General features: G+C 52.2%; 47 protein-coding genes (2 of these 47 only partly in view). 39 read left to right on the forward strand and 8 right to left on the reverse strand.

All coding sequences use genetic code 11. From position 1 onward, the window contains the following. The 5 genes from ACR9FF_RS07360 to ACR9FF_RS07380 form a co-directional block, all read left to right on the forward strand. Positions 1-1,291, forward strand: partial view of an S-layer homology domain-containing protein gene (locus ACR9FF_RS07360; RefSeq protein ID WP_435170024.1) — the 3' portion only. Its footprint begins 6,392 nt before the window's first position; 1,291 of the gene's 7,683 nt are visible here — the last part of the coding sequence; its start codon lies beyond the left edge, outside the window; the stop codon is at positions 1,289-1,291. 147 nt (positions 1,292-1,438) lie between these two features. Next, on the forward strand, positions 1,439-1,921 hold the full coding sequence (locus tag ACR9FF_RS07365) for a GNAT family N-acetyltransferase (RefSeq protein WP_435170026.1): 483 nt from the start codon (positions 1,439-1,441) through the stop codon (positions 1,919-1,921). After that, positions 1,918-2,436, forward strand: coding sequence for a phage tail protein (locus tag ACR9FF_RS07370; RefSeq protein WP_116393865.1), 519 nt, complete (start codon positions 1,918-1,920; stop codon positions 2,434-2,436). Before ACR9FF_RS07365 ends, ACR9FF_RS07370 begins: the two co-directional genes overlap by 4 nt. 23 nt (positions 2,437-2,459) lie before the next feature. Beyond that, positions 2,460-2,957: a phage tail protein gene (locus tag ACR9FF_RS07375; RefSeq protein WP_435170029.1), complete on the forward strand. Its 498-nt coding sequence runs from the start codon at positions 2,460-2,462 to the stop codon at positions 2,955-2,957. A gap of 19 nt (positions 2,958-2,976) precedes the next feature. Continuing rightward, on the forward strand, positions 2,977-3,501 hold the full coding sequence (locus ACR9FF_RS07380; protein WP_435170031.1) for a phage tail protein: 525 nt from the start codon (positions 2,977-2,979) through the stop codon (positions 3,499-3,501). 38 nt (positions 3,502-3,539) lie between these two features. Here the strand turns inward: ACR9FF_RS07380 and ACR9FF_RS07385 are convergent, their stop codons facing one another. Next, the gene (locus ACR9FF_RS07385; protein WP_201006524.1) at positions 3,540-3,812 is read right to left on the reverse strand and encodes a hypothetical protein; all 273 of its coding nucleotides are present in this window, start codon (positions 3,810-3,812) and stop codon (positions 3,540-3,542) included. A 57-nt stretch (positions 3,813-3,869) separates the two neighbouring features. After that, positions 3,870-4,166, reverse strand: a complete 297-nt coding sequence (locus ACR9FF_RS07390) for a DUF3055 domain-containing protein (protein ID WP_174806559.1) — start codon at positions 4,164-4,166, stop codon at positions 3,870-3,872. A 213-nt stretch (positions 4,167-4,379) separates the two neighbouring features. Here ACR9FF_RS07390 and ACR9FF_RS07395 point away from each other — a divergent pair, with 213 nt between their 5' ends. Then, a complete protein-coding gene (locus tag ACR9FF_RS07395) occupies positions 4,380-5,363 on the forward strand; it encodes an HRDC domain-containing protein (protein WP_116393861.1) in 984 nt (327 codons plus the stop codon). Positions 5,364-5,396: 33 nt separating this feature from the next. On the opposite strand, the gene ACR9FF_RS07400 is transcribed toward ACR9FF_RS07395, so the two are convergent. Continuing rightward, on the reverse strand, positions 5,397-6,371 hold the full coding sequence (locus ACR9FF_RS07400; RefSeq protein WP_435170034.1) for a zinc dependent phospholipase C family protein: 975 nt from the start codon (positions 6,369-6,371) through the stop codon (positions 5,397-5,399). Positions 6,372-6,538: 167 nt separating this feature from the next. Between ACR9FF_RS07400 and ACR9FF_RS07405 the strand changes: the two genes are divergently transcribed. The 6 genes from ACR9FF_RS07405 to ACR9FF_RS07430 all read left to right on the forward strand — a co-directional run bounded on the left by ACR9FF_RS07405 (position 6,539) and on the right by ACR9FF_RS07430 (position 12,799). Beyond that, positions 6,539-7,000, forward strand: coding sequence for a chemotaxis protein CheX (locus tag ACR9FF_RS07405; protein ID WP_127495015.1), 462 nt, complete (start codon positions 6,539-6,541; stop codon positions 6,998-7,000). Positions 7,001-7,115: 115 nt separating this feature from the next. Beyond that, on the forward strand, positions 7,116-7,889 hold the full coding sequence (locus ACR9FF_RS07410) for an SDR family NAD(P)-dependent oxidoreductase (protein ID WP_317981624.1): 774 nt from the start codon (positions 7,116-7,118) through the stop codon (positions 7,887-7,889). A 24-nt stretch (positions 7,890-7,913) separates the two neighbouring features. Next, positions 7,914-9,332, forward strand: a complete 1,419-nt coding sequence (locus ACR9FF_RS07415) for a DEAD/DEAH box helicase (protein ID WP_435170037.1) — start codon at positions 7,914-7,916, stop codon at positions 9,330-9,332. 129 nt (positions 9,333-9,461) lie between these two features. Beyond that, positions 9,462-10,661, forward strand: coding sequence for an S-layer homology domain-containing protein (locus ACR9FF_RS07420; protein ID WP_435170039.1), 1,200 nt, complete (start codon positions 9,462-9,464; stop codon positions 10,659-10,661). 135 nt (positions 10,662-10,796) lie between these two features. Then, entirely contained in the window at positions 10,797-11,549 is a 753-nt protein-coding gene (locus ACR9FF_RS07425; protein ID WP_127495011.1) for an ABC transporter ATP-binding protein, read from the forward strand. Further along, positions 11,546-12,799 (forward strand): ABC transporter permease, encoded by a 1,254-nt coding sequence (locus ACR9FF_RS07430; RefSeq protein WP_435170041.1) that lies wholly within the window; start codon positions 11,546-11,548, stop codon positions 12,797-12,799. Before ACR9FF_RS07425 ends, ACR9FF_RS07430 begins: the two co-directional genes overlap by 4 nt. Before the next feature lie 72 nt (positions 12,800-12,871). Here ACR9FF_RS07430 and ACR9FF_RS07435 read toward each other — a convergent pair whose 3' ends face one another. Beyond that, on the reverse strand, positions 12,872-14,167 hold the full coding sequence (locus ACR9FF_RS07435) for an aminotransferase class I/II-fold pyridoxal phosphate-dependent enzyme (RefSeq protein WP_116393853.1): 1,296 nt from the start codon (positions 14,165-14,167) through the stop codon (positions 12,872-12,874). Between the two features lie 348 nt (positions 14,168-14,515). Here ACR9FF_RS07435 and ACR9FF_RS07440 point away from each other — a divergent pair, with 348 nt between their 5' ends. Then, on the forward strand, positions 14,516-15,301 hold the full coding sequence (locus ACR9FF_RS07440) for a helix-turn-helix domain-containing protein (protein ID WP_435170045.1): 786 nt from the start codon (positions 14,516-14,518) through the stop codon (positions 15,299-15,301). A 280-nt stretch (positions 15,302-15,581) separates the two neighbouring features. Here ACR9FF_RS07440 and asd read toward each other — a convergent pair whose 3' ends face one another. Continuing rightward, a complete protein-coding gene (gene asd, locus ACR9FF_RS07445) occupies positions 15,582-16,370 on the reverse strand; it encodes an archaetidylserine decarboxylase (RefSeq protein WP_435170047.1) in 789 nt (262 codons plus the stop codon). A 173-nt stretch (positions 16,371-16,543) separates the two neighbouring features. On the opposite strand from asd, the gene ACR9FF_RS07450 reads away from it, so the two are divergent. The 11 genes from ACR9FF_RS07450 to ACR9FF_RS07500 all read left to right on the forward strand — a co-directional run bounded on the left by ACR9FF_RS07450 (position 16,544) and on the right by ACR9FF_RS07500 (position 31,450). Then, positions 16,544-17,857 carry a glycosyltransferase family 4 protein gene (locus tag ACR9FF_RS07450; RefSeq protein ID WP_435170049.1) on the forward strand — a complete coding sequence of 438 codons (1,314 nt, stop codon included), beginning with the start codon at positions 16,544-16,546 and terminating at the stop codon, positions 17,855-17,857. Positions 17,858-17,957: 100 nt separating this feature from the next. Continuing rightward, positions 17,958-24,704 (forward strand): WIAG-tail domain, encoded by a 6,747-nt coding sequence (locus tag ACR9FF_RS07455; RefSeq protein ID WP_435170051.1) that lies wholly within the window; start codon positions 17,958-17,960, stop codon positions 24,702-24,704. 187 nt (positions 24,705-24,891) lie between these two features. Further along, positions 24,892-25,644 (forward strand): glycosyltransferase family 2 protein, encoded by a 753-nt coding sequence (locus tag ACR9FF_RS07460; protein ID WP_435170053.1) that lies wholly within the window; start codon positions 24,892-24,894, stop codon positions 25,642-25,644. Positions 25,645-25,673: 29 nt separating this feature from the next. Beyond that, entirely contained in the window at positions 25,674-26,396 is a 723-nt protein-coding gene (locus ACR9FF_RS07465) for a sugar phosphate nucleotidyltransferase (RefSeq protein ID WP_435170055.1), read from the forward strand. A 17-nt stretch (positions 26,397-26,413) separates the two neighbouring features. Further along, on the forward strand, positions 26,414-27,766 hold the full coding sequence (locus ACR9FF_RS07470) for a glycosyltransferase family 2 protein (protein ID WP_435170057.1): 1,353 nt from the start codon (positions 26,414-26,416) through the stop codon (positions 27,764-27,766). A 98-nt stretch (positions 27,767-27,864) separates the two neighbouring features. After that, positions 27,865-28,152: a hypothetical protein gene (locus ACR9FF_RS07475; protein WP_015843055.1), complete on the forward strand. Its 288-nt coding sequence runs from the start codon at positions 27,865-27,867 to the stop codon at positions 28,150-28,152. Between the two features lie 25 nt (positions 28,153-28,177). Then, a complete protein-coding gene (locus ACR9FF_RS07480; RefSeq protein ID WP_317981634.1) occupies positions 28,178-28,519 on the forward strand; it encodes a restriction endonuclease subunit S in 342 nt (113 codons plus the stop codon). Continuing rightward, positions 28,516-28,794, forward strand: coding sequence for a hypothetical protein (locus tag ACR9FF_RS07485; RefSeq protein ID WP_116393844.1), 279 nt, complete (start codon positions 28,516-28,518; stop codon positions 28,792-28,794). The genes ACR9FF_RS07480 and ACR9FF_RS07485 overlap by 4 nt, the downstream gene beginning before the upstream one ends. 32 nt (positions 28,795-28,826) lie before the next feature. Further along, positions 28,827-29,114: a hypothetical protein gene (locus ACR9FF_RS07490; protein WP_435170060.1), complete on the forward strand. Its 288-nt coding sequence runs from the start codon at positions 28,827-28,829 to the stop codon at positions 29,112-29,114. A 105-nt stretch (positions 29,115-29,219) separates the two neighbouring features. Beyond that, on the forward strand, positions 29,220-30,329 hold the full coding sequence (locus ACR9FF_RS07495) for a CgeB family protein (protein WP_435170062.1): 1,110 nt from the start codon (positions 29,220-29,222) through the stop codon (positions 30,327-30,329). A gap of 11 nt (positions 30,330-30,340) precedes the next feature. Continuing rightward, the gene (locus ACR9FF_RS07500) at positions 30,341-31,450 is read left to right on the forward strand and encodes a CgeB family protein (protein ID WP_435170064.1); all 1,110 of its coding nucleotides are present in this window, start codon (positions 30,341-30,343) and stop codon (positions 31,448-31,450) included. Positions 31,451-31,461: 11 nt separating this feature from the next. Here the strand turns inward: ACR9FF_RS07500 and ACR9FF_RS07505 are convergent, their stop codons facing one another. Beyond that, complete coding sequence (locus tag ACR9FF_RS07505; RefSeq protein WP_435170066.1) at positions 31,462-32,451, reverse strand: ketoacyl-ACP synthase III; 990 nt, start codon at positions 32,449-32,451, stop codon at positions 31,462-31,464. A 190-nt stretch (positions 32,452-32,641) separates the two neighbouring features. Between ACR9FF_RS07505 and ACR9FF_RS07510 the strand changes: the two genes are divergently transcribed. Continuing rightward, positions 32,642-33,499 (forward strand): YhcN/YlaJ family sporulation lipoprotein, encoded by an 858-nt coding sequence (locus tag ACR9FF_RS07510; RefSeq protein ID WP_201006555.1) that lies wholly within the window; start codon positions 32,642-32,644, stop codon positions 33,497-33,499. Positions 33,500-33,709: 210 nt separating this feature from the next. Here ACR9FF_RS07510 and ACR9FF_RS07515 read toward each other — a convergent pair whose 3' ends face one another. Together ACR9FF_RS07515 and ACR9FF_RS07520 are read right to left on the reverse strand one after the other, a co-directional pair. Further along, positions 33,710-33,934 carry a helix-turn-helix domain-containing protein gene (locus ACR9FF_RS07515; RefSeq protein WP_006040330.1) on the reverse strand — a complete coding sequence of 75 codons (225 nt, stop codon included), beginning with the start codon at positions 33,932-33,934 and terminating at the stop codon, positions 33,710-33,712. 200 nt (positions 33,935-34,134) lie between these two features. Continuing rightward, a complete protein-coding gene (locus ACR9FF_RS07520) occupies positions 34,135-35,763 on the reverse strand; it encodes a catalase (RefSeq protein ID WP_127494999.1) in 1,629 nt (542 codons plus the stop codon). A gap of 191 nt (positions 35,764-35,954) precedes the next feature. On the opposite strand from ACR9FF_RS07520, the gene ACR9FF_RS07525 reads away from it, so the two are divergent. From ACR9FF_RS07525 to ACR9FF_RS07590, 14 genes are all read left to right on the forward strand, one after another. Then, the gene (locus tag ACR9FF_RS07525) at positions 35,955-37,571 is read left to right on the forward strand and encodes a response regulator transcription factor (RefSeq protein WP_435170070.1); all 1,617 of its coding nucleotides are present in this window, start codon (positions 35,955-35,957) and stop codon (positions 37,569-37,571) included. Further along, positions 37,568-39,343, forward strand: coding sequence for a sensor histidine kinase (locus tag ACR9FF_RS07530; RefSeq protein ID WP_201003896.1), 1,776 nt, complete (start codon positions 37,568-37,570; stop codon positions 39,341-39,343). Before ACR9FF_RS07525 ends, ACR9FF_RS07530 begins: the two co-directional genes overlap by 4 nt. A 119-nt stretch (positions 39,344-39,462) precedes the next feature. Continuing rightward, the gene (locus ACR9FF_RS07535) at positions 39,463-40,917 is read left to right on the forward strand and encodes an ABC transporter substrate-binding protein (protein WP_127494996.1); all 1,455 of its coding nucleotides are present in this window, start codon (positions 39,463-39,465) and stop codon (positions 40,915-40,917) included. Positions 40,918-41,008: 91 nt separating this feature from the next. Continuing rightward, complete coding sequence (locus tag ACR9FF_RS07540; RefSeq protein ID WP_116393834.1) at positions 41,009-41,956, forward strand: carbohydrate ABC transporter permease; 948 nt, start codon at positions 41,009-41,011, stop codon at positions 41,954-41,956. Then, complete coding sequence (locus ACR9FF_RS07545; protein WP_116393833.1) at positions 41,953-42,783, forward strand: carbohydrate ABC transporter permease; 831 nt, start codon at positions 41,953-41,955, stop codon at positions 42,781-42,783. The genes ACR9FF_RS07540 and ACR9FF_RS07545 overlap by 4 nt, the downstream gene beginning before the upstream one ends. Before the next feature lie 25 nt (positions 42,784-42,808). After that, positions 42,809-44,647 (forward strand): glycoside hydrolase family 127 protein, encoded by a 1,839-nt coding sequence (locus tag ACR9FF_RS07550; RefSeq protein WP_435170074.1) that lies wholly within the window; start codon positions 42,809-42,811, stop codon positions 44,645-44,647. A 333-nt stretch (positions 44,648-44,980) separates the two neighbouring features. Beyond that, on the forward strand, positions 44,981-45,658 hold the full coding sequence (locus ACR9FF_RS07555; RefSeq protein WP_435170076.1) for a tetratricopeptide repeat protein: 678 nt from the start codon (positions 44,981-44,983) through the stop codon (positions 45,656-45,658). 100 nt (positions 45,659-45,758) lie between these two features. Then, on the forward strand, positions 45,759-47,504 hold the full coding sequence (locus ACR9FF_RS07560; protein ID WP_435170078.1) for a sensor histidine kinase: 1,746 nt from the start codon (positions 45,759-45,761) through the stop codon (positions 47,502-47,504). Positions 47,505-47,638: 134 nt separating this feature from the next. Beyond that, positions 47,639-49,228, forward strand: a complete 1,590-nt coding sequence (locus ACR9FF_RS07565) for an SWIM zinc finger family protein (protein ID WP_435170080.1) — start codon at positions 47,639-47,641, stop codon at positions 49,226-49,228. Continuing rightward, entirely contained in the window at positions 49,225-52,122 is a 2,898-nt protein-coding gene (locus ACR9FF_RS07570; protein WP_435170082.1) for a DEAD/DEAH box helicase, read from the forward strand. Before ACR9FF_RS07565 ends, ACR9FF_RS07570 begins: the two co-directional genes overlap by 4 nt. 385 nt (positions 52,123-52,507) lie before the next feature. After that, positions 52,508-53,884: an ABC transporter substrate-binding protein gene (locus tag ACR9FF_RS07575; RefSeq protein WP_127494989.1), complete on the forward strand. Its 1,377-nt coding sequence runs from the start codon at positions 52,508-52,510 to the stop codon at positions 53,882-53,884. A 342-nt stretch (positions 53,885-54,226) separates the two neighbouring features. Next, positions 54,227-55,108, forward strand: coding sequence for a carbohydrate ABC transporter permease (locus ACR9FF_RS07580; RefSeq protein WP_116393825.1), 882 nt, complete (start codon positions 54,227-54,229; stop codon positions 55,106-55,108). Continuing rightward, entirely contained in the window at positions 55,108-55,965 is an 858-nt protein-coding gene (locus ACR9FF_RS07585) for a carbohydrate ABC transporter permease (protein ID WP_435170085.1), read from the forward strand. The genes ACR9FF_RS07580 and ACR9FF_RS07585 overlap by 1 nt, the downstream gene beginning before the upstream one ends. Before the next feature lie 24 nt (positions 55,966-55,989). Continuing rightward, on the forward strand, positions 55,990-57,671 hold the 5' portion of the coding sequence (locus ACR9FF_RS07590; RefSeq protein ID WP_201003912.1) for a cache domain-containing sensor histidine kinase. 139 nt of this gene lie beyond the right edge of the window; the window shows 1,682 of its 1,821 coding nt (coding positions 1-1,682); it begins with the start codon at positions 55,990-55,992; its stop codon lies beyond the right edge, outside the window.

Genomic DNA, 57,671 nt, shown 5'->3' on the forward strand with positions numbered 1-57,671 from the left:
TGTCGTGCAGATTGATATTGTACGCGAGGTCATCGGCGGCAAGAAAGTGGACACCGTCATGATGAACGAGGACAAAATCAAACAAGCGGTTGAAAGCGCAATTGGTGCCCACCAAGGCACGATAAGAATTATCGTGGACGATATTCCCGGAGATCCGGCAGATAAGGTGAAAGTAAAACTGTCGGTCAACTCCATCAAGTATCTCCTCGAAAGCTCGATACAAGTGGTGATTCAAACGGAAAATGCGTCGCTTCATCTGTCCACAGAGGCACTCAGCGCGATGAAAGGCAGTCAGGAGTTCTTCTTCGATATCCTGCCAATCCGCAAGAAAGAAGAGCAGGATGCGGTGAAGGACAGAACGGTTAACGCGGAAGCCATCCGCAAAATTGCGAACGCAGGCAAAGTGAGCGTGATCGGCATGCCAATGACAATCGAGACGAATCTGCCGAAAGTAGCCGTTCAAGTGACGTTTCCGCTGGATTCCAACGTGATTCCAAGCGACCTGAATCAAAGAAAGCTTTTCCTTGCCGGTCTTGGCGTGTACATTGAACACTCGGACGGCGAGAAGGTATTCCAGCGCGGTAAAATTGTCTATAACGACAAAGGATACCCGGTAGGCATTCAAATCGAGGTAAACAAGTTCAGTACGTTTACGATTGTGTCGGCCGAAGGCGCAGCCGTGCATCATAACGCCTATATGACGGGGTATTCCGACGGCACTTTCCGTCCGAATCAATCGGTAACAAGAGCGGAGATGAGCACCATGCTGTATCGTCTTTTGTCAGGCACTCTTCCGGGCAAAGGCTCCGTTACCGCTTTTACAGACGTATCCGGCAGCTTCTGGGCTTCCGAAGCTATTCGGTGGGGGCAGCAGGTAGGCATTCTCAGCGGTTACCCGGATCACAGCTTCAAGCCAAACGCCACGATTACGCGAGCTGAAATGGCGGCTATTATAGCGAAATGGCTGCAGCTTGATCCCGGTGCCGCGAATCCGGCGTTCCGCGACGTGAAGGGGCATTGGGCGTCTGCCCACATTGCTGCGGCGGCAAAGCTTGGTTACATGACCGGATACTCGGACGGCACGTTCCGTCCCGACCAGCCGTTGACCCGTGCCGAAGCGGTTGTCATTGTTAACCGGATTCTAGGCCGCGGTCCGTTAACCGGCGTAACAACACCTACTTGGAAGGATGTACCGGCTTCTTTCTGGGCGTTTGGAGCTATTGAAGAAGCTTCAAGGTCTCATGACGCGGCACGGGATACCGGTGGCGGCGAAACATTTATACCGGAATAAATCTATCCATTTTGAAGCCCTTGCCTAATTCAGGCAGGGGCTTTTTTTAATATTTTTATACATTAATTGACAATATCCGTCTCTTAAATCTATAGTAGAATTGCACTACTTTTTGCTAATATTTACTACTTAAAAAGTGGGGGTGCGATGCTGATATTCGAATCTGCTTGTCCTGAAGATGCTGATTTTTTGTTTGAGGTTTATGCCGATACAAGGCGCGAAGAGATGGAAGCCTGGGGATGGCCGGCAGGGGACGCAGAAGCTTTTCTGCGCATGCAGTTCGAGCTTCAGGCCAGGTCTTATGCGTTGCAGTTCCCGGAGGCCGTTACGCAAGTAATAACGCATGACGGGAATCGAATAGGAAGGATCATTGCGTCCAGGCGCGGCTCTATTCATCTCGTTGATATTTCCTTGCTGACCGCTTACCGCAATAAGGGAATTGGAACGGCGGTAATAACAAGCCTACAGGAAGAAGCAGAGGCAGCAGGTCTACCGGTTAAGCTCAGCGTATTGGAGCACAATCAGGCAAAGCGGTTGTACGAAAGACTTGGCTTCAAGGCTATAGGAGGAACATCTCCTTATATTTCTATGGCCTGGCAGCCGGATACGAGAGAGGAGCAATTAATATGAGTGATCAGTACGTAGGTGAAATTCGCATGTTTGGAGGCAATTTCGCTCCTGTCGGCTGGGCTTTTTGCAACGGTCAGGTATTGTCCATCAGCGAAAACGAGGTTTTGTTTTCCTTGATCGGCACAACGTACGGCGGTGACGGTACATCTACCTTTGCGCTGCCGAATATGCAGGGGCGTTTGCCTGTACATACGGGACGCAACAATACGACAGGCAGCATGTACGTGATTGGCCAGAATGCGGGTACCGAATCCGTTACGTTGACTATGAATCAGCTTCCCGTTCACTCCCATGCAGCGAACAGTTCGACTTTATCGGGAACGAGCAGCAGTCCGGAGAATGCTTTTTGGGCGGTCAGCGACAAAAATCTGTATTCCGACGCAGCCCCCAACGTTACTTTAAACGCTGCAGCTATAGAAGCGACCGGTGGAAGCCAGCCTCACGACAATATGATGCCTTATCTGGCTGTTTCGTTCATTATTGCCCTTGAGGGGATCTATCCGACCCAATACTAGAAAGAGAACAAGGAGGAAATATCATGGCAGAACCGTTTCTTGGCGAAGTAAGACAATTTCCGTTCAACTTTGCTCCAAAGGGCTGGGCGCAATGCAACGGCCAGCTCATGTCGATCCAGCAGAATCAGGCGCTGTTTTCTCTTCTTGGCACAACGTATGGCGGCGATGGCAGGACCACCTTCGCTCTTCCGAATCTGCAAGGACGCGTTCCGGTTCATCCAAGCCAAACCGTCGTATTAGGGCGGACGGACGGCGAGGAAGTTCATACGCTTACCATTAACGAGATGCCGCAGCATAATCATCAGGCTAAGGGCGGATCCGATGCTGCGGGATCGGGGCCGGCCGGAAAAACCTGGGGAACCTCCACCAGCGTTACGCCTTTTGCTCCGCAGCCCAATGCGACTATGTCACCGAATGCCATCGCGCAAGCGGGTGGCAGCCTGCCCCATAATAATATGCAGCCGTATCTAGTTGTCAATTTCTGTATTGCACTACAAGGAATTTATCCTCCGAGAAACTAGTAGAAAGGACTGAAACGAGATGGATCCATACGTTGGCGAGATTCGGTTGTTTGCAGGCAACTACGAACCAAGAGGCTGGGCATTCTGCAATGGTCAAATTATGTCAATCCAGCAAAATACAGCTTTGTTCTCTTTGCTTGGCGTCACTTACGGAGGCGATGGCAGAACGACATTCGCTTTGCCGGATCTTCGAGGCCGCGCACCGATGCATTGGGGACAAGGACCGGGACTTTCGCATAGAGATCTAGGCGAAATGAATGGCGAATCCAGCGTAACGCTGCTTCAGACCGAAATTCCTGCCCATACCCATCTGGCAAACGCGCAAGCCGCTTCTAACAAAACGGAGGCGCAGAATGATATTTGGGCAATGGCGGGCGCGCCTGGCCGGGGCGGAATCCAGTATTATTCCGATAAAACGGATGTTTCCCTTAATCCGATGGCGGTAGGAATTACAGGAGGCTCTCAGCCGCACAACAATATGCAGCCTTACCAGGCACTTAATTTTATTATCTCTTTGGAAGGCATATTCCCTCAAAGACCATAACGGCAAACAAAGCCCCGGCCATTGGCCAGGGCTTTGTTTTATGGTTCATCCATTGCATCAGGGAGCGAGTCGTAATCATCATCGCCCGCAAAATCACGGTTGTATTCCTCGTGCATTTGGCGATTCTCATAGCCGTAAGGCCTCGAGGAACGCTGATCCATGCGCCAAGGACCGCTTTTGCCAGTTGGCCCCGTTATGCTCGAGCCGTAGGAACCGTCCGGGAACTCCTCGTGCGAGAGATCATTCCTTTGCGATTCCACCGTCGATAAATCCGTGTATTCGCTACGGTCTTCGTCCAAAAACCGATCCACCGATATCTCCTCCTGAAATGGCTTAAGTTTGCGTTCGCCCTCTCAGTGTACCCTTGATTAATCGGTAAAATTCACCGTTCCTACTACAAAATATAAAAATTGGGCCAGCTCGGCCGCTTCTTCCTCCGTCAGTTGAAAGGTATGTTCCAGATAACCCTCCTCTTCCAGATCATCCGGGCCGATGATAGCCGTACGTCCGGCTTGAAGATCGGTAATAAGCTTCTTCCCGTAAAATCTTGCCGTCGACATAATAGCGAGGTCGAAACGCTTCATGCTTGGCGTAATAAACGTCACGAATCTCGTGGACGTATCTTCCGTTGTATCGGACATAAAATCATAATCAGGCAGCAGCATGATAAAGCCTCCATAAATCGTTTGCACACATTATACAATAAGAAAACGCTTGTAAGAAAGGTACGGTTATGTTAGCATTAAACTAATCGAATAAACGAACGTGAGGAAGCACCTCTCTTGCATTTTTTGCAGGAGGGGTGCTTTTTTTTTGCGTTTAGGCTTGCTTACGTTTATTCGCGCGATTATCCATTTTGGTCGAGGAGTGAATGAATCATGCAAATCGTTTTTCTGAACACGTTTGAAAAGCCGGTTGAGGACGGCACCATTGTTACGGGAAAGCTCTCCATCTGCGAGAGAGACGGCATCTGGGCAGTCTTGTGGTCGGAGGGGGATGCAGAGGCAGTCAGCTGGTTTGAAGGTACGTCCTGGGAAGAAATGCTGATCGGCTTCCGTCATGGCGTTGCGGTAAAAATGGGCGAAGGCTATACGCCTGTCGTAGACGGCATGCTGGAGGAGAAGCGTGGGGGAGCCGGCAGCTTCTTGTCGATGCTGCAATGCTACGGCGAGCTACATGCGAAGCAGGAGCTGTTCGAGGCGCTTCGGGAATGGCGCCGCAAGAAGGCAGTCTCGGAGAAGCGTTCGGCTTATTTGGTTGCCACCAACCGGATGCTGTGGATGATTAGCGCATTTGTTCCGTATACAACGGAAGAATTGCTGCAAATTCCGGGCTGGGGAGAGCAGAAGCATGCGGCCTACGGGCAGGAGCTCTTGGAAATAACGGTTCAGCATGGCCGCGAGACCGATTTTCCGCTGAAATGGGTAACCGAGAAGCTGGAGCCGGCTGCGTATACCCAATGGATGTATAAGCAGAAGGAGGCACGATACAAGAACGATATGATCCGGCAGCAGCAGAAGAAGCGGATATTAAGCTTTGTATTTGAAGGCGGTTCGATGGAACAGCTGCAATCGGAGCTTGAGCTTCCCCGCCGCGAGATTATGGACCGGATTGAACAGCTTGAAACGGAAGGCTACGATTTTGAACCGCTTATTGCCAGAGAGCTCGCGGATATGCCGGATACGGAAAGAGAGCTGATCTGGGAAACGTTCCGCCAGGCCGGCGACCGTTACTTGAAGCCCGTGCTGCAGCAGGTATACGGGGAAGACAGCTTGAAGGAAAAGCAGATGGATGTGCTCTATGAGAGGCTGCGCCTTGTCCGCCTCCACTACCGGAAGTCCGCGAAGCAGCAAGCGATGTAATTGGTGAGGGAAGAAATAAAGGAAGCTCCCGCTTTAGGGGGCTTCCTTTATTCCGCCATCCGGCCAAATCGGCTCCGCATAGCGAATGCTCGCGCCGGAATCGCAGGGAAGTCCGGTCTCATAGGAGAGGTTGCCGATAAGACCTTCTGCATGCTGACGAAGCTCCGGCCTTCCGCTGCCTTCTCTTAAATAGCGAAGAACCGCGGGAATAACCAGCAGCGCATCCTCCATCGCATGGTTCCATAAGGTCCAGGCGGTCTCGTTTCGGATAACGGTTTTGTCCGAAGGATCAATCCATGGCGTTCCGGCTTCGTTCAGCACGTCGTAAGGCACTTGCTTCCGAAAGACAAAGGGTTCAATCTGCCCGAAGGTAACGGATCGTTTAATAGAAGTTGGATCGTGGAACAGACGTTGAGCCCGGATCATATCCCGGACTGCGTTATTCCAATCTTCCTCTCGGACGACCGGAGCAAGCTCCGGATAGAAGCTGCCGGTAATGGCTTGGAAGGCTTTCACTACAGCTTCCGGCAACCGGCCTCCTATGTCGATTTTACGCCATACCGGTGTTTTCCACGTTTCGATTCCCCATTGCCGCCTGGCAATAATCGTATCCATCATGACCTCGTAACGCTGATGATCCCATTTGCGGAAGCCGGATCTGCTGAAGACAAGCGGGTGCATATGCCGGTCGAGCACATGGTGGAGCACAAATCCCAATGCATACACAACAGCCGGATCAGGCTGACCGGCCACCGCGGAACGTCCGGCAACCGAATCAAGCAGCTTCATAAGGACAGGCCCGCAGTCCCGGTTATGCATGTCGCTGCCAAGCTGGATCATGGGCGATTGTCCCTGCCACGGCAAAAAACGGTGATAGAATAGGAAATCCGGACCCTGACAGCCCATATAAAATAACCGGCGGAGCGGTTCCGAGGCTGCAAGCCCGGACTCTTGCAGCTGATCAAGTACTTTTTGGCCAAATATGAGATGCGCCCAAACGTTAGGCATGGAAGGAAACCTCCACTTTTTGTCAAATTAAGTATGAAAAAGTGACTATATGCGTAGGACTTAAGGTTCAATAATGATAATATTAGTATACTTGTCCTACGTATTTAAGTATAATGGAAATAGAATAGACTACGTGCGAATTTTGTCGAAAAGGAGCGTTCCCGCTAATGAAGGCAGAATACATTAATCCGTTTCTCGAAGCCGCAACGATCGTCATCGAACAGGTGATCCAGATTCGGCCTTCCACCGGAAAGCTAGGCTTGAAGAATATCGAATTAGTAGAAAATCACATTTGGATTCAGATTGGGATTAATGGGCAAATGAATGGCGACATTGTATTCGGGCTGAGCGAGCAGGTAGCTCTGAAGATGGTCTCTGCCATGATGGGCGGATTTACGATCTCCGAGCTTGACGAGATCGGTCGCAGCGCGATATCCGAGCTTGGTAACATGATTAGCGGTAACGCAAGCACCATGCTTTTCAATCAAGGGGTAAGCGTAGACATTACGCCTCCAAAAATTATTCAGTCTGCTAGCGCCGAAAGCTTATCTGCAGGACAGGCATTAACGGTACCTCTCATAATGGACGGAATCGGTCAATTTGATATTCAAGTCCTAGTCGCATCGTAACATAGAAGCAGGCTCCTTCGGGAGCTATTTTTTTTGTTTTATTTTTTGCTAATCAGGGATTGATCAAGTACACTTAAGAGATGAGAATGAGCGAAGCGGATGCAGGTGATGATGAGTGTTAAAGGGGAAAATTGTCCTTATTTCCGGAGCCTCCAGCGGAATTGGAGCGGTCACGGCAAAACAGCTGGCTAAGCTTGGCGCGTTGCCGATCTTGACCGGGCGGAATCTGGAACGGCTTCGCAAGCATGCAACCGTCATCGGTGCGGCATGCCCGATGTATCAGATGGATGTAACCGATATGAAGCAGGTGCAGCAGACCGTTGATGCCATTATAGCGAAATACGGCAAAATCGATATTCTTCTGAACAATGCGGGCTTTGGCAAATTCGAGACCTTCCTGGAAGCAGAGGTAGAGAGCTTCGAGCAGATGATGGACACCAACTACATGGGGGTTGTCCGCTGCACGAAAGCCGTGCTGCCCTACATGCTGAAGCAGGGAAGAGGACATATTGTTAATATTGCATCCATGGCGGGGAAAATCGGTTCCTCGAAGTCTACCGGTTACTCGGCAACCAAGCATGCGGTGCTTGGCTTCACCAATTCTCTGCGCATGGAGCTGAACGGTACCGGCGTTATGGTATCGGCGGTTAATCCGGGTCCGATCCGTACCGAATTTTTCGATGTCGCCGATCCTTCGGGCACTTACGTGAAGAACGTAAGCTGGTTTATGATGAAGCCTGAATACGTGGCATCGCAAATTATAAAAGTGATGGAACGGCGGAAAGCCGAAGTGGACCTGCCAAAAACAGCGGCTGTTGGCATTAAGCTGTATCAGCTGTTCCCGCGCATCGCCGACCGAGTATTCGGCGGCTGGTTTAATCGAAAATAGCGGTGAAATAAGAGAGGAACGTATATGAGTCAAAAGACATGGAATGATCTAGGCATTACGAAGGCGCTGGGCGATAAGCTGGAAGCGAACAACATAAAGGTACCATCGGCCATCCAAGCCGAAGCGATTCCGACCTTGCTGGAGGGCCGGGATGTATCGGCGCGTTCGCAGACGGGCTCAGGCAAGACGCTGGCCTATTTGCTGCCGATGCTCCAACAGCTGAAGCCCACATCGGGGGCCATTCAAGCGATTATCCTGGCTCCAACGCAAGAGCTGGCGATGCAAATCGTCCGTGTAGCCGAAGGCTATGCGGAGCCGCTTGGCCTTCGCGTCCAGCAGTTGATCGGCGGCGCGGCGATGAAGCGCCAAATCGAGAAGCTGAAGCTTCGCCCGCAGATTGTCATCGGTACGCCGGGGCGGATTCACGAGCTGTTGAAGCTGCGCAAGCTGAAGCTCAGCGAGGTGCGTCATATTGTTATCGATGAAGCGGATCAGGTATTTGAGCTTGGTTCGACCCGCGAGGTGGAGACGATCCTGTTCGCCATGAGCCAAGAGCGCCAGCTGGCCTTTTTCTCCGCAACGTATCCCGACGTGATGGCACGGTTCGAAGGACGCTGGATGAAGGATACCGTCCGCATTCAGATTGCGCCGGAGCAACGGGTATCGGAGACGATTGATAACTTTTACGTCGTATGCGATAAACGGGACAAGCCGGATGTCGCAAGAAGAATTGTCCGCATGCTGAAGCCGGAGTCCGCGCTTTTGTTCCTGAATATTACCGAAAATATCGCGAACTGGGAAGCGAAGCTGAGCTATGAAGGCTTCTCCGTAGAGACCTTGTACGGCGATTCGGACAAGCAGCGCCGCGCAGCAACGCTGGCCAGATTCCGTGAAGGAAAAACGCAGCTGCTTCTCGCAACCGACGTAGCGGCCAGAGGTCTTGATATTGAGGGTCTGCCGCTTGTCATTAACCTGGAGCCTCCTATCGATGCGGATCATTATGTTCACCGCGCTGGCCGTACCGGGCGGATGGGCCGGAAAGGAACCGTTATCTCGCTCATTACGCCTCAAGAACGGTTTATTATGGACAAGTTCCGCAAGTCGCTTCGGATTGAGCTTCCGGAGAAGGCGATGTACAAAGGCGAATTCGTGGCTCCAAGCGAGCTGCCAAGCAAAGTGGTGGCAAGACCGTCCCCGCGCCGGACTCCCGAAGAGCAGGAAGTCAGCACGCGTTCCTTTGTTGCGCCGAAGAACAGCAAGGAATGGGAATCGCTGCTGAAGGAAGAACGGAAGCCTAAAAAAGGCGCTGCTAAACCAGACAGCGCAGCTCCGGCCCCGCGTCCAAAGCAGGCTGCTGCCAAGCAGGAGAGGCTCCGCGACAAGAAGGACAAGGGCGCTCCAAAGTGGCTGAAGGCGAAGCGCGAAAATCAGGATAATCAATAAAAAACCAAATAAAAGAAATTTTTTTTGAAAGCCACCCTCCCAAAACTTTAGACCTTCGACGAAAACGTATAGGCGAAGGTACAAGCGGAATATTTTCCGTCAAAAAAGTACAAGGGAGAGTGGCTTTTTATGAAGAAACAAGCGGTATGGAAAAAAACGGTGATCTCTTCGATGGCAGTAATGATGCTCGCAGGCGGTGCGTCTTCGGCATTCGCAAACGGTAACCATAACGACAATGGCGGAAATAAAGGCGACGATCGCGGCGGTAAAAAAGAAGTTAAAGTGAACTGGAAATTCAAAGACGAAGATGATATGAAATGGGCAATGGAATATATTATGCGTCTTGCATCGAAAGGCGTATTTACCGGTTATGAAGACGGTACGTTCAAGCCGAACCAAAAAATTTCCCGCATCGAAACTCTCGTTTCAGCGGTTCGTCTGATGGGACTTCGCGATCAGGCGGAATCGACGGCAGAAATGAGCACGAAGCTTAACTTTAAGGACGCCGATCTGATCGCGAAAAAATATCCGTGGGCTGTTGGTTACGTAGCGGTTGCGGTTGAGAACGATCTGTTCTCCGAAACGGAAACTTCGGTAAATCCGCAAGCGAATGCAACTCGTCTGTGGGCGGCAACAATTCTCGTTAAAGCGCTTAAACTGGAAGATGAAGCGAAGGCGCTTAACAATACGCAGCTTGATTTCAAGGATGCGAAAAACATTCCGGCGGGTTCCGTTGGGTATGTGGCTCTGGCTATCAAAAAAGGAATCATTACGGGCTACAACGATAATACGTTCCGTCCGAACCAGCCGGTTTCCCGCGCGGAGCTTGCTGCCTTGCTCGACCGCACGGATTCCGAAATTCCGGATAACGACGGACAAGCTATCACGGGCAAGCTGAAAGCAGCTGCTTCGAACGGTCAAATTACGATTACGCAATCGAATGGTACGGATGTAACGCTTGCTTTGGATCCTAACGTCTTTATTTTCAGAGAAGACAAGAAAGCAGCGGTAAGCGCGCTGAAAGCCGGCGACGAAATTCTTGTCCGCACTTATCAGAACAAAGTTGTGTTTATTGAAGTAACTAAAGCAGCCGTTGATCAGTCCACTGTATTTGACGTTACGGGCAAAATCAACACGATTACTTACAACGCCAACGGCAAGCTGGCTACGATCTCCATCTCGAAGCAAGACGGAAACCAAACAACGGTAACCATTTATAACGTTGCGGATAACGCGCTTATTGCCGGCGACCGAAATAATCTTGTAACAGGCCATGATGTTAGAATTCAAGGCAAAGACGGCGTTATTGCGGGTATTACGATCCTTTAATAAGAATTGAATGGAAGCAGGTATTCCTTCCCTCGCGGAAAGGAATACCTGCTTTTTTTTGATATTGCGGCTGTAATTCGGTATGCTGATAGGAGAAGAGCAACTTATTTTATAGGTAATTGTAGGTGACGGAATATGAGCGAGCCCATTTTGCAGGTGGCCGGATTAACCGGCGGTTACAGCCCGCGGCGTCCCGTGCTTCATGATGTGACGTTCGAGGTGCGCGCAGGAGAAATGGTAGGATTAATAGGACTTAATGGTGCGGGCAAAAGCACAACGATTAAGCATATTCTCGGGCTTATGAAGCCGCATCAGGGGCAGGTGAAAGTGGACGGCGTTACGCTGGAGGACAACGCGGAGCGTTACCGCTCCGCTTTTGCCTATGTGCCGGAGACGCCAGTCCTATTCGACGAGCTGACAGTGGAGGAGCATTTGCGTCTGACCGGGATGGCCTATAATGTGGCTGAGCCGGCATTTGGCGAACGGCAGGAGCAACTGCTGGACGAATTCCAGATGAGGCCCAAGCGCGGGGCATTTGCTTCGCATTTGTCCAAGGGGATGAAGCAGAAGGTAATGATTATGAATGCGCTGCTATCCGAACCGCCGCTTTACATGATTGACGAGCCGTTCTTAGGCCTGGATCCGTTAGGTATTCGTTCTCTGCTTGAACGGCTGGTTGAAGTGAAGAAGAAAGGCTCGGCTATTCTGATGAGCTCCCACATCCTGTCGACGGTGGAAGCGTATTGCGACCGGTTTATCGTTATGCATCAAGGCAAGGTGGCTGCATACGGCACGCTTGAAGAGGTATGCAAGACTGCCGGAATCGAAACGCGCGGCGGGGCGCTGGAGGATGCCTTTTACAAGCTTGTCACCGAGGGACGCCAATGAGCGGGGGAGGTCGGTCGCTTGAGGCTTTATGGCTCAAGCGGTCAGGAGAATTCCGGAAAGAAGTAACTCCTTATTTCGGTTATATGGCGCAAAGCGGGTTTCCGTTGTTTATGTCGTTTATCGTGTTGTCATCCGCCTTTGGTTACATCAGGCTGATCCGGGATCTGCCAAGCGGATTTCCGATTACGCTTGTTGGTACCGTGGCCTTGTTTATTATTCTTAGCTGGAGTCCGCTTCGAACCTGGCTGACCTCGCCTGATATTGTCTTCCATATGCCCCGTGAGGCGGAAATGGGCGGCTATATGCGCAGAAGCTTCCGCCGCTCGGCAATTATGACTTCTTTGCTCGGGATTATTGTGATCCTGCTCTACTGGCCGATTTACCGGCAAGGGGACGGGGAAGCCGGCTTTTTGACTTTGCTGCTCTTTTGTGCGGTCATGCGGGCGGCAAACCTGCGGGGGGCGTGGAAGGAACGGAAATTCGCCTGGTCCGGTGTCCGCCTTCTGTTTCGGTTTTTTCGCTGGGCGGCGAATGCGCTTGCGCTGGCGGTTACGCTGACGAGCGCGCCGTGGCAGGCTGCATTGTTCCTGCTGCTGCTTCTTGTCTTGTTCGCTCTGCTGTACCGGCTGCCGGACAAGCATTCGTTCCCATGGGAACGGCTGATTGAAGAAGAGGCTCGAACCCGAAGAAGCTACTATCATTTTTTCGGCTTATTTATCGATGTTCCAACGATGCCTTCCCGTACAGCATCCAGGGCTTACCTGGCGTGGGTTTTAAGGTATATCCCGAACCGGCACCGCCTGACTTACGTATATTTGTACGCGGCGTCTCTTGTAAGAACGGAGATTGGCGGCATCGTCTTGCGGCTTACCGTGTTGTTTGCGCTTATCGTTTATTGGTTTGCGGAGGACGGATGGCTGTCGGGTTGGGGAGCTGCCGGAGCTTATTTCATCCTGCTGCAGCTGGTAGCCGTACAGCTCGGGGGATTGCGGCATTCCCATCGCTATTCCGTCTGGCGCCATGTCTATCCGCTGCCTGAAGCCAAGCGGATGGACAGCCTGATCCTTGTAGACCGGTGGGCGTTTGCGACGGTTTCATTCCTCATGTGGCTGCCGACAGCCATCATGCTGCTGGTTCAAGGGCTCATCGTTCCGGCGATTGTCGCGCTGTTGGCTGCTTACGCGCAGATTCTGTTCTTGCGTCCCGGCCGTTTGCGCCGCAAGCTAGTCGAAGATGCGGAGGAGGAATGACGGTTTTTCGTTATAAAAATAGCGGTGCAGGGATCATCCCTTGCACCGCTGTTTTTTATTTATAAAGGGCAATTAACCGAGCAGCTCGGTAACCGCCTTGTAGATCGTATCGAACAGCTCTTCCAGGTTCGGCTCCTCAATGCAGGAGAATGCAACGCGAAGATCGGTCTCGCCAAGCGCGATTGTTCCGATTCCGTACTCGTCCAGGAGACGTGTGCGGACCTCTTCCGCGGAGACGCCTTTCAGCTTAAGGCACATAAAGTAACCGGAGTTAAATGGATAGTAGCTCCATACGTCTCCGTAACGACCGCTGTCGAGCAGATCTTTTACTTTATTGGCGCGCTTTTTCATCACTTCGTATTTCTCCGCTTTCTGTTCATCGAACTCAGCCGACTGCAGTGCGCGCAAGACGAAGGTTTGCGACGGATGCGGGCCGCTCGAGATTGTCGCGCGGATAATGCCCATCGTTTTCTGCTCAAGAGCAGCCAGTGCTTTATCGGAAGGGTTAGCGTAAGTAATGAAACCAACGCGGAAGCCCCATACGTATTCTTCTTTAGTCGCGCCGTCGACTTTGACAGCCAGTACGCGCGGATGCAGATCGGCCAGCTTGCCGAATAGCGATTCATGCAGCGAGTCTTCAAAGAACAGGCCGAAGTACGCGTCGTCCGTTACGGCCACTACGTTAATGCCTGCTTCTGCCGCATCGCGGATTGCCGCAACAATCTCATCGCCTTCCTGAGGATCCGGCGAGTAGCCTGTAGGGTTGTTCGGGAAGTTGAGGATGACAATCGCTTTTCCTTTGTCCTTCTGAGCGAGCAGAGCTTCGCGCAGACCGGCGCTGTTGAAGCGGTAATCCTCATTGTACAGCGGGTATTCAACGATCTCGGCACCGCGGCGGATGTTGAATGTCAGTTCATAGTTCTCCCAGTTCTTGTTCGGGATGATAACCGCATCGCCGACGTCGGCGAACAGGTCGGCAACAATACTCAAACCGTGTGTCAATGCGTTCGTTGCGACAGGGTTGCTGAATTTTTTGCCTTCAAGGGAAGGGTTTTCTTTAACCATTTTGGTGCGCCATGCGGAACGCAGCTCCGGCTTGCCTGCTGGCGGAGCGTATTCGTAGATATCTTTTGGATCATACGAGGACAATGTGTCTTGTATAACCTTAAGGTGCATGGGCTGACCGTTTTCTATTGCTATGCCGATCGTGGCGTTAAATTTCTTAGCTTTGGCCTTTGCTTCTGCGGATTGGCTGAGTATGCCTTCCTTCGGGAAATAAATCGCTTTTCCTAAAGCGGACAACATGTCGTAGACGTTCGGACTTTCGGCTTTGAGCGTCTCATTCAACTGCTGAGCAAGTGGGTTCATGGACTCCATTCCATCCTTCCGGGAAATCAATTCGTCATTTAACGCTTATCGGGTGCTATTATAACATTTTTTTAACAAAGCACACCAACCAAAATGCAATATTTTTTGACTTTTGTGCAAACGGGAGGGCAATACCCGCTTGCGTGCGGGTTTCCGGCTGTTGTATGATGTCGGCAAGAACTCGAAATTTCGCGAAAAATGCTTCGGAAAAGCGTCGCGAGATCCTTAATATTCGTCTGGGAAGTAATTTTCGGCATAACGAAAAGCATTATTTGGTAAACTTTGGATTATGCTTGCCATGTAATTTCAACCAATAGCAAGCGGGGTTAAACTTTTAGGAGGATTCGCATGCTGCACTTATCTACGGATTCGTACATTAAATTGCCGCCTATTGCCAAAATCGTATGTGAACCAAACTGGAGATGGCAGCGGCGCGAGAAGCCAATGGCGAACTATGATTTATTTTATGTATGGAGCGGCGAAGGGGAAGTGGAAGTTAACGGAACAGCGTATCCGGTAGGAAAAGGAAGCTGCTTTTTGTTCCGGCCTGGTGACCACACGAGTGCTACCCATAATCCACAAAAGCCCCTTGTCCTGACCTATATTCATTTTGACGTACGTGATCCTGTGCAGTTTGTGCCGGAACGTTACCGGAAGCTGACGGATACGGTTGATTTCGAATATTTGCTTTCCCGGTATGTCCGGCTGTTTCTCGTTGAGACATACGCGGCGGAGGAGGAGGCCTTGCTGGTGCTTAAGCAGCTGATGATCCATCTGCTGCGCGAGGACCGGGAGATGCCGGTTGAACGTAAAGGCAGCAACCAGCTGACCGAAGCGATTCAAGAGGTTGCCAATTACGTGAAGCAGCACCCGAGCGTAGCTCACCGGGTTGAGGATTTGGCAATGCGCGCCCAGCTGTCACCGCGGTATTTCTCCGTAAAGTTTAAGGAACTGATTGGTATGTCGGTACAATCTTATATGATCCGGACACGAATCGAACGGGCCCAGCACCTGCTCATGTACGAGGGCATGAACGTGACGGAGGTCGCGGACGCGCTTGGCTACAGGGATATTTTCTTCTTCAGCAGGCAGTTCAAGCAATACACGGGCAGAAGCCCATCCGAAATCCGTTAATAACAAGAAAATGCGCCGCAGGGATAATCCCTCGGCGCCTTTCTTCTATATAGGGCCATTTCGGGTAATGAAATGGCTCTATTCGGTTCTTATAAATAAGTTTAATTAGGGGTAAAAGTGCGATTGGAGCATTAAATGATTCTGCAGAAGTGTAACGTTCGCTTTTGCTCCGGGGATTCCAATCCGCGAGGATTGTTCAAAGGAATCCCCGAGCAATGGCGATCGGAAGAACATTTAATGCGCAATGAGCATGCCTTTTAACGCGCAATGAGCCTGCTCTTTACCCCTCAATCAACTGCCCCAGCTTCTCACCCATCCTCACCTTTAATCCGGGCGCAAGATCCTGCCGGGGAATGAAGGTATCGTTCTCCATGAGCAATACGACCGTTGAGCCGAACTCGAAATAGGCAAGCTCGCCGCCTTTTACGGCTTTGTCGCGAATGGGCTCCACATAACGAATACTGCTGACGTTCATGGCGCCAACCTTGACGACGGCCGTTTCTCCTCCGGCATGTTTGATGTAGGTAATCAGTCTTTCATTCCGGCTGAGGACGCGGCGCATGCGGCGAAGGCCAAAGTCGTTAACCGGGTATACCTTGCCCGGAACATGCTCGCGCTCGACAATCCGTCCGTCTACGGGGGTATGTATGCGGTGATAATCGGTTGGACTTAAGTACAATACGATGTAATATCCGTCGCGGTAAAGCTCTGTTCGCGGAGAGCGGTTAAGCAGCTCCTCAATCGTATAATCCTGTCCTTTTACGTTAACAATCGTACCGTCTTTGATCGGTCCTGTCCCCGTGATCAAGGCGTCCACCGGACTTATAAGTGCTGTAGTCTCTTCATGAATAATCCGGGAGCCCGGCTTCAGGCGCCTCGTAAAAAATTCGTTTAACGTGCTGTATGCTTCCAGCGGCTTCTCCGCTTCTTCGATTTTGATGTTATACATGCTGGCGAATCTCGGAATCCAGCCGCGGCTTGCCTTCGATTGCGCGAAGCGGCCGGTCAGTCTGGATATCCATTTGCGCGAACTAAGCTCCGTCATGGCTTGAAACAACCATCCCATCATGCCCGCTCACTCACGTCCTTTCCTTGCATCTTGCCTTTCGGTGTCCTCCGAACAGTGTGACACAACCATTCCTACAAATCAATAGTATAGGCGTCCGCGCAACCTTGTGGCAATAACGGAATCGCTTGCGTATGCTAACTGCAAATTGATAACGAAGGAGGCCTTCCTTCGACATGTCGCCTGTGAAAGTGGCATTCGTTACGCCTGGAGCCTATCCGATTCCATCGGGAAACAGCAGCTCAGTCGAACGGGTTGTTGAAAAATTCGTTCCTCTGCTGCGTCCTAGTGTTGAGCCTCGTATTTACGGGAAAACCGGGCGCAATTTGCCCCGCCGTAGCCTTGTTCATGACGTCGTATGCGAAAGATTCCATGCTGCCAGACGTTCCGCTTATGTTGCGAATATAGGACGTGCTATCAAGAAATTCGGTCCGCAAATTATACAGGTCGAGAACCGGCCGACTTATGTTATAAAGCTGAGGAATTCCAACCCGAAAACCAAAATATGGCTTAATCTTCATTCTTCCACTTACATCAGTCCGAGACACATCTCCGAGTCGCAGCTCCGCAAAAGCTTTGCTCTAGCGGACCGGATTATTGTAAACAGCGAATTTTTGCGAGGTCTGATCCTTAAGAAGGTGCCGGAAGCCAGCACGAAGCTTCGCGTCGTATATCCGGGAGTGGAGACAAGACGCTTCCAGTCCCGCTATACGGCGGAAGGGGAGGCAGCGCGAAGACATCACAGGGAGCGTAAAGGCCTGGTCCACCGAAAAGTAGTTGTTTTTCTCGGCAGGCTGATTCCGCTTAAGGGCGTGCATCATTTGCTCGCCATCGTGCCAAAGCTGATCAAGATCCATCCCGATCTTCTTGTTGTCATTGTCGGAAGTCCATTCTACGGGTCGCACCGTACGACGGCGTATTCCCGCAAGCTGTTAAAGATGGGTGAGCGGTACAAGAAGCATGTCCGGTTCGTGCCGTACGTGCCCTATTCGGAAGTTCCGGGCTGGTTCATGGCCGCCGACATTGCCGTCATGCCTTCGGGCAAGCGGGAAGCGTTCGGGCTTGTGAATGTAGAGGCGATGGCAACGGGCCTTCCGGTTATAGCTACGCGCGCTGGCGGAATGCAGGAAATTATCCAGGACGGAGAGACCGGTTTTCTCATCAATCAGACGGAAATCAAAACCGAGTTGACTGCCAAGCTCCTGCTCCTGCTCCATAATGCGGCGCTGCGCCGGCAGATGGGGGTAAAGAGCAGGCAGCGGGTGGAGCAGCTGTTCACATGGGAACATACGGCGAAGCGGTGGTTAAAGATTCAAAGAAATGAAGCGGACCTGAAATACAGCGACAACCCGGAGTTAAGTGATGAAAACTTAGATCCGGAGTCGGTTTCGCAGCTCGTGCAGGAAAAGGCTCATGAGGAGGAGCAGATGATCAGCTACGAAATGGGCTACTTGAATCATACGCCTTATACCCGGGAGGACGGCAGTTAAGAGCTGCCGTCCTTTTTTGTTGGCTAAACGTTAGTAGCGCGCCCATGGGTAAGAGCATATAGTGAAATAACTTTGGGGAGGAAGAAAGAAGGAGAGGTCAATGACAAAAGGTAAATCGTCGAAAAGCGCCAAAGGGCGTAAGCCGAGTTATTTTGTTGATAATCCGAATGCCTCGGAATTAAAGTGGCTGGATGAATTGAAAAGCAAAAAGAATAAGGTTCAGAATAATAACCTGCTTGTTCCGCAGCCTAAACCTGCAGAGAACCGGTCGGTGAACATTAACGCAATAGCTCCTGTGGAAGAAGCCCCGCAAGCGGAGACGGATTTGATCCCTGTATTGACGGAAGAATTGATCCTTGTTGCCGATGCCTCCTCATCGGCTGAAATAAGCGACGCTGAGACAGAGCGGCTTATTGAGGAAATCGCTTCTTATGATGCTGATCCCGTACCGATTCCGGAGCTGAAGCAGGAGCCTAGGCTTGAACTGAAGCAACAAGAAGTTAAGCAGGAATCGAAGCCTGAATCGAAGCCTGAATCGAAGCCGGAAGCCAAGCAAGCGCAAAGGCAAGAATCGAAGCAGGAGCGGAAGGAAGAAAAAACATCTGTACCGGGACTTGAGCCAACTTATGAGAAGAAGCTCGACAAACTGGTGGAGAAGCAGGACCTATACAAACCGTTTCCGTTTATCTATGCGGATGATATCGTGGATGGCGCCGTAACAGGCAGCAAGCTTGCTCCTTACTCGGTAGACTCGGACAAAATGCGTCCGGGCAGCATCAACTCTTCCACCTTATCCGATTATGCGGTGCAAAATATTCATCTTGCCCCCGGAGCCGTAACGGGCAATAAAGTTTCGCCTTTAGCCATTACGGGCAACCATCTTTCGAACAGCTCCATTACCGGGGATAAAATCGTGGATTCCTCGATTAACGGCAGCAAGCTGCAGGATGGCAGCATCACCTCGGAGAAGCTGGCCGACCGGACTATTGATTCCAGCAAAATCTCGGACAGCTCGATTACATCGCGGCATCTTCAGCCGTTTATCATCACGGAGGAGCTGATCGACAACCATTCCATCTCTGCGGATAAAATTCAAAACAGCGCCGTCCGCACGGAAAAAATAGCCAATGAGGCCATTACGAATTCGAAGCTTGGCGAGGCATCGGTTACTCATTCCAAATTGCGGGACGGAGCGATTACAGGTAGCAAGCTGGCCTCGGATACGATTGAGTCCGTTCATCTGAAGCAAGGGCTGCTCCTGGCGGAGCATGTCTCGATTGGAGCTATCCTGGGGAAGCACGTGGCTCCAGGCGCCATCACGCAGGAGCATCTGGCGGAAGGAGCGGTAGGGACCGGAGCCCTTCAGCCTCAATCCGTAAACGCCGAGCGGATAGCACCCGGAGCCGTTAACGCAAGTCATCTCCAGCAGGAGACCGTTTCCGCCGAGCATATCGTGGCCGGACAGATTGGGAGCAAGCATCTTGTCGATCAAAGCGTCAACTCGAGCAAGCTGACAAATGAAGCCGTGCAAACCCGTCATATCGGGCGCAGCAGCATCATTTCGGACCATATTGCCATCGGCCAGATCGAGCAGCGCCATATTGCCCATCAGGTGGTGTCGCGTCAGCATTTGCAGTCCGGTTCCGTAGGCAGGGAGCAGCTGCAGGACGGCTCTGTGAAAGGGGAGAAAATCGCTCCCCAAGCGATTTCGACCGATCATCTGAGTGACCAGTCGGTCGGAACGCACCAGCTTGCGGACCAGGCCGTAACGGATCGAAAAATAGCGGACGGCTCGGTCAAAAGCTCCAAACTCGCTGCGGGAGCTATCGAAACGGGCCATCTGAAGAACGAGATTATTACGTTTCAGAAGATTGCTCCCGATACGCTCCGTGCCTATCATTTTTCGGCAGGCGCCGTAACCGAGGATGCGATTTCCCCGGAAGCGATCTCCGGCGAGCATTTGAAGCCGAAGGCGATTGAGAAGCAGCATTTCGCCAATCAGGCAGTAGGCACGGATGCCATTCAGGATCTGTCGGTTACAAGCGGCAAGATCGCTTACGGTGCGATTACCGAGTTTAACCTGTCTCCGAACTCCGTTCATCCGCATCATCTGGCCGATCATAGCATCGGCTCCCAGAAGCTCGCTCCCGAATCCGTTTCAACCGACAAGCTGGCCGAGCGAAGCGTAACCGCCTCGAAGCTTGGCGATGGCAGCGTCAACGAACAGCATATCGCGCAAGATGCGGTGAATTCCGATGCGATTCAGCCTGCTTCCATCCATGGCGGTCATCTTCAGTATTCCTCTATCGCAAGCGAGCATATTGAGGACGGCGCCATCCAATCCGTTCATTTGGCGGAGGAAGCAGTAACGAGGCAGCATTTGTCGGAAAGCAGCGTACAAACGGAGCATTTGTCCGACCAAGCGGTGACAACCGGCAAGCTGGCTGCCCAATCGGTAACAAGCGAGAAGCTGGCGGATTCGAACGTTACCTCCTCCAAGCTGGCGGATGGCAGCGTGCAATCGAATCATATTGCTCCGGGCTCGATTCATTCAGAATTAATCGGCCTTCAGGCGATCCAGTCGGAGCATCTGCAGACGGGTATTATTCAAGCGGAGCATATGGGCTATCAGTCCGTTACCGAGATGAATCTGTCGTACGATATCGTGAACACGGATCATATTGCCGACCAGGCCGTAACGGCAAGCAAGCTGTCCAAAGATGCGGTAACAACCGAAAAGCTGAACGATTCAAGCGTAACCTCTTCCAAGCTGGCAGACGGCAGCGTTACGGCTGGCAAACTTGCGGAAGGCTCCATCTACTCGGAGTTAATACGCCCGTTCTCGATTCAATCGAATCATATCGAGCCGCTCTCCATTCAATCCGAGCATCTGACGGAGGATATTATCGGAGCGGATCATATCCGCGGCGGAGCGGTTGGAACGGAGGCTTTGTCTAACCAGTCGGTAACGGCGCCTAAGCTGGCAACCGGCGCTGTGCAGTCCAGCCATATCGGCAACGAAGCGGTTGTAAGCAGGCATTTGGCGAATGATTCCGTCCTTGGCATTCATATCGTAGAGGGCAGCGTTCGCAACATTCATCTGACCGATGAAGCAGTCACCGAAGCGAAGCTTGCTCCGCTCAGCGTAGGGGAAGCCCATATCCAAGCCGGCGCGGTAAATTCGGAAGCCCTGCAGGATGAAATTATCGGAACGGAGCATCTCGCGGACGGTGCGGTTCGGGAAACCAAGCTGGCTTCCTTATCGGTTAATGCCGATCATATCCAGCCGTTGTCCGTTCAGGAGAAGCATCTGACGCCGGGCAGCATCGATGAAAGCAAGCTGCAAAACGGCGCGGTAACATCCGCCAAGCTGGCAGTTGATACCGTATCGGGCGATCACCTGCGCCTGGAGACGATTGCGAGCAAGCATATTAAGGCCGATTCCATTCAAAGCTATCATCTTCGGAAAGGCACGGTGTCCTTCGATCACCTGAGTGCGGATGTTCTTAATGAATTCAAGCCTAAAACGATTTTGCCGGAGCAGTTGGCTGAAGGGATTATCGAAACCTCCAAGCTGCTTGACGGCAGCGTTGTTACCGATAAGCTGGCGGATGGCAGCATCACAACCGGGAAGCTGGCCGATGAGAGCGTCACAACCGGCAAGCTTGCGGAAGGAAGCATCACAAGCAGCAAGCTGGCCGACAACAGCGTCACGGGCGAGAAGATTTCGGATGAGAGCATTACCGGAAGCAAGCTGACGGCAGGCAGTATTAGTAACGACAAGCTGGCTGATAACAGCATTACGGCCGATAAGCTGGCCGACGCAAGCATGACAGGCCGGAAGCTGGCATTCGAGAGCATCACCGGCGATAAGCTGACAGCCGAAAGCGTAACGGGCAGCAAGCTGGCCGGAGGCAGCATTACCGGCGATAAGCTGGCGGATGAAAGCATTTCAAGCCGGAAGCTGGCAGATGGCATTATTACGGGCAGCAAGCTGGCCGACGGAAGTATTACCGGCAGTAAGCTGGCTGTTGAAAGCATTACAAGCGATAAGCTTTCGGACGGAAGCATCACGAGCAGCAAGCTGGCTGATCAAAGCGTTTCGGCCGAGAAGCTGCTGGATGAAAGCGTGTCTGGCCGGAAGCTGGCAGACGACAGCGTAACGGCGGAGAAGCTTGCCGACGATAGCGTTGCAACCCGCAAGCTGATGGACGAAAGCGTCACTTCCGAGAAGCTTGCCGAAGAGAGCGTAACGACGAGCAAGCTGGCCGATCAGGCGGTAACAGGCCGCAAATTGGCAGCGGAGAGCGTCACTTCCGATAAGCTTGCCGACGACAGCATAACTACCCGCAAGCTGCTTGATGAGAGTGTCACCAGCGAGAAGCTGGCCGACGGGAATATCATTACGAGCAAGCTCGCGGACCTGTCTGTCACCGGCAGCAAGCTGGCGGATGAGAGCGTTGCGACGGAAAAGCTGGCGGAGGGAAGCGTTACATCTGAGAAGCTCGCGGCAGAAAGCATTACAAGGCGTAAACTGGCTGACGAAAGCGTAACGACGGAGAAGCTTGCCGACGACAGCATTACAAGCCGCAAGCTGACCGCGGCAAGCGTAATTACCGAGAAGCTGGCGGAGGGAAGCGTCATTACAAGCAAGCTAGCTGACCTGTCCGTCACCGGCAGCAAGCTGGCGGATGAGAGTGTCTCGACCGGGAAGCTTGCCGATTCCAGTATTTCGAGCCGTAAGCTAATCGATGAAAGCGTGACTGGCGATAAGCTGGCAGGCGGCAGCGTGACGAGCGAAAAGCTGGCTGATCAGGCTGTTACCGGAAGCAAGCTTGCCGATAACAGCATTACCGGCGAGAAGCTGGCGCCCGGAAGCATTACGGCTGATAAGCTCTCCTCAGACAGCATTACCGGAAGCAAGCTGGCTGATGAAAGTGTCACGACCGAGAAACTGGCGGACGATAGCATCACGACCCGTAAGCTGGTGGACGAAAGCGTGACCGGCGAGAAGCTTGCCGACGAAAGCGTCACGGGCCTAAAGCTGGCAGGCCTGGCCGTTACCGGCAGTAAACTCGCGGACGAGAGCGTTACAACCGAGAAGCTGGCAGGCGGCAGCGTAACGAATGAGAAGCTGGCTGATGCTAGCGTGACCACCTGGAAGCTGGCAGGCGAGAGCGTCACGACCGAGAAGCTGGCGGATGAAAGTATTACATCCCGCAAGCTCGCGGGCGGAAGTGTCACGGCCTGGAACCTGGCCGAGGGCAGTATCTCAAGCGATAAGCTAGCCGATGAAAGTGTCACGACTGGCAAACTGGCTTCCGGAAGCATTACTTCGGAGAAGCTTGCCGAAGAGAGCGTAACGACGGAGAAGCTTGCCGACGACAGTATTACATCCGGGAAGCTGATTGATGAAAGTGTGACCGGCGAGAAGCTGGCCGACGGCAGCGTATCAAGCAACAAGCTGGCCGATCTGGCCGTCACTTGGAGCAAGCTGGCCGATGAGAGCGTCACAACGGAGAAGCTTGCGGCGGGAAGCGTCACGGAAGAAAAGCTTGACACTGCTAGCATTACAAGCCGCAAGCTAGCCGATGAAAGTGTGACAACCGAGAAGCTTGCCGACGATAGCATTACAAGCCGCAAGCTGATTGCGGAGAGCGTAACCTCCGAGAAGCTGGCGGACGGAAATGTCATTACGAGCAAGCTAGCCGACCTGTCCGTCACCGGAAGCAAGCTGGCGGATGAGAGTGTCTCGACAGGTAAGCTTGCCGACTACAGTATTTCGAGCCGCAAGCTGATTGATGAAAGTGTGACCAGCGATAAGCTTGCCGACGAGAGCGTGACAAGCGAGAAGCTGGCTGATCAAGCGGTGACCGGAAGCAAGCTGGCCGATAACAGCATTACAAGCGAGAAGCTTGCGGCTGGAAGCATTACGGCCGAGAAGCTTGCGGCAGATGCCATTACCGGAAATATCCTCCGGGATGCCAGCATACTCGCAGAGAAGCTTGCCGACGACAGCATCACAAGCCGCAAGCTGGCCGAAGAGAGTGTGACCGCAAGCAAGCTGGCGGACGGCAGCGTTACGATCAATAAACTGGCTGATCAAGCGGTGACTAGCAGCAAATTGGCCGACGAGAGCGTTACGGCGGAGAAGCTGGCCGATGACAGCATTACAACGCTTAAGCTAGCCGATGACAGTGTAACCACTTGGAAGCTCGCGGATCTTAGCGTCACATCCGGGAAGCTGGCAAATAGCAGCGTTACCCGCGAGAAGCTGGCGTTCGGCAGCGTGACGGGCGATAAGCTTGCCGGCAACAGCATCACTGGTGATAAGCTGGTAGAAGAAAGCATCACGGCCGAGAAGCTGGCCGATGAGAGCATCACAACCGAGAAGCTAGCCAATGAGAGCGTAACGAGAGAGAAGCTGGCGGAAGACAGCGTATGCGGCTGGCATATTGCGACAGAGGCAATAACGATGGATAAATTGGCGCCGGAGCTTGTATCGGCGATATTCCCGCCAGTCATAGAAGATGCGGAAAAACAGTCGGAACAAGAGCCGGAACCGGCGCCTTCCTATATCCGCTCCACGGGAACCGGTCAGGTCATTCAACAGTTCGGCCTTGCCCCGTATTCGTTCTTCAAAAAAGGGAAGATGCTGGAGATTGAAGTTATATTCGACGAGCCGTTCAGCAATACGGACTATGCCATTACCGCCATCTGCGATAATCCGGAATGCTATGTATCCGTCTTTAGCAAATCCGAAGGCAGCGCCATTCTAAACATTGTCCGCTCCAGAGGTTCGTTTGAGCCTGAGGGATATATGAACTGGATCGCCATTGGCCGGTAACATTCATAGATTCAATAGAGGATGGGAGCTAAATCTATGCTCCTATCCTCTTTTTTAATTGGGAGGGGGACAGACGTCTTGGAAGTTGTACAAATGCCGTTGCGCCAACAGTCTGCATACATACTATGTGATGTGCATCAATATGCTTGCAAATATTAATAGGCGTAAAACCGAGGTGATTCAGTGGATGAAACGCGCACCTCATCCTAATCCGGCCGTATCGGTCATTATCCCTGTTATGAATGAAAAATCGACCATCGGGCGCGTGATTCGCGAAGCGGCAAAGGTACATCCCCGTACGGAGGTTATTGTCGTTGCCAATGGTTCTACAGACGGTTCCATAGCAATTGCTAGAAAGATGGGGGCAAGGGTGCTGCAATTCGGGAAGCCTCTTGGTCATGACGTCGGGAGAACGATAGGGGCATTGGAGGCTAAAGGCGAGGTTCTGCTGTTTATTGACGGAGATATGGTTATATCAGCTGCTAATTTGCGTCCTTTCATTTACGCAGTGAGAGAAAAAGGAGTAGACGCGGCGTTGAATAACTATTCCGGTCCGGTTCGCAAAGCGAAGGTTCATAGTGTCGTGCTGGCTAAGCATGCCTTGAATGCCGTTCTTCAAAGGCCTGACCTGAAGGGAATGTCGTTCACGGCCGTACCGCATGCGATCAGCCGCAGATGCCTGGATACGATTGGAGCGGAAGCCTTGTCAGTTCCTCCGCTTGCCCACGCCATGGCTGTGAAGCAAGGACTTAAGGTGAAAGCCGTACACACCGTTAATGTCGGCAAAATAAACAAACGGCGGCCGGAGCGGGAGAGGAAAAACCCGCTTGAACGATTAATTTTAGGCGATCATTTGGAGGCGATCTATTGGCTGCTGTCATGCACAGATGAACGGGGCGGGTTCGAGGATCGGCTGCGCAAGCGCGAGATGGCCTTGTAAGTCTGCACATGGTTAGGAGGGCTGCACTTTTGAAAGCTGTTATTTTGGCGGGCGGAACCGGTACACGGCTCATGCCTCTTACTTCTTATATCAATAAGCATATGCTGCCGGTCGGCAGACATCCGATGATCCATCATGGTATCGAGTCGCTGCGCAGGGCAGGGATCAACGAGATTCTGATTATCACGAACCGTCAGTCTGCGGAAACGTTTATCCGGTATTTCGGCAGCGGGGAAGACCGGAAGGTGTCGCTGGTATACCGGATCCAGGAAGGAGCCGGGGGCATTGCGGATGCGCTGCAGCTGGCCAGACCGTTTATTGCGGATGGCGAGAAGTTTCTCGTTCTTCTGGGTGACAACTTGTTTGAAGAGGATTTAACGCCTTATATTCATGATTTTCGGCAGCAGCAAGACGGGGCGATGGTGCTTCTTAAGGAAGTCGACGATCCGCACCGGTACGGGATTCCGGTCTTTGATGCTAGCGGTGCAATCAAGCACATAGTAGAAAAGCCCGCGGAGCCGCAGTCGAATCTATCGGTTACCGGTTTATATATGTATAGCTCGGATGTTTTCGAGCGAATCGAGAATATCAGCCCGTCAAGCAGAGGAGAACTCGAAATTACGGATCTGAATAATCTTTACGCGGCTTCCGGTCTATTAACCTACCGGACGTTAGCCGGCTGGTGGATGGATGCGGGGACATTCGAGTCGCTTAAGGAAGCATCCGCCCGATATTGGGATATAGAATACTAGACGGGAGAGATTTGTGAGTGAGACGCAAACCGCGGGGCATTCGTCGTCTCAAGCCCGCGCCTACGAAAGAGGGAAGGCGTTCGGCTAACTATCAGGCCGGTCTGCAGGCAGGATACAATCAGGGACTTCTTGCTGGTCAAAGCAGCTATCAATCTTTGTTCGAGGGAACAAGCATTATTATCCCGAGCTACAATCAGGTGAATTATTTGCGCGGCTGCATCGACAGCATCGTGGACAATACGGAGCAGCCCCACGAGATCATCGTTGTCGACAACGCTTCGACTGACGGGACAGCCGAATATTTGGAGCAACTGGACGGTCAGGTACGTTACCGGGTTCTCGATCAGAATTACGGCTTCGCTGGTGCGGTGAATATGGGACTCATGATGGCCAAAGGCACAACGATGCTTATTCTGAACAATGATACGCTTGTGACGGATAACTGGCTTGGCAACTTGCTAATCTGTCTGCACAGCGATCCCACAATCGGAATGGTGGGGCCGGTCACGAATTATATTAGCGGGGATCAGCAAATTCCGGTCCCTTACGAAAGAATTGAAGATATGCCGGAATTCGCGAGACTTAATAATATTTCCGATCCGAAGCGCTGGGAGAGAACAGACAGGCTGCCGGGCTTCTGCCTCTTGTTCCGGCGCGAATTGTGGGAGCAGGTCGGCTTTCTTGATGAAGGGTTCGAATTCGGCAACTATGAGGATGATGATTATAATATTCGGACCAGGCTGCTCGGTTACTCCCTTATTATCGCAAGGGACACCTTTATCCATCATTTCGGGAGCGTCAGCATCAAGGCGCTTGGCGATCAGCTTGAACAGGTTAACACCCGAAACATGGTTTACTATATGACCAAATGGAATAATCCGTATGCGTGGATTCATCAAGTTCGCACAAGCCATCCGAAGCCAGCTTCGCTTAAAGGAAAGGGAGAGATCGCCTTCTACCCGGAAAGTGTCGCTGTGAAGGGAATTGGCCCGCAGGTTTATTGGATCGAACAAGGAAGCAAACGTCCAATCGAAGGGCAATGGTCCGGACCGGTCGTGCGTCTGCCGCAAGTTCTGCTCCGGAGCTGGCCGTCTGCGGACGCGCTGCCCGCGGTTGAAGCGGCATCCAAATGGCATGCGCTTCACTCCGCTCATTACGGCGCTTCCCTGCACGGGCAAGTTGCAAGCGGGCTGGACGGCTTCCTGTATTATCTGGAGAATGGCACCAAGCGAAAAATCATTACGGAAGCAGCAGCCGTCTCCTGGCATTTGAACGAAAGGGCGAAATATCCGCTAACCTCGGAAGAGCTGCAGGCAATGCCGGAGGGGCTGCCTCTGATTCCGCCGGTTAAGCTGCGTCAGGTCCTGTAGGCATACGCAAGTATCACCCTTTTTCAAAGATGCATATGCTAGTATGACGACGACAATTGAACTTGACACGTTTATTGCTGCAAAGGAGGGGCTGGAAGTTGCAGCAGATCGTAAACGAAATAATAGAGCATTTATCGCATTCCCATCAACAAATGGCTCGCATGATTGACTCCAAGCGGCATGTTGTCGTGCGGATGGCCGAGGTTGTGAAGGCCATCCCCGACAACAATCCGAACTTTGGAGGAACGGATGGACTGCTGTCGAATACGCAGGCTCTGCTTGGCGGAGTTGTTTCTTATTTAACAACGATAGCCGAATTGCAGGAGACGCTTGCCGCGCAGCTGACGTTTACGGTCCGCGAGCTTCGCCTAGAGGAAGAAGAGTAAGCTTGCCGGAAGGAGGATGTTTGTCATGAATCGGGAACAGGCTTATATGCGAATGCTGGGCGCTACCGCCCATATGCAGTGGAATATTGCCAAAATGCTGGAGGCTAAGGCCGAAGAAACGGAGAAAGCACGTCATTGGATATGTAATCATATTACCGCGGCATCCTTCCTGGGCGATCAAACGCAGCTTAAACAGACAGCCCAAATCAACGAGCAGGTGATTGAATTATTGGACGGCGTTAACAAAATGAGCCAAGGGATCCTATCCGTCATGCGCTCGGTTCTGCCTAAAAGCAACGAGGGCGGAGGCAATCATGACGGGGACGACGAGGAGATGCTGTTCGGCGGCATGGGTGACATGAATTGAGATTCCAGTCGTCCAGAGAACAGCAAGTGAAGCTGGAGATTCTCTCTTCTCTCGCCAGCAGCCAGACGGCGCTTGCCCGCATTCTGAACAGCATCGCCGACGTATCGGAGGCTTCCCCGGCGCTTGCCAGAAGCATTGCCGAGAATGTGAAGCTCCTAACGTCCATGCAGAAAAATATAGCGGAGTCGGTAACGGGGCTGACCATGCGCGGCAAGCGTCTGAAGCGGGGGCGCCCCGGCAGCCCTTGGCTGAACGCCAAGATCAGCAGGCTGTAAAATAGAAGTCATCCATGAAGGAGGCGTTTGATATGAAGAAGAAAAGCGCTGTTTCAGCCAAACGGAGAACCAAACGCAAGCCTGGTGTAAGGACTAAACGCAAAGTAAACGGAGCCCGGAAGACGGCGGGGAAGAAGAAGCCCGGCAAAAGCACGATGAAACGCCGGAAGTCTTCGGCCAGAAAAAGAAGAAAAAGCGTAAGCTTTGATCAGGCCAGCTACGATAACGGTTTTAACCAAGCCTATAACGACGGGTATAATTCCGGCTTCGCCAAAGGCTTTGAAGACGGCCATCAGATTGCTTACGAGACGCAGGTTTAATCGCACAGACGAAAGATAGAGGTCTTAGCTCTGCCTTGTTCATGCCAGAATGGACAAATCAGGAATAAGGCTTTTTTTGTATAACTTCGGATAACGGGCAGGTGAGTGGGAAATTTGAACAAGGCAGCAGCGGCGTCCTTTCGGCAAGGCAGGCAGCAGGGTTATTCGGCCGGATTTCAGGCAGGTTGGCGGGACGGGGCTTGCGAATGGGCAAAGACTTCTCCCGTAACTCCGGTTCCGGAAGCATTACCTTTGCGCGTGCTATATATTCCGCAAGGCTCATTAGGCTTTGACGCCATTGATTCCGGCATTATTCAGGCGCTGCAACGATGCGCCAGCGAAGTGCATGTAGGCGCGCAGGAAGGCTTGCTGCAGCAAGCCGCAGCCATTCGGCCCGATCTTGTGCTTGTATTGAACGGCTTATACACTTTCCCGCCGGATCATCTGGAGCAGATTGCCGCGATTCGCGCGCTAGGGATTAAGACGGCGATCTGGTTTGTGGATGACCCGTATATGACGGCCCACACGGTCCAGATCGCGCCAGCTTACGATATTGTACTGACGCATGAGCGCGGGACAATACCGCTCTATCAACAGCAAGGATGTCTTCAGGTGCATCATCTGCCGCTTGCCGTCAACGAGACGGTATTCCGTCCTTTTCGCGCGGATAAGACGTATGAATACGAGGTTTGTTTTATCGGTGTAGCCTTCTGGAACCGGGTAGAGCTGATTGATTCGATCGCCGGGCAGCTGTCGAAGCGAAAGCTGTTTATTGCCGGAGGGCACTGGGACCGTCTGAAGCAATATCCGCTGTTAGCATCGAATATTCACCCGGAGGGCATTGCGCCAGAAGCGGCCGCCCATTATTACAACGGCTCCAAGATTGTGATCAATATGCACCGGTCCGATGTCCCAGGGAAGGATAATCAGATTGAAGCGCAGGCACCCGGCTTGTCGCTGAATCCGAGAACCTATGATGTTTCGGCTTGCGCGACGCTGCAGCTAACGGATATCCGGGATGACCTGTTTTCCCAGTACCGTCCGGGTTATGAGATCGAAACCTACGGCAATGCGCAGGAGCTGCTGCAGAAAATTGATTACTACTTGACCCATGAAGAAGAACGCTTGCGGATTGCCATGAGAGGCTTGTACCGAACTTTGCGTGATCACACGATGACTACGCGAATCGCTACGCTTTTGAATCTATTGAAGTAGGAGTGACAAATATGGCGCCAGTGGTCAAAAGGAAGAGCGATGAGGAGGCTGGACGCGCGGCGGGATATAAGCTGGGATGGGATCACGGATACTGGTTCGGGTTATGCGAGGAAGCGATCAGCCGTATTCCGAAGGACAACAAAGTATGGCCGATTCACGCCATGTATGTGGAGACGGGCAAAGGCTTTCCTTACTCGCCGATCGACGAAGCCGTAAGAGGGACTTTAGCGTCTATGGTCCAGAGGTTGACCGTTGTTAACGCGGCGCAGTCCGTGGCGGAGCTTGCGCTCGCTGACCGGCCGGATGTCGTTATCGTTCTGGATGGACTGCAGTTTGATGTCGCCCAGATCGAAAAGCTTCGGGAAAACGGAATCCGGACAGCGATCTGGCTGACCGACGATCCTTATTACATGGATATTACAACAATGATTGTTCCGTATTACGATACGGTATTTACGCTCGAGCGCAACTCGGTGGACTATTACAAGCAGCTTGGCTGCCAGAATGTGTTTTATTTGCCGTTTTGCTTCGATCCGGCGCAATATCGCCCGACGAATCCCGAACGCTCAAGCCGCAAAGAAATTACGTTTATCGGATCCGCCTATTTGAACCGGGTTAGCTATTTCAATGAATTAACTCCTTATCTGGCGGGGAAAGATACGTTAATATCCGGTATTTGGTGGGACCGGTTAGCGAAATATGACCTGCTGAGCTCCAAAATCAAGCTGAATAATTGGATGGGACCGGCAGAAACAGCCTTGACGTACAATGCTTCCAAAATCGTGATCAATATGCATAGGGCGCATGACGATGCCTTGTACAACAGCAACCGAATCGGATTAACGGCCGTTTCCCCTAACCCCCGGACCTTTGAAATTGCCGCTTGCGGCGTACTGCAGGTATGCGATACCCGGGATGATCTTGCTTCCTTTTTTACACCGGGAGTAGAAATCGTTACCTATTCCTCGCCGGCGGAGCTAATCGAGAAGATGGAATATTACCTGAAGCATGAAGAGGAGCGGCAGCAAATCGCCCTTCGCGGCATGTACCGGGCTTTCCGGGACCATAAATACGCGAACCGTCTTCAGACGATGCTGACGATATTATTCCCGCTCCTCTAATTCTTCATGAATTAAATGGACCAACGAAGCAGGACGCCAGACTGCGTTAATCCGCCGCCAAAACCATAGAGCAGCAGCAAGTGTCCCGGTAATACGCGGCCGTCCCGGACGGCGGCATCAAGGGCAAGCGGAATGGATGCGGCAGACGTATTGCCGTAGCGCTCGATGCTCGACAAAGCCTGCTGCTCGCTTATGCCGGTCCGTTCGCATAACGCGTCGATAATGCGCTGATTCGCGTTGTGCGGAACGAACCAGTTGATTTGGGACGGCGTGTAGCCGCTGTCCTTCAGCAATCCGGCGATTCCTTCCGATACGTGGCTAAGCGCCCATTTGTATACTTCCCGGCCATTTTGAACGATACGGCTTGACGTATCGATATCCGCCGCGTTAATGACGGGGGACAAGCCGCTCCGGTAAACATGATGTCCGCCGGCGCCGTCCGTCTGGGCGGAAATCGCCAGAACATCTCCGTCTCCACGGGCTTCCATTAAGAATGCGCCGGCGCCGTCGCCAAACAAAATGCAGGTCGTCCGGTCTTCGTAGTTCGTTACCTTGGACAAGGTTTCTCCGCCAATAACGAGGATTTTGCGGTAAACGCCGGACAGAAGCAGGCCGTTCGCCAGCTGAATGGCCGATGTGAAGCCTGCGCATGCGGCCTGAATATCGATTGCGCCGCAATGACGGATTCCAAGGCCTGCCTGAACCTGGGCGGCAACGCTTGGGATGACATTGTCCGGCGTAGAGGTAGCGACAATAATGTAATCCACATCCTCGATTTCCACCCCGTACCGCTCCTGCATATCCCTTACCGCCCGAATGCATAAATCGCTCGTGAACTGGTCATCCGCCGCAATCCGGCGTTCACGGATGCCTGTGCGCTGAACAATCCATTCGTCCGAGGTTTCGACGATACGCTCCAAATCCGCATTGGACAATACTTTATCCGGAATATAAGTGCCGATGGCCGTAACAGCTGCGTTGGATTGCAATTGCTTTTCCATTAGAACCAGCTCCTTTTCATTTCATACTATCGCTTCTTGGCATTTTGTTAGTACCAGGTACTAATACTTGATATTAAATTACTGAATTTGAATGGATTTGTCAAGCCTTATTGGGGATAGCTTCCCCGTAACCGAGCACAATAAGACACGGGTCAAAGCCTAACTATTCGAATGGAGGAGTGGCCAGTTCATGAAAAACAAATTCATTCTTCTTACAGCAAGTGTGGCTTTAGCAGCAACGTTAACGGGGTGTGCGTCCAATCAGGGAGATATCGGCAATAAAAATATCCGTCCCAACAGCGTGCGTTACGATGCTAACGGGAATGTGATACGTAATCTGGCGGCTCCGGGAACATTGACCGACAAACGTTTCGCGAATGATCAAATGAACGAGATGAACCGCGTCAATGGCCGTCGTCTCAACAGCAACAACATTGTTGGCAGTCATAAAAATTATAAAATGGAAATGAGCGAGGAAATCGCCAAGAAGCTTGTGGCTATGAATACGGTTAAGACGGCCAATGTCATGCTGACCGATCATAATGCTTATGTTGCCGTATCCTTCGAGGATCATACGCGCGGCTTAAGCGCAAAAAGCTACAACCGCACAAACCTGAGCAGCCCGATTACCGATACGAACCGCCACATGAACGGCACGTATGGCGCAAGCGGCGGGAAATACGGCATGAACGGCATGAACGGAACGTATGGCATGAACGGTACGATGGGCGGTTACCATAATGACGGTATTCGCGGCCTGAGCACAACCGACACCGGCGAGAGCCAGCTGACCGATAAAATCAAAAGCGATATCGCCGCGGAAGTGAAACGGCTGCATCCGTCGGTTCAGAACGTTTATGTATCCGCAAGCCCGGACTTTGTGGACCGCATGAACAGCTATATGGGCGATGTTCGCCTGGGTCACCCGATTCAAGGCTTTGTATCTGAATTTAATGCCATGGTCGAGCGCATCTTCCCGGCGAATGCGACGAAGCTGAACTCGAATATGGCCAAGCACACCACTCCTTATATTTACGATCACCGCTAATAGCCGAAAATAAACAAAAAAAGGGCCTGCTTGCTTCGCAAGCGGGCCTGTCCTAGAAATGGTATCAACTGTGGGGTTGATGCATATGATTGTATCGAAGAAACCTTAGTCTAAGATTAAAGAACTTTGTCGAAATTGAAACAAAGTAAAAACCCCGCATCCTGTATAAGAAGCGGGGAAATGAAATAGCCCAAATCATGAATGGGATGGTTAGATTTGTAACTCCCCAAGCTTGATCAGCTCGACAACCGCTTGCGAACGACCTTTAACATTTAACTTTTGCATGACATTCGAAATATGGTTGCGGACGGTTTTTTCGCTGATAAATAATTGCTGCGCAATATCTCTAGTTGTTTTATCCTGCACCAGCAGCTCAAATACCTCGCGTTCACGATGTGTTAATAAGAACTTGCTTTTATGGTCGCTACCCTTCAAGTTTGTCACCCCTCCTTGCTCGGGTTTTTATGGTTTAACAAGGTTAAGGGATACAGTCAAATTATTGTATGAAATGGCTATGGCAATGGTGCTGTATGTAGGGAAAATGGGCGCTTATAATAAAAGAAGGGCTGTCCCGCATGCTCATCGTTACTGAACATGGGGGGACAGCCCTTCTCTGTTTTTTGCTTAAGCCATACTTAGTATCCGTCTGTTTTGTGCCCAAGCTCCTCGGCGACTTCCATGCCTTCGCGGGCGGGGAAAGTGCCTTTGTGCTCAGCTTTCATCGCAGAGGATTTCTTGATGGCTTCCGCTACAAGACGGCCGTACTCCGGATCCGCTTGCGTTAGATTGGACAGCATTTTGTCCCGGATAACAGGCGCGCAGGTTGACAAGGCATCGCCCAGATTATGAACAAGCTCGTCGCGCTCCCACTGCTCCAGCTTGCGGAACGTATCGCCGGCCTGGGCGAAATCGTTGGTCCGGTCTATCGACTGGCGGACGAGATTCGCGTCGTAATGCGGCTCATGCGGGGCGCCGGAAGCTTCGGCCTCCGAAAGTCCGTTCAGACTGGAGGGTTCGTAGTTCACATGCGGATTCTGACCCGGAGCGACATCTACGTAAAAGGCCATTTGACCGTCGCGCTGATTGGTTGCGGCACGCTTCTTCGGCGCATTGATCGGCAGCTGCAGGTAATTCGCGCCTACGCGGTAGCGCTGGGTATCGGAGTAGGATAAGGTGCGCCCCTGCAGCATTTTATCGTCCGAGAAGTCCAGCCCGTCCACCAATACGCCCGTTCCGAATGCCGCCTGCTCCACTTCGGCGAAATAGTTTTCCGGGTTCTTATCAAGCACCATCTTGCCTACCGGCACCATCGGGAACTGATCTTCCGGCCACAGCTTGGTATCGTCTAGCGGATCGAAGTCCAGCTCCGGATGATCGCCGTCCTCCATGATCTGCACCTTCAGCTCCCAGGCCGGATAATCTCCCCGTTCAATCGCCTCGTACAGATCCTGCGTAGCATGGTTGAAGTTCTTCGCCTGAATTTGCTCGGCTTCCGCTTGAGTCAGGTTTTTGACGCCTTGCTGCGGGTCCCAATGATATTTGACCAGTACCGCTTCGCCCTTCGCATTTACCCATTTGTATGTATTGACGCCGGAGCCTTGCATTTGGCGGTAATTCGCCGGAATTCCCCAAGGGGAGAACAAGAAGGTAATCATATGGGTCGCTTCCGGCGAATTCGAGACAAAGTCGAAGAAGCGCTCCATCGACTGCACGTTCGTTACCGGATCCGGCTTAAAGGCATGAACCATGTCCGGGAATTTCATCGCATCGCGGATGAAGAAGATCTTCAGGTTATTGCCGACCAGATCCCAGTTGCCGTCCTCGGTATAAAATTTGGTCGCGAAGCCGCGCGGGTCGCGGAGAGTCTCCGGCGAATGCCCGCCGTGGATCACGCTCGAGAAACGGACGAAGACTGGCGTCTTTTTGCCTTTTTCCTGGAACAGCTTTGCTCTTGTGTATTTGCCGATCGGCTCGTTGCCGAATGTGCCGTAAGCTTCGAAATAACCGTGCGCGCCTGCTCCGCGGGCGTGAACAACCCGCTCGGGAACGCGTTCGCGGTCGAAATGGGTGATTTTCTCGATAAAGTGGTAATTTTCAAGGGTAGCCGGCCCGCGGTTGCCAACCGTTCTCGTATTCTGGTTGTTGGATACCGGATGGCCTTGTCTCGTCGTCAGCGTCAGATCGGTTTCGCCTGCCGCTTTGCGGTTGTCGGCTGCTCCGCCCGCGCCTGCCGCATGAGTGCCGTTTGTATCGTTTGCGGACATTTTAGCATTTCCTCCATTTCCAATTTAAAGTCGATTTTACCTAATACTCCACTACTATTCCTCATTCCGAAAGAGTTTATGATAACAATTGGCATATCCTTAAAGCTCTATCCCCCTATTCAAGCGGCAAGGCGCGTAGTACTGTATTAAGAAAACAGCCTGCTGACAAAAGGGTGGAAAGGACTGGTCTCATGAACATATTGATCGTCGACGACGAACCGCGGCATTTGAGAGGAATGGCTGGCATGATTCAAATGATGCGCCCGGAGGCCAAGGTGAAAACGGCCAAGGATGGAGAAGCGGCCCTTGCCCTGGTCAGGGAAGAACAGCCCGATGTGGTGCTTAGCGATATACAAATGCCGAAGCTTGACGGGCTTGCGTTCCTGCAGCGGCTGAAGGAAGAGGAGCTGCGGACCAAGGTCGTTATGGTATCGGCTTATAATTTGTTCGAGTACGCCCAAAGAGCGATTCGCCATGGCGCGTACGACTATCTGCTCAAGCCTGTCGACGTGGACAAGGTGGAGCTCCTGCTGCAGCGGCTTGACCGGCAGCTTGCGGAAGAAGAACGGGAGCGCGGCGAGTCGGCCGAGATGAAGCAAAAGCTTGAGCTCGCATCTTCTGCCTACCGCAGCCGGCTGCTGCACCAGTGGCTGCACGGCGTACTTCCTCCTGGCGAAGAGGTTGACCTGGAGGAGTGGCCTTTGCTTAGGCAAATGAACACTCTCGTATTGACGGAAATCCGAAATGAAGGAGAAGCTTTCCCCGTGACGGAGCTGGTCGAACAGCTTAAGCAGCGGGTATCGGTCTATGGCGAGGCTTGCGTGTTTCCTCTGCAGACGGTATCGCAGCACAGCATTCGCCTGGTCACCGTGCTGAAGCGGGAGACCCAGCCGGCAGCGGGTATAGAGGAGCTGCGCTCCTGCCTGACGGAGCAGACGGAGATATGGCGCGCTTGCGGCGCGGTATCCCATGGCATTGCGGTTCTGCAGACGGAGCATAGTCTGAATCCCGCCGAGATCTTTATCCCCAAGCTTTACCGCCAGGCGGAGGAAGCATTGGAATATGCTTTCCATGAGGAATGGGCGAGCGTCGTAACCTTTGGGCATGAAATCGGGCTGGGCCATACGAATCCCGTCTTCCAGCTGGATGGCGAGCTGCTGTTCGAAGCGCTGCAGGAGCAGTCACTCGAAAGAGCAGAAGCCATGTGCCGGGCTGCCTTTGCCGAGCTGTCCTCGCAGGGTTACACGGAGCCGAAGCTGATGAAAAATTATGCGTCTCTTACGCTGATGAAGCTGAAGAGCCGGACCTCGGGCATCATAGACCAACAGGTTGGAAGCGCTCTCGCGGATACCGCGTCTACGGCAATTCCTTCTTGCGCGAGCAGCGGTATGCTGATGGAGCTGATGCTGGTCAGACTAGCTGAGGTGCACAAATCGCTGACGGACCGGAAGCAGGGCAGCGGGGAGCTGGCGGTGGAGCAATGCCTGAATTGGATTCAGGGGCATTATGCGGAGGATCTGACGCTTGATAGGGCAGCGGAACAATTTCATTTCAACCCCTCCTACTTCAGCACCTTGATAAAAAGCCGCACCGGACGCTCGTTCTCCGATCATTTGACGGAAGCCCGTATACGGGCGGCGAAGGAGCTGCTGGCCGGCGGGCGGCTTAAAATCTATGAAATTGCGGAGCAATGCGGCTACCGGGATACGAAATATTTCACCCGGATATTCAAGCGGCAGGTAGGGTTGTCGCCGGAAGCTTATAAGCATACGCTGCGTCCGCAGACGGGGGGCGGGGATAGGCCATGACTTTTCGATTAAGGCTGCTGCTCAGCTATCTGACGCTTATCGCCTTGCCGCTGCTTGTGCTGAGCACGCTGTTTTACAATTCAAGCTTAAAGGTCGTTACCGAGCAGGCGCAAAACAATGTTCACGATGTCGTGATGAAAAACAACGACGTGATCGACACCAAGCTGGGGATCGTCGACCAGAATAGCAGGTCCTTGTTCGTGGACAAGGACCTGTTCCAGATTTTCAACAACCTGAATCCGGCAAAAGAAGAGGAGCTTGTCGCGGCCGACCGGCAGGTTACGGCCATCTTAAGCAAATATTTCTCCCAGAATTCGGATGTCTATTCCGCGCAGCTGTGGACCTCTTACTACACCTTCGGAAGCACGATGCTGATGCCGCTTGGCAATCCGGTACAGTCCGCGATTTACAAGGAAGCGGTTAAGGCAGGGGGCAAGATGGTCTGGTACCCGACCTACGATTTCATCAAGATGTACGACCAGCCTTGGCTTCAAGACGGGACGATAGATTACCGTTACTTGTTCTCCGCAACCAGGCTGCTTAACTTCTCCCACATGGAGGACAGCACGCTGGTCAAGCTGAAGCCGGAAGTCGAGCGTCCCGTGCTTGCGATCAGCTTCAAGTCGACGGTGATGGACGAGCTGTTCGAGCGGAGTATCCCGGCTGGCTCCTCGTATATGGTGCTTGATCCCGACAATATCGTCGTGGCTTCGAGCGACCAATCACAGGTAACGAAGCGTTTCGATGAGGACTGGATGGATCATTTCCGCGAGCAAGGCAGCGGGAGCCAACGGATCAAGCTGAACGGGCATAACCAGATCGTCAGCTTCGCCCGCTCGGAAGTGACGGGCTGGATGTCGATTGTCATTACGCCGCAATCCGCGCTCGTAAGCTCCCTGGTTCCGGTTCTCCGGACGTCAACGATCGTCAGCGCCATCGCCTTAAGCGTAGTAGCCCTGGTGTTTGCTTACTTCATCATTAGCCGCATTACGGGTCCGATCAAGAAGCTCATGAGCGCGATGCGTTCAGTAGGGGAAGGGGACTTTGAAGCCCGCGTGGACGTGGACCGGAAAGACGAATTCGGTCTCTTGTCCCAGCGCTTTAACCGGATGAATGACCGGATTGCCATGCTCGTGAAAGAAAACTACGAGATCAAGCTGAAGGAGAAGGAAGCGGAAATTCAGGCGCTTAACATGCAGATGAATCCTCATTTTTTATATAACACGCTGAACATCATGAACTGGACCGCTCTCGAGAATCGCCAGACGGAGCTCAGCAAGATGCTGGTCTGCCTGTCCAATATGCTGCACTATACATCCCGCAAAGATTGGGAGGCCGTTCATCTGTCGGAGGAGCTGGAATGGATGCGCAATTACTTCTTTATCATGTCCGCCAGGTTCGAGGGCAAGTTCACGGTCGCTTACGAGATTGAGCCGGCGCTCTATGAGAAAAAGCTGCCAAGACTTCTCTTCCAGCCCTTTGTGGAAAATGCCATTCTGCACGGATTCAGCGGCGTGGAGGAAGGCGGGCAGATTACGATACGCGGCTGGATCGAGGACGACAGCCGTTATTTCGAGGTTCGCGACAACGGACGGGGGATCAGCAAGGAAGGGATCGATACGATATTGTACAAGGAATCCGCGTCTATCGGAATTAAAAATACGATCTCTCGCATCCGAATGGCCTATGGCGACGAATACGGCATCCGCATTCATTCCGCTCCCGGCAAGGGGACAAGCATCGTCATCCATCTGCCGAGCAAGACCCAATAAAAGTCCACCATTCTAGAAATGCTCGGGTTTTGTAAGCGTTATCCATCATCTACAATAAAAGCAATCATAGACTGCAGCTATGAGCCATGAGGATGAAATGAGAGAGGGGCTCGAAAAAAATGATTATGAATCGATGGAAATACACTTCCGCATTTATGGTTACGGTTCTGTCGGCCGTGCTTGTCATGTCCGGCTGCACCAAGTCCGATAGTTCCAGCAATGGCAATTCCTCATCCAACACGAATAACGCAAGCGGCTCGGCCAATACGAGCAGTTCCGGTGCCGATACCGGTGCCAGCAGCGGCGAAAAAATTACGCTGAAGCTGACCGGCTGGGGCGCTCCGGCGGAAGTAGCGGCGTACAAATCCGCCATTGCCAATTTCGAGAAGACTCATCCGAACGTGAAAGTCGAATTTCAGTCTATTAGCAGCGGCGATTACGATACGAAGCTGACGACAATGGTAGCCGGCAACGACGAGCCGGATGTCGCGATGATGGAATCCGCGACCATTGCCTTCCCTCTGGCGGAAGAAGGCAAGTTCCTTAACCTGCAGGACTTCCTTTCTAAAGATCAGCAGATCACGCTCGATTCGATTGTTCCGAATATTACGTACTCCCAGGCGCCGGGCAACATTATCGGCATCGGTCCCGGTCCGGAGACATTCGGACTGTTCTATAACGAAGACGTATTCAAGGATGCCGGCATTGAACCGCCTCCATCCGACGCTTCCAAAGCATGGACCTGGGATCAATTCGTAGACGTTGCGAAGAAGCTGACTCTCGACAATAAGGGACGCAATGCGGCGGATCCGAATTTCGACCCTAAAAATATTAAGCAATTCGGCATCAACCTGCCAACCTGGTGGGGCGCTTACAGTAACTTTATCTACTCCAACGGCGGCGACTTCCTGTCGGCCGACGGCAAAACCTTCGCCCTTAACCAACCGGAGGCGGTAGAAGTGTTCCAGAAGATGGCCGACCTGATCAACGTGTACCATGTCGCTCCATCTCCGCTCCAATCGAAAAACATTCCCGGAACAAACGTCGCGCTTCAGACGAAGAAGGTTGCGATGGCTATTGACGGACAATGGGCTTCGTCCTCGCTTGCGGAATCCAAGTTCAACTATAACGTAGGCGTTCTGCCGGTTATGAAAGAGCCGGTAACGACCGTAGTAGCCGGCATGTTCTCCATCTTCAAATCGACCAAGCATCCGCAGGAATCCTGGGAGCTGCTGAAGGCGCTGCTTGATCCGGAAGCTTCGCTTGACATGCTGACTAACGGAACATGGATGCCTGCTCCTAAAGATTGGTACACCGACAGCGAGAAGCTGGACAAGTGGACCAAAGACTTGGCAGCCCGCCCATCCGGCTATAACGGCGCGATTATTGACATGCTTCTGAATCACAGCCATGCAACGCCTACGGCTTACGTGAAAAACTTCAATAAAATCATGGATGTCGTTAACCCCGCTTTGGATAAAGTGTGGCTGGGCAAAGAGACCGCCCAGGAAGCGCTTGATTCCATTGCCGCGAAGGCGCAGCAGCAGGTACAAGGCCGGCGCGACGTCGAGTAAGCTGTCCGCAAACCGCGGATAACAGGAGAGGACAGCGGTTCGGGAATTTGATGAATCGCTGTCCTCTGCCATAGACAGGGAGGGTTACGGCATGGAGATTTCGGCAAACACGGGCAAGTCCGTCAAGACGGTTGCCAGAAAGAGCAGCAAAAGGGAGCGCAAGGCCCTGTTCTACGGCCTGCTCTTTACAGCGCCGGCGATACTCGGCTTTATCATCTATACGCTAGGGCCGATGATTGCCAGCTTATATTTGAGCTTAACGGATTATAACGTCTTTAAAGACACGACCAGCTTTATCGGTCTGGACAACTATGTCAAGCTGTTCAGCGGCGAAGACGATTTGTTCTACAAGTCGCTTGGCACAACCTTTTATTTCGTTATTCTGCGCGTGCCGGCGGTTATCATTATTTCGTTCTTTTTAGCGATCCTGCTTAATATGAACGTCAAGGGCCGGGCGATTTTCCGGACGATTATCTACCTGCCGAGCATTGTCCCGGCGGTTGCCGCTTCGATGATCTGGCTGTGGCTTATGAACCCGGATCTAGGCCTGCTGAATATGGCGCTCGATTGGCTTCATCTGCCAACAAGCAACTGGCTGTTCGGAGAGGGAAGCGTTATTCCGTCTATCGTACTCACGACATTATGGGGGATCGGCGGTACGGTTATCATTTTCCTTGCCGGCCTGTCAGGCATACCGAAATCCTACTATGAAGCGATTGACGTTGACGGCGGCGGATGGTATAGCAAGCTTCGCCACATCACGGTTCCGATGCTGACGCCAACGATCTTTTTCAATACCATTATGACGATTATCGGCTCCTTCCAGGTGTTCAGCGAAGCGTACATTCTGACCCAAGGCGGACCCAATAACAAAAGCTTGTTCTTCGTCTTCTATCTGTGGCGTACCGCATTCCGCGATACGGAAATGGGCTATGCTTCCGCGCTGGCGTGGGTATTGTTCATCATTATTATGATCTTTACGGTGTTTGTCTTTAAGACCTCGAAATCCTGGGTGCATTATGAGGGGGAAAAACAATGAGAGAGTCCAGGCTGAAGCTTACCGCCGGGTTTACCTCCCTGCTTATCGTTTCCGCGATGTTTATCGTGCCGTTCCTTTGGCTGCTTCGCAGCTCGGTGATGGATTTGTCGCAAATTTTCATCATGCCGCCGCAATGGATACCGAAGCCTTTTCACTTTGAAAACTTCAAGGAGGCCTTAACTGTTGTACCGTTCGGGACCTTCTTCAAAAATACACTCATTATCGTAGCCGGGGTTCTGCTCGGAACGGTTGTCTCGAGTACCATCGCCGCTTTTGGCTTCTCCCGCATTAAGTGGAAGGGGCGCGACATGGTATTCGCCATTCTGATGTCCTCGATGATGCTTCCGGGAGCGGTAACGCTTATTCCAAGCTTTATCGGCTGGAAGGAGCTTGGCTTCTACGATACGTTCTACCCGCTGATCGTGCCCGCGTATTTCGGGGGCGGCATGTTTAATATCTTCCTGCTGCGCCAGTTCTACATGTCGATCCCGCAGGACTTCGACGAGGCGGCTCTAGTGGACGGCGCGAACTACTTCCAGATCTATTGGCGCATCCTGCTGCCGCTCAGCCGTTCGGCCGTTATCGTTGTAGCGCTCTTTACGTTCCTTGCTTCATGGAATGATTTCATGGGCCCGCTCATTTATTTGAAGAGCGACAGCCGTTTTACGCTTGCGCTAGGCCTGCAGATGTTCCAGGGCAGCTATAATGCGCAATGGGATTTATTGATGGCTGCGTCAACGGCGGTAGTACTGCCATGCGTATTAGTCTTTTTGATCGGTCAAAGATTTTTCCTGGAAGGCATTACGCTTACCGGGTTGAAAGGTTAACTAGGGCGAATAAGGAGGAAGAAACGTGACCATTGCGAATCAACAGATTAAAGGGTGGCGCGGAGTTCCGTTCTCGGAAGTAAAGATTAACGATGCATTCTGGCGTCCGCGCCTCGAGACGCTCAAAAACGTAACGATGGGCGTCTGTCTGGACCAATGCGAGAAAACGGGACGGATTGCCAACTTTGCCATCGCCGGCGGATTGACGGAAGGCAAGTTTGAAGGCATGTACTACAACGATTCCGATGTGTACAAGGTGCTTGAAGGCGCGGCCTACTCGCTTATGACGGACCGTGATCCTAAGCTGGAGGCGGAGATCGACCGGATTGTGGAACTGATCGAGGCCGCTCAGGAGAGCGACGGCTATTTGTCCACGTATTATACGCTGGAAGCGCCGGAGCTTAAATGGACCGACATGGAAAAGCATGAGATGTACAATGGCGGCCATCTGATTGAAGCAGCCGTTGCTTACTATCAAGCGACGGGCAAGCGCAGGCTGCTGGATGTCGCCTGCCGGATGGCGGATCATTACGACACGCTGTTTGGACCGGGCAAACGCCACTGGGCGGAAGGGCATGAAGAAATTGAATTGGCCCTCGTGAAGCTGTTTGGCGTGACGGGTGAAGACCGGTACTGGAAGCTTGCTCTATGGCTTCTCGAGGAACGCGGCCATGGCCACGGCGTTGGCGCCATCTGGGATAAAGAGGATTGGGGACCGGCGTACTGCCAGGACGATGTGCCCGTAAGGGACATCCATGAGGTAAAAGGGCATGCGGTCCGGGCGATGTATCTGTACACGGCGATGGCCGATGTCGTGCTGGCTTCGGGTGATCCGGCTTATATGGAAGCCCTTGACCGCGTATGGGCGCATACGGTAGAACGGAACATGTACGTGACTGGCGGCATTGGGCCGTCCGTTCATAACGAAGGCTTCACGTTTGATTACGACCTCCCGAACGAATCGGCTTACTGCGAGACCTGCGCGGCGATTGCGATGGCGTTCTGGAATCACCGGATGAATCTGCTGCATGGTCACGGCAAATACGCGGATATCGTGGAGAAAGAGCTGTTTAACGGGGCGCTGTCGGGCATCTCGTTATCCGGAGACCGGTTCTTCTATGTAAATCCGCTCGCATCCAAAGGCGAGCATCACCGGGTGGAATGGTTCCATACCTCCTGCTGCCCGACGAACCTTGCCAGATTCCTGCCGTCGATTGGCCAATACGTGTATGCGGCGTCGGAAGACGGGATTTCGGTGAACCAGTACTTAAGCAGCGAGACGACCGTTAAGCTTGCGGGCGGAAGCAGCGTGACGCTTGCCCAAACAACGGCTTATCCTTGGGATGGCCGGGTAGAGCTTCGCGTAAATCCGGAGCAAACGGATGAATTCGTCCTCCGTCTGCGCCTGCCGGGCTGGTGCGGAAGCTACCGGATCTATGCGCAAGGCGAATCCGTAACCGGTGAAGAGGCGCTGGCCGAGAACGGTTACCTCGTTCTTAAACGGCAATGGCTGCCTGGCGATACGGTCGTGCTGGAGCTGGATATGCCGGTAACCGCGGTGCGTTCCCGCAAAGAAGTGGAAGCGAACCGCGGAAGGATCGCCTTCCAGCGCGGTCCCGTCGTTTATTGCATTGAGCAGGCGGGTAACCAGGAGCTTGTCTATGACGAATTCGCGTTTAAAGCCGCTGAACCGTTTGTTGCGGAGTATGCCGGCGATCAGCTTGGCGGAGTAACGGTGCTGCGCGGCAGAACGGAGGACGGCCGTTCCTGCGAGCTGATCCCGTATTACGCGTGGGATAACCGGGAAGCCGGATTTATGCAGGTGTGGGTACGCGAAGCCGAAGACCGCAGACTGTACCGCTAAGACCCGTTAGCTGCGGCAGGTAATGCGGCGAGCTGTTTGTACAGCCTTTCAATAGGGCTGTATGGACAGCTCTTTTTTTCGTGTTATAATCATCATTCGCCGATTTTTAATGGTAATCGGAGCAATTGAGGAATATTCTGTAACAGGTCTTTCATGCTTTCCGTAGATAAGGTTATCGATGAAATCTATTTCTCAAGATGATAGGGTTATGCTACTATTAATAAACACATATTTCACCAAAATATACCTTAAAATGCACGTATACAAACAAAAATCGACAAAAACTGACGCAAAAAAAGTTTAAGCAGTAAAATTTCTTTTTAGGAGGGTCCTATGGGAAAACTCTTTTTATTGTTTGTTTTCTTTACGTGGTTGTTCGGTAATCCCATTCTTGCCATCATTGCGCTGTTAGTTATCGTTTACGTTATCGACCGCCGGTTTATCGGTCTGTCTCCAAGCCTGTTGAAGCCGATTCGCCGCTCCTCGCGTTTAAGCAAGCTGAAGAAGCATATCGCCCAATCTCCTAACGATACATCCGCCAAAGTAGAAATTGCCCGAATTCTGATCGAGAAAAAGAAATACCGGGAGGCGCTTAATCTGCTTGAGCCGCTTGAGCGGATGCTCGACGATTCCGCCGAATATTGGGATGATCTTGGACTTTGCCTGATGCAGACCGGACAACCGGAAGCCGGCGAAGCTGCCATGAGCAAGGCGCTGCTGCTTAATCCAAGAGTGAAATACGGCGCACCTTATTTGAGGCTGGCCGCTTATTATTCGAAGCTGGATGGGGAACGGGCACTCTCTTATATCGAGGCCTTTCAGGAGATTCATTCTTCCTCCTGCGAAGCTTACTACCGGCTTGCGGATATCCATGAGCAGATGAACCGCAAAGAGGATGCGATGGAGGCCGTTTCGGAAGGGCTGCGGATTTACCGCTCGCTGCCTCGTTACAAGAAGCGCGCGGAACGCAAATGGGCTCTCCGTTTGTACTTCCGAAAGACCCGGGGATGATGGAAAGAACTGCTTGTTTATTTTGCCGCATGCCATATTGTTGTTTCCGTGAAAATCATCCATAATCGAATTACATTACGAGAGCTTAAAGGAGCATCATATGCCGCGCAATATCTGGCTCATGGCGATTAGCTTGAGCGTTATCATCGTTTTATTAAGCAATGCCGCTTATTATTTTCTGACGAAAAAAACGTTGGAAGATGCGCTAAACCATGAGATGCGGGCTGTTGCGAAGCAAATTGAATTTTCCGTCGAGCAATCGAGGCTTGGAGCCGAAAAGTTCCAGGAGCAGATCGGGAGAGAACTCCGGGTCGTATCGATCGCGGCTCAATACGCGCTTGATCCGGACGTTGAGAAGGTGACAAACGACCAGCTCAAGGAATTAAGCGCCAAGCTGGGCGTCGAACATATTACGCTGATGAAGCGGACGAAAGACAACATTATCCTGTACAAGTCCTCGGACGTGAACGAGCTTGGCAAAGGGACAAAAACCTGGGATCCCTGGTATGTCGCCTTCAATCAGCTGTTCGACCAGCACGAGGTCAAGATCGACTGGCTGGGCCAGACGCTTCCGAACTTCTGGAGCGGACCGTTTGAGGTAGCGTCAACGGACCCGGACAGCATTTACAAATGGGGCTATTACTACGACGGAACAACCAATTACATCATCGATCCGTACGTCAACTATACGACGCTTGCCGACTACGAGAAGCTGACGGGCATTAACGAGCTGATCGGCAAATCGATTGAGAGCAGCGATTCCTTGCTGGAAGCGACGGTATTTAATCCAATGACGTTCGGCAAAGGCTCCTTCGATACGATTAACGAAGCCGGCGAAGTCCAGGGGCATTTGCTGCAGAAGGATATCTTCTACGGAACGTACCGATACAAGGGAGACAAAGATGTCGACTATGTGAAGAAAGCTTTTAATACCGGCAAGAGCGTCTCGGCCAAAGAAAAGATCGACGGCAAGCATGTGCTCAAAATGTTTATTCCGGTCTCGACGGGCTCGGGGGTTAACCTGGTCGACGAGAACGGGACCCCGATTCATGGCTACGTGCTTTCGCTCGTATCCGATTATCAGGTCATTCAGGACAGGCTCGACAGCCAGTTTCTGAACATCGGAATCGTTATTTTTCTCGTAACAGGCATTAGTCTCCTGATCGCTGCTTTCGCAATGCGGTATTTCCGCCAGACCCGCGAGAAGGTAGTTGTGGTGACGCAGCAGACGTACGTAGACGAGATCAACAGCATGTTCCAGTCCATCCGGGCGCAGAGGCATGATTTCCTGAACCATGTCCAGACCATCCATTCACTCGCGGAGCTGAACAAATCGAGGGAGCTTGTCGCGTATACGAAAGAGCTGACCGGCGAGATCCGGCTGATGAACGATATTATTAATATCGGGAACCCGGCGATTGCGGCGTTGATCCGATCAAAAATCTCGCAGGCAGAAAGCTACCGAATCGCTTTTACCTGCTCCTTTAGCGGGCTAAACCGTCTGGAGATGGGGATTAAGACGCTGGATGTGAACCGGATGCTTGGCAATTTGATCGATAACGCTTTCGACGAGGTTATGAAGTATCCCGAGGAATGCCGGATGGTCGAATTGACGGGACAGCAGGTAGACGGCTTCATCGAGTTCCGCATCACCAATACGTGCTCGAATGCGCGGGAGGTTACGGAAAAGCCGCTCTTTGACGCAGGCTTCTCCACCAAGGACGATGCCCATCAGGGACTTGGCTTGTTTACCGTCAAATCCATTACCGAGCAGTATAAAGGAACCGTACAGATCCATGCCGAAGTGGAAGACCGAATTACCTTCTTTATCCGCATCCCGCACTAATAACATTTGTAAGCTTGGCAGCCCGTTCACTTTCAACGAAGTGAAATGGGCTGCTTTTGTCTTTTCAGAGGGCGCATTTTTTGTGGTATACTAATAAGATGCTAGGTGAACGGAAAGAGGGCAGGTGAGCGAACTTGGCAAGTCTTGATGATAAGCTTCATACAGCGCTTGAACACAGTCTGGGGCAGCATTTGAACGAAGAGATCATTCGCCGCGGATGGGATTATTATCGGAGCGGCCAGGTGCTGAACGTCAAACAGGCAGACGAGGATACGTTATACGGCGCCGTACAGGGGTCCGACGTTTATTCGGTTTTGCTTGATTCAGACCATTTCAGATACAGCAAATGCACTTGTCCTTTTAATGATTATTGCAAGCATATGGCGGCTGTCTATTTCGCCTATTGCCATAGCCTTGACGGCGAAACGGCTGCCAAGGCGGCCTACGACCGGATTACGGGCGTTGACCGGAAGCAGCAGCGAAGTACGGTTACCGTAAGCGTGCCGAAGTTTAGCGGCCGTCATGTCCAACCATCCGACGATGCTTCGCCGGAAGAGTGGGGATTGTGGATGGACGCCGAATACGGCGAAACCTGGCGCAGCTGCCGGCATTCGCTTCATGCCCTGCAGCCGGTTCTGTCCGCGCTTAAGGGAACAACGAAGCATTGGGACAAAAAGAGCCAGCGGCTGCACTGGATGAGCGTCATCTTATTCGTGCTCGACCAGGCGGAGCAGGCCATCAAGACGGTCGATACGTTCAGCCGTTATTATCATGAAATGTCGTTTCTGCGCATGGCGGAGCCGTGGGTGGAACATTATTATACGCTGGCGCTTGAGCTGGAGCCTGCCGAGGTTACCGGTCATGACCGCAGCTGGGTTGATTACGTTGCCGGTTACGCGAAGGGCAGAGCCGTGAAAAACGAGCAGCAGCTGTTTGACTGGACCTATATCTATTTGGCCATTTGCGAGCGGATGGCGGTAGATGCAGATTGGTATGAGCATGAGCTTGATGCCATGAGGAAGGAAGAGCTCCGCGATTCGGAAGAGCCGGTTAATCGTACCTTTGTGCATACGGCGGCGGCCATGCTCTGTTTCTTCGGGCGCAATGACGAAGAGGCGCTGGCGCATTTCGGCAAGACGGATTTCCAGCGATCTCAGAAGGTAATCTACCCTTGCGTCGCGCAGCGGCTTGAGGAGGGGGACTGGGAATTGATCGGCCACTGGATGAGCTTCCTGTACGACCATATTTCCAGAGTGAAAAATGCGAGAACGATTGGACCGTTTATGACCTTGTGCCGGAGGGCCGATACGGATCAGCCCGACGAACCGCGCTGGACCCGGTATATGGTTGAGCTTCTTCCGCATTCCTATGCGGATCTGTCCGATCATTGGCTAGCCGTGCAAAAGTACGAGGAATGGGCGGATCTTCAGCTTCTGATCGGCATGAAGCCGGATGATCTCGGCATTCAGAATGTGCGCGAAGTTTCGAAGGCGGCCCCAGGCGTTATGATTCCTCTCTATCACCAGTCGATTGAGGAGGCAATTCATTCGCGCAACCGGCAGGGCTACCGCCTTGCGGTGAAAGAGCTGAAAAAGCTCGAGAGACTGTACAAGGCCGATAAGCATGCGGATAAATGGGAGCGTTACATTGAAGGAATCGCAAGCAAGTATCAACGGCTGCGCGCGTTTCAGGAAGAGCTGTGGAAAGGAAAAATCGTAACATGAAATCATTCATCGGCGCTCGGACGTTACTCGTGGACGGTTACTGGAAGCAAGGCGATACAGCAGAAGACAGTGCGATTATACTCGCGGCGGCAGACCGGGGGGATAGTCCGGCAAGGCTGAAGCAGGTGCTCTTCGCCTGGCATCAAGCCTCCTGGTATGGCGCGGAGGTTGAGGAGATAGATTCGGAAATCGGGAAGGCGCTTAAGCTGCCTCCCCTGCTTGCCGTCGATTACTTGTCCTCGCCCCGTCATGTCCGGCTTCTGCAAGTGGAATGGACGGATCGGCTGCAAGACTTGATGCGAATGGCAGGGAAGCTTCGCGAGGCGCTGCTTGAGGGATGGTTTCAGCCGGATTGGAGCAGATGGTCGGAGCACCGGCGCGCTTGGCGGCTGGAGGTTCCGGCGGAACAGGCTGCTTTTGCCGCGGAATGGCAGGAGCTTGTAAGGGATACCGGGATAACCGGTGCCGATCAGTGGTTAAGCGAGGCTGTTGAAGAGATTTTGGCGCAAAACGGTCCCGCCGCGGCGGCGTGGCGCAAAATTGCCTCAGCGGCTGGCGGAGAATCGGTATTGCTTCATAAAGCAGCCGATGAAGAGGACTGGCTGATTGCGCTTGGTCTTCATAAGGATACGATGCCGTTCAAGGTCGCTTTGCAGCTCGCGGAGCCTGTGGAAGGCGCAAGCTGGCAGCTTCGTCCCGCGCTGCAGGACCGAAACGGCGGAGCATGGATTCCCGTTGCTTACGCAAAAGGGCAATGGCAGGTCTTGTTCGAGCAGGACGGCCCGCTGCCCGAGGACTGGGGGCCGCATCTGGATGCCAGACTGGCCAAGGAGCACGGCAAATGGCTTGCCGTCTTGCCGGAGTGGAGGGATGAAGCGGACCCGGAAAAGCTGCGCGGACAGCTTACGGATAACGATGCCTGGTTCTTTATGGAGAAGGCGAGCCTGCAGCTGCTGGAGGCTGGATGCCCGGTGCTCTTGCCGGGCTGGTGGGAAGCGGTACGCTCCCGCCGTTTAAGGCTGAAAGCAAAGATGAAATCGTCGGTTGGCTCCGACGCGCAGCCGATGTTCGGCTTGGACCAGATTGTGCAGTTCGACTGGAAGATGGCTCTTGGCAATATCGATTTGTCGGAATCCGAGTTCATGCGGCTTGCCGAAGAGAACCGGAGGCTTATGAATATCGGCGGCGAATGGGTTCATCTCGATCCGCAGGATGTCGCTCAGATTCGAGACTGGATCAAGCGGGTTGGCAAGCGCAAAGGGCTGTCGTTCCGCGACGTGATGGAAATGCATTTGCTTGGCGGTACCGTTATGGAAGACGGAGAGGATGCTTCCGCCCAGCTGCGGGCAGAGGTAGAGCTGAACGATCATCTTACGAGATGGCTCGAGCAGCTTCAGCATACGGCTGAAATTCCTCTGGTTGATATACCGGACAGCTTCCTAGGTTCTCTGCGTCCGTACCAGCTGCAAGGGGTTTCCTGGCTGCTGTTCCTTCGTAGATTCGGCCTTGGCGGCGTGCTTGCCGACGATATGGGTCTTGGCAAGACGATTCAGTTCATGGCTTATCTGTCCTATGTGAAGGAGCACGGAAACCAAAGCCTCGGACCTTCTCTACTGATTTGTCCGACCTCCGTTATCGGCAACTGGCAGAAGGAATTGGAGAAATTCGCCCCGACCTTAACGGCGTATCTCCATTACGGTCCAAAGAGGGAAAAAGGCGAGGCGCTTCAAGAAGCGGTTGCGGGTGCCGATATCGTCATTACGTCTTACTCGCTTGCCCAAATCGATGAAGAAGAGCTGAATCAGATCGAATGGGATGCCCTATGTCTGGATGAAGCTCAAAATATAAAAAATGTATACACGAAGCAATCTGCCGCTATCCGCGCGCTGCCGGCGCATCACCGCATCGCGCTGACAGGTACGCCGATGGAAAACCGGCTGACCGAGCTTTGGTCGATCTATGATTTTATTAATCCGGGATACCTGGGCAGCATGGGCGAGTTCCGCAAGGCGATTGTACTGCCGATTGAACGAACCCGCGACGAACAGGTCATCAGCGGCCTTCAACGTTGGGTGAAGCCGTTTATGCTTCGCAGGGTGAAGAAGGATCCCGCGATTCAGCTGTCGCTGCCGGAAAAGAATGAAGCAAAGACCTATTTGACCTTAACGACGGAGCAAGGGGCGATCTACGAAAATATCGTTGCCGATCTGCTCGAGAAGCTGGATAAGCTGGGTCCGATGCAGCGCCGGGGCTTGATTCTGGCTTCGCTTACGAGACTGAAGCAGCTATGCGATCATCCGGCGATGCTTAGTGAAGAACGCGAGCTTCAGCAGCAGTGGGATGAGAACCGTTCGAACAAGGTAGCGCGATTGCTGGAAATGGTGGAGGAGATTGCATCGGAAGGCGAACGCTGCCTGATTTTTACCCAGTTCGTGGATATGGGCGAGCAGCTCAAGAAGCTTCTCGAGGAACGGCTGGGGCTTCCGGTTCCGTATTTGCACGGCGGAGTGCCCAAGGCCAAGCGGGACGAAATGATCGACAAGTTCCAGAACCCGGAGGAGCCATGCTGCGCATTCGTGCTGTCCCTTAAAGCCGGAGGTACCGGTCTTAACCTGACGGCGGCGAATCATGTCTTCCATTTCGACCGGTGGTGGAATCCGGCTGTCGAGAATCAGGCGACGGACCGGGCTTTCCGGATCGGTCAGACGAAGCAGGTACAGGTTCACAAGTTTATTACGCTTGGCACGCTTGAGGAAAAAATCGACGAGATGATTGACCGCAAGCAGCAGTTGAACGAGCAGGTCGTCGGGCAGTCGGAGCAATGGATTACCGAGCTGTCCACGGATGAGCTGAAGGAGCTGTTCGCGCTCCGCAAAAACTGGCTGAAGGGATGAGGGGGATAAATGTCTGGAGAAAAGGACAAGTGGGCGAAAGCAATGAGTGAGCGGCACACCGGTTCCCCTGGACCCGATCAGCCGGACCAGGGGAGCAAAGGTTCGGAGACGTCAGGTTCTGAGCAAGGAAATGAAGAGTGGAGAGCCTTTTATAAGGCAATCCGAGCCCATATTGAGGATATGCGTAAGTAATAGGTGAATTATCATTACACAGCTTGTCGGTAATAGTAACCCGATAAGCTGTGTTTTTTTATCCCTGTTTCGAAAAATAATAGAATTGTATCCCTCATCGGGCTTATTTTCGACCTCCCGAGCAAGGAATCATCGAATCTATAATAAGGGTGCAAGGCAAACAAGCAAGATCATATCGAGGAGGTCTTCTTAAATGAAAAAAAGTACTTTGCTCACCGCCACGTTGCTTGCCGCATTCACCATGGTCGCTTCGGCCTGCGGATCGGACAATAACGGCGGCAATAACACTCCTGCAAGCACAGAAGCTTCGCAAGAGCCGGCAGCTACAACAGAAGCAACCCCTACTCCTGCAGCGAAGGACGTAACGTTGTCCCTGCGCCATACGCAAATTAAAGAGACCAGCAAAAACCGCCTTAAAATTCTCGAGGATGTTGTTAAGAAAACGCAGGATGAGAACCCTGGCTTGACCTTCAAGCTGGAGGGCATCGACGAAGTGGTCAACCGCGACCAGAAGCTGAAAGCGGAAATGACGGCAGGCAACCCGCCTGATATCTTCGAAGTGTTCGGCGGCGCCGACCTGAACCTGTACGTAAAAGCAGGCCGCATGCTCGACTTGACCCCAATCATTGAAGAGCTTGGCATTAAAGACAAATTCGCCAGCCTTGACGAGTTCACGGTTGACGGTAAAGTATACGGCTTGCCGTTCGGCGGCTATTCGGAAGGCATTTTCTACAACAAGAAAATCTTCTCCGATCTGGGTCTTTCCGTTCCGACCAGCTGGGATCAACTGCTCGAAACAGCGGACAAAATCAAAGCAGCAGGCATTACGCCGCTTGGTCTGGCAGCAAAAGACGGCTGGGTTAACGGCATGCTCTGGAACACGGTTATGGAGCGTAACGTAGGTATCGATGCAATCAACAAGCTTGTTACCGGCGAAACCAAATGGACGGATGAAGGCTTTATCAAAGGCTTCACGGACTACGCAACGCTTGTAAACAAAGACTACTTCACGAAAGGCGCATTGGGTCTTGCTTACGCGGATCAAGGCGCGCAGCTCCTGTCCGGCAAAGCAGCCATGGTATTCACGGGTTCGTGGGATGCCAACCGCTTCACCGGCGACGAAGCAGGCGACCTGAAAGGCCAAATCGGCTACTTCAACTTCCCGTCGATCGCGGGCGGCGCAGGCGACCAAACGTCGATCAACGCGTCTTACTCGAACGGCTTTGGCTTCTCGGCTAACCTGAACGAAGATCAAGTTGCCATGGTTAAGAAATTTATCGCTAACTTCTACAGTGAAGAAATCCAAAAACGCACGCTGCTCGAAGACAAGGTTCTTCCTTCGATGAAGCTGTCCGACCTGTCCGGCGTAGATCCGCTGATCTCTGACGTGCTGACGGTTATGGCTAACGCTTCGACTTCCTGGAAAGCTTACGACGCTATCGTTCAACCTGCCGTAGGCGCCGTTGTAAACGTAGGCTTGCAAGAGCTGATCGGTAAGGTGAGCAAGCCTGAGAAGGTTGCTAAGGATATTCAGGCCGCACAAGATAAGGCGAACGCTGCTGCGAAGTAAGGATTAGAATGGATCGAATCGCATGATGACCGCTGCGCGGAAGTATCATTCTTCCAATCGCCATTGCCACCGAATTTCTTCATCATAATCCGCTTCAGCGGATGAAATTCGGATGACAAAAGCGAACGCTACGCTTCTCCAGAATGATACTTCCGCTCCGCTAAGACGTCGCGAGAAGATCCAGTTCTAAAACAACTTCACAGGCAAGGGAATAGGAATGGGAAAAAGCTAAGGTTTTCTGCGAACCTTAGCTTTTTTACCAGAAACCCACCTCTATCGCGGTCGAACATCTTCAAATGGCTTCGGTAAAGGTTTTTTTCAAAGGAAGCAGGAGGCGAAGTTATGAACAAGGCTCTCAGAAATCCGTATACTTATATCGCGTTCATTCTACCAACGCTTGTATTGTATGCTTTGTTTTTTGTATATCCGGTTATCGTATCGTTTGTTTACGGATTTTTTCAATGGGACGGCATTACGCAAAAGGTGTTTATCGGCCTGGACAATTTCACCCGGCTGTGGAAAGACGACGTTTTTCTGAAATCGCTTGCGAACAATTTCTACTTTATGGCGTTCTCCTTGATCGTGAATATTCCGCTCGTCTTCCTTATCTCGATTCTGATCAGTAAGGTTGGCCGTATGCGTGACTTTTACAAGTCGGCCGTGTTTGTTCCCGTCGTAATCTCGACGGCAACGGTCGCTATATTGTTTGGCGTATTGTACAACTACGATTCGGGTCTTATCAACCAATTTATCCGTCTGGTCGCGCCGGACAGCTGGGCACGCGAATGGCTGTCGGATCCGAAGCTTGCGATGCTCTCGATTCTGATTGCGAACGCGTGGCAGAACATCGGGTTCTTTATCGTCCTTTGTCTGGCTGCCATTCTGAACATTCCGAAGGAGATTGTCGAAGCTTCCAAGATTGACGGCGTCAACGGCTGGAGCGAGACTTGGCTTATTACGCTTCCGCTGATTCGTCCGGTGTTGTTCGTTATGCTGCTCCTCACGGTATCCGGCACGATGAAGGTGCTTGATATCGTTCAGATTATGACGAACGGCGGTCCGTTCCAATCGACCGAAGTTATGTCCACGTACATGCTGAAGGTGGGCTTCCGCTCGATGGAGCTTGGTTACGGCAGCGCGATTGGCGTTACGATGTTTATTCTGATTCTCGTGCTTACGGGCATCCTGCAAAAACTGACGAAGCATGAGGAGGTGCAGTACTGATGAATGCAGCAATTACGGGCCTTCGCAGAGGAAAGTTCTGGATTCATTTTTCCTTGATCGTGTACATTATCGCAACGCTGTTCCCGCTCGTGTGGCTGCTAATGTCCTCTTTCAAGACGAGCCGCGAGATTACGGTTAATACGTGGGGTTTTCCCAAGCATTTCAATTTTGACAACTACCGTCAAGCCTGGGAGACGGCAAAAATCGGGCTGTACGCTTTAAACAGCGTAAAAGTTACGGTTATCGCCTGTCTAGTCACGCTGCTCTTTGCGGCGATGACATCCTTCGCGTTGTCCCGCATGAAATACTCCCGGATGAACAAAGCGGTGTACCAGTTTATCCTGTTCGGCCTGCTTGTTCCGCCGGGGGCGCTGTTCATTCCGCTGTACCGTTTGATTCAGCAAATGAGCGTTGGCGGCATTCATTTATACAATTCGCATTTCGGCCTTATTTTGGTATACTGCACATATGCATTGCCCATAACCGTATTTATTATTTATGCATTTATGTTATCTATTCCCAATGAACTTGAGGAAGCTGGAATTATGGACGGGCTGACGGCCGGCGGCTTATTCGTCAAGGTTGTATTGCCAATCTCCCTGCCGGCGCTCGTTACGGTAACGATTCTTAATTTTATCGGCAACTGGAACGAATACATTTTATCCCAATTATTTATAACATCCGAATCGCTCCGCACGCTGCCGACGGGTATGGCCAGCTTTAATGACGGTTACCGTACGAATTTCGCCGCATTATCGGCTGCCGTTATTATGAGTATTATTCCGGTGCTTGTTGTGTACTTCTTCTTGCAGAAGCAAATTATCGAAGGCATGACGGCGGGAAGCGTGAAGGGCTGAGGATGACCGGAAGGGGCCCGCTAGATGAACTTGAGACCGAAACTGATGCTTGCTTTTATATTTCTGGTCGTGGTTCCGATGATTGGACTTGGCATCGTGTCTTTTCTTAATACGGAAGCCGTGCTGGAGAAAAAGTACAGCGAGCAGACCGAGATCTCACTCAAGGCTGTCGGAGGGAATATCAAGTACTTCTTCAAGGAGCTTGATCAGCTCTCCGACACGAATTTAACGAGCTCCGAGGTACAGGATACGCTGAATTACACGAAATATTATTCCAGCGATGACGCCAGCACCCTGATTGCCATTAACCAATCCGAGAAGGAAATGAAGCGTATCCTGTTTCAGCATCCGGCTGTAAGCTATGTGGTGCTGTATGCGATGGATGGAACGATGTTCCGCGCATTCCGCAATGATCCAACGACGTTCCGGCCGATTGCCTTCGAGGCGCTAAAGGATCAGTCCTTATATAATGAAACGATTCAATTAGGAGGCCGTCCGAAGTGGATTGGCCCTTATGAGCATCAAGAGCTGACTGGGGTTGAACCGCCTCTATTTACCCAGCTCAGACTAGTTAAAGACTATGAAACCCTTGACGACCTAGGCCTTATGATCACGCAGTATAAGACCGAAGAAGTTTATTCGATGCTGAATACCTTCCTCAATCCGGAGGCGGAAGGCCCCAATTCCAGATACGTTATTGTAAACTCCGAAGGACTTGTCATGCTGGACAGCGGCAAGCATTTCGAAGGGACCAATATATCGGAATATTCCAGCGTTTTACCGCAAAATACGGCCGATTACTCCAGCGCAAGACTGCGTTTTAACGGGGAAGACAGCCTTGTCTCTTCCTATAATCTCGGCTTTAACGACTGGGTGCTCGTATCCGTAAAGTCATGGGATATGCTGACGAACGAAAACGAACGTTTTGTCCAATGGATTGGGATGATTACGATTCTATGTATCCTGTCGGCTATTTTGTTTAATATCTTTTTCGTGAACCGGGTAGCGAAAAGCATCATTAAGGTCGTCCGCAAAATGCGTCTCGTTGAGCAAGGTCTTCTCGATATCCGCGTTAACGCGCAGGGCAAGGATGAGACGGTGCTTCTCGCCAACAGCTTTAACAGCATGGTGCAGCGCATTGGCGATCTGCTCACGGAAGTTCGAACGGAGCAAGAGCGCAAGCAGCATGCCGAGATGATGCTGATGCAGGCGCAGATCAAGCCGCATTTCTTGTTTAATACGCTGGAGTCCATTAATGCGCTCGCTGCTCAGAATGAAGGCGGAAAGATTATGATGATGGTGCGGCGGCTCAGCAATCTGCTGCGCACAAGCATGCATCATAGCGAAGAGATTTTCCTCAGCCAGGAGATCGAGCATGTCCGCAGTTATTTGGAAATTCAGAAGTACAGATTCGAGGATTTATTTACGTATGAATTAAACGTATCGGAAGAGGCGTTGGAGTATTCCATACTCAAGTTGACGCTTCAGCCGCTTGTTGAGAATAGCATCCAGCATGGCTTTGAGGGGCTGGAAGACGGGGCAGGCATAATCACCATTGAAGTCACGGTCGAAGCCCATCAGATTGTTATTATGGTCAGCGATAACGGACATGGCATGAACGAGCAGACGCTCAAAAAATTCGCCGAACGAGAACAGCAGCTGCCAAGCGGGAAACGGCGCAATGCCGCAGAGCTTGGAGAACGGCG

Origin of the sequence: Paenibacillus glycanilyticus, from assembly GCF_051200795.1 — a bacterium.
GTDB classification, from domain to species: Bacteria; Bacillota; Bacilli; order Paenibacillales; family Paenibacillaceae; genus Pristimantibacillus; species Pristimantibacillus glycanilyticus.

What these genes read in the sequence shown, in the direction of transcription:
- ACR9FF_RS07365 (WP_435170026.1), top strand. Translation starts at nt 1,439, where the DNA reads ATGCTGATATTCGAATCTGCTTGTCCTGAAGATGCTGATTTTTTGTTT.
- ACR9FF_RS07370 (WP_116393865.1), top strand. Translation starts at nt 1,918, where the DNA reads ATGAGTGATCAGTACGTAGGTGAAATTCGCATGTTTGGAGGCAATTTC.
- ACR9FF_RS07375 (WP_435170029.1), top strand. Translation starts at nt 2,460, where the DNA reads ATGGCAGAACCGTTTCTTGGCGAAGTAAGACAATTTCCGTTCAACTTT.
- ACR9FF_RS07380 (WP_435170031.1), top strand. Translation starts at nt 2,977, where the DNA reads ATGGATCCATACGTTGGCGAGATTCGGTTGTTTGCAGGCAACTACGAA.
- ACR9FF_RS07390 (WP_174806559.1), bottom strand. Translation starts at nt 4,166, where the DNA reads ATGCTGCTGCCTGATTATGATTTTATGTCCGATACAACGGAAGATACG.
- ACR9FF_RS07395 (WP_116393861.1), top strand. Translation starts at nt 4,380, where the DNA reads ATGCAAATCGTTTTTCTGAACACGTTTGAAAAGCCGGTTGAGGACGGC.
- ACR9FF_RS07400 (WP_435170034.1), bottom strand. Translation starts at nt 6,371, where the DNA reads ATGCCTAACGTTTGGGCGCATCTCATATTTGGCCAAAAAGTACTTGAT.
- ACR9FF_RS07405 (WP_127495015.1), top strand. Translation starts at nt 6,539, where the DNA reads ATGAAGGCAGAATACATTAATCCGTTTCTCGAAGCCGCAACGATCGTC.
- ACR9FF_RS07415 (WP_435170037.1), top strand. Translation starts at nt 7,914, where the DNA reads ATGAGTCAAAAGACATGGAATGATCTAGGCATTACGAAGGCGCTGGGC.
- ACR9FF_RS07420 (WP_435170039.1), top strand. Translation starts at nt 9,462, where the DNA reads ATGAAGAAACAAGCGGTATGGAAAAAAACGGTGATCTCTTCGATGGCA.
- ACR9FF_RS07425 (WP_127495011.1), top strand. Translation starts at nt 10,797, where the DNA reads ATGAGCGAGCCCATTTTGCAGGTGGCCGGATTAACCGGCGGTTACAGC.
- ACR9FF_RS07430 (WP_435170041.1), top strand. Translation starts at nt 11,546, where the DNA reads ATGAGCGGGGGAGGTCGGTCGCTTGAGGCTTTATGGCTCAAGCGGTCA.
- ACR9FF_RS07435 (WP_116393853.1), bottom strand. Translation starts at nt 14,167, where the DNA reads ATGAACCCACTTGCTCAGCAGTTGAATGAGACGCTCAAAGCCGAAAGT.
- ACR9FF_RS07440 (WP_435170045.1), top strand. Translation starts at nt 14,516, where the DNA reads ATGCTGCACTTATCTACGGATTCGTACATTAAATTGCCGCCTATTGCC.
- asd (WP_435170047.1), bottom strand. Translation starts at nt 16,370, where the DNA reads ATGATGGGATGGTTGTTTCAAGCCATGACGGAGCTTAGTTCGCGCAAA.
- ACR9FF_RS07450 (WP_435170049.1), top strand. Translation starts at nt 16,544, where the DNA reads ATGTCGCCTGTGAAAGTGGCATTCGTTACGCCTGGAGCCTATCCGATT.
- ACR9FF_RS07455 (WP_435170051.1), top strand. Translation starts at nt 17,958, where the DNA reads ATGACAAAAGGTAAATCGTCGAAAAGCGCCAAAGGGCGTAAGCCGAGT.
- ACR9FF_RS07460 (WP_435170053.1), top strand. Translation starts at nt 24,892, where the DNA reads ATGAAACGCGCACCTCATCCTAATCCGGCCGTATCGGTCATTATCCCT.
- ACR9FF_RS07480 (WP_317981634.1), top strand. Translation starts at nt 28,178, where the DNA reads ATGAATCGGGAACAGGCTTATATGCGAATGCTGGGCGCTACCGCCCAT.
- ACR9FF_RS07490 (WP_435170060.1), top strand. Translation starts at nt 28,827, where the DNA reads ATGAAGAAGAAAAGCGCTGTTTCAGCCAAACGGAGAACCAAACGCAAG.
- ACR9FF_RS07500 (WP_435170064.1), top strand. Translation starts at nt 30,341, where the DNA reads ATGGCGCCAGTGGTCAAAAGGAAGAGCGATGAGGAGGCTGGACGCGCG.
- ACR9FF_RS07505 (WP_435170066.1), bottom strand. Translation starts at nt 32,451, where the DNA reads ATGGAAAAGCAATTGCAATCCAACGCAGCTGTTACGGCCATCGGCACT.
- ACR9FF_RS07510 (WP_201006555.1), top strand. Translation starts at nt 32,642, where the DNA reads ATGAAAAACAAATTCATTCTTCTTACAGCAAGTGTGGCTTTAGCAGCA.
- ACR9FF_RS07520 (WP_127494999.1), bottom strand. Translation starts at nt 35,763, where the DNA reads ATGTCCGCAAACGATACAAACGGCACTCATGCGGCAGGCGCGGGCGGA.
- ACR9FF_RS07525 (WP_435170070.1), top strand. Translation starts at nt 35,955, where the DNA reads ATGAACATATTGATCGTCGACGACGAACCGCGGCATTTGAGAGGAATG.
- ACR9FF_RS07530 (WP_201003896.1), top strand. Translation starts at nt 37,568, where the DNA reads ATGACTTTTCGATTAAGGCTGCTGCTCAGCTATCTGACGCTTATCGCC.
- ACR9FF_RS07535 (WP_127494996.1), top strand. Translation starts at nt 39,463, where the DNA reads ATGATTATGAATCGATGGAAATACACTTCCGCATTTATGGTTACGGTT.
- ACR9FF_RS07540 (WP_116393834.1), top strand. Translation starts at nt 41,009, where the DNA reads ATGGAGATTTCGGCAAACACGGGCAAGTCCGTCAAGACGGTTGCCAGA.
- ACR9FF_RS07545 (WP_116393833.1), top strand. Translation starts at nt 41,953, where the DNA reads ATGAGAGAGTCCAGGCTGAAGCTTACCGCCGGGTTTACCTCCCTGCTT.
- ACR9FF_RS07555 (WP_435170076.1), top strand. Translation starts at nt 44,981, where the DNA reads ATGGGAAAACTCTTTTTATTGTTTGTTTTCTTTACGTGGTTGTTCGGT.
- ACR9FF_RS07560 (WP_435170078.1), top strand. Translation starts at nt 45,759, where the DNA reads ATGCCGCGCAATATCTGGCTCATGGCGATTAGCTTGAGCGTTATCATC.
- ACR9FF_RS07570 (WP_435170082.1), top strand. Translation starts at nt 49,225, where the DNA reads ATGAAATCATTCATCGGCGCTCGGACGTTACTCGTGGACGGTTACTGG.
- ACR9FF_RS07575 (WP_127494989.1), top strand. Translation starts at nt 52,508, where the DNA reads ATGAAAAAAAGTACTTTGCTCACCGCCACGTTGCTTGCCGCATTCACC.
- ACR9FF_RS07580 (WP_116393825.1), top strand. Translation starts at nt 54,227, where the DNA reads ATGAACAAGGCTCTCAGAAATCCGTATACTTATATCGCGTTCATTCTA.
- ACR9FF_RS07585 (WP_435170085.1), top strand. Translation starts at nt 55,108, where the DNA reads ATGAATGCAGCAATTACGGGCCTTCGCAGAGGAAAGTTCTGGATTCAT.